Annotated in this window: 53 protein-coding genes; 25 read left to right on the top strand and 28 right to left on the bottom strand. The window is 71.9% G+C overall.

Features of this window, described 5'->3' with window-relative positions; translation table 11 throughout:
• On the bottom strand, positions 1–100 hold a 100-nt coding region (locus IH25_RS40230), incomplete at its 3' end, for a biotin carboxylase N-terminal domain-containing protein (protein WP_157847070.1).
• A 379-nt stretch (positions 101–479) separates the two neighbouring features.
• Here IH25_RS40230 and IH25_RS0133355 point away from each other — a divergent pair.
• Positions 480–1,067, top strand: a complete 588-nt coding sequence (locus IH25_RS0133355) for a hypothetical protein (protein WP_394298458.1) — start codon at positions 480–482, stop codon at positions 1,065–1,067.
• On the opposite strand, the gene IH25_RS0133350 is transcribed toward IH25_RS0133355, so the two are convergent.
• From IH25_RS0133350 to IH25_RS0133335, 4 genes are all read right to left on the bottom strand, one after another.
• Positions 1,039–1,656 carry a Maf family protein gene (locus IH25_RS0133350; protein WP_030619473.1) on the bottom strand — a complete coding sequence of 206 codons (618 nt, stop codon included), beginning with the start codon at positions 1,654–1,656 and terminating at the stop codon, positions 1,039–1,041. The two genes, IH25_RS0133355 and IH25_RS0133350, sit on opposite strands and share 29 nt — an antisense overlap.
• A gap of 32 nt (positions 1,657–1,688) precedes the next feature.
• Positions 1,689–1,817, bottom strand: a complete 129-nt coding sequence (gene mmpB / locus IH25_RS42900; protein ID WP_268696069.1) for a morphogenic membrane protein MmpB — start codon at positions 1,815–1,817, stop codon at positions 1,689–1,691.
• A gap of 83 nt (positions 1,818–1,900) precedes the next feature.
• The gene (locus IH25_RS0133340) at positions 1,901–2,116 is read right to left on the bottom strand and encodes an acyl-CoA carboxylase epsilon subunit (RefSeq protein WP_030619470.1); all 216 of its coding nucleotides are present in this window, start codon (positions 2,114–2,116) and stop codon (positions 1,901–1,903) included.
• A 24-nt stretch (positions 2,117–2,140) separates the two neighbouring features.
• A complete protein-coding gene (locus IH25_RS0133335; RefSeq protein WP_030619466.1) occupies positions 2,141–3,742 on the bottom strand; it encodes an acyl-CoA carboxylase subunit beta in 1,602 nt (533 codons plus the stop codon).
• 110 nt (positions 3,743–3,852) lie between these two features.
• Here IH25_RS0133335 and IH25_RS0133330 point away from each other — a divergent pair, with 110 nt between their 5' ends.
• From IH25_RS0133330 to hutH, 5 genes are all read left to right on the top strand, one after another.
• Positions 3,853–4,713: a biotin--[acetyl-CoA-carboxylase] ligase gene (locus tag IH25_RS0133330; protein WP_030619464.1), complete on the top strand. Its 861-nt coding sequence runs from the start codon at positions 3,853–3,855 to the stop codon at positions 4,711–4,713.
• 513 nt (positions 4,714–5,226) lie between these two features.
• Positions 5,227–6,342 (top strand): adenylate/guanylate cyclase domain-containing protein, encoded by a 1,116-nt coding sequence (locus IH25_RS0133325; protein WP_030619463.1) that lies wholly within the window; start codon positions 5,227–5,229, stop codon positions 6,340–6,342.
• Positions 6,343–6,489: 147 nt separating this feature from the next.
• Positions 6,490–7,284, top strand: coding sequence for an enoyl-CoA hydratase/isomerase family protein (locus tag IH25_RS0133320; RefSeq protein WP_030619460.1), 795 nt, complete (start codon positions 6,490–6,492; stop codon positions 7,282–7,284).
• 108 nt (positions 7,285–7,392) lie between these two features.
• Positions 7,393–8,535, top strand: coding sequence for a GGDEF domain-containing protein (locus IH25_RS0133315; RefSeq protein ID WP_030619457.1), 1,143 nt, complete (start codon positions 7,393–7,395; stop codon positions 8,533–8,535).
• A 168-nt stretch (positions 8,536–8,703) separates the two neighbouring features.
• Positions 8,704–10,272: a histidine ammonia-lyase gene (hutH, locus tag IH25_RS0133310; protein WP_030619443.1), complete on the top strand. Its 1,569-nt coding sequence runs from the start codon at positions 8,704–8,706 to the stop codon at positions 10,270–10,272.
• A gap of 48 nt (positions 10,273–10,320) precedes the next feature.
• Here the strand turns inward: hutH and IH25_RS0133305 are convergent, their stop codons facing one another.
• Positions 10,321–11,115, bottom strand: coding sequence for a hypothetical protein (locus IH25_RS0133305; RefSeq protein WP_245172964.1), 795 nt, complete (start codon positions 11,113–11,115; stop codon positions 10,321–10,323).
• Between the two features lie 42 nt (positions 11,116–11,157).
• Positions 11,158–11,496, bottom strand: coding sequence for an LAETG motif-containing sortase-dependent surface protein (locus tag IH25_RS0133300; RefSeq protein ID WP_030619438.1), 339 nt, complete (start codon positions 11,494–11,496; stop codon positions 11,158–11,160).
• A gap of 109 nt (positions 11,497–11,605) precedes the next feature.
• On the opposite strand from IH25_RS0133300, the gene IH25_RS0133295 reads away from it, so the two are divergent.
• From IH25_RS0133295 to IH25_RS0133280, 3 genes are all read left to right on the top strand, one after another.
• Positions 11,606–11,950, top strand: coding sequence for a hypothetical protein (locus tag IH25_RS0133295; RefSeq protein WP_245172963.1), 345 nt, complete (start codon positions 11,606–11,608; stop codon positions 11,948–11,950).
• Between the two features lie 232 nt (positions 11,951–12,182).
• On the top strand, positions 12,183–13,433 hold the full coding sequence (locus IH25_RS0133290) for a L,D-transpeptidase (protein WP_030619434.1): 1,251 nt from the start codon (positions 12,183–12,185) through the stop codon (positions 13,431–13,433).
• A 357-nt stretch (positions 13,434–13,790) separates the two neighbouring features.
• Complete coding sequence (locus tag IH25_RS0133280; RefSeq protein ID WP_078844552.1) at positions 13,791–17,012, top strand: S8 family peptidase; 3,222 nt, start codon at positions 13,791–13,793, stop codon at positions 17,010–17,012.
• Positions 17,013–17,090: 78 nt separating this feature from the next.
• On the opposite strand, the gene IH25_RS0133275 is transcribed toward IH25_RS0133280, so the two are convergent.
• A complete protein-coding gene (locus IH25_RS0133275; RefSeq protein ID WP_030619431.1) occupies positions 17,091–18,002 on the bottom strand; it encodes a helix-turn-helix domain-containing protein in 912 nt (303 codons plus the stop codon).
• A 171-nt stretch (positions 18,003–18,173) separates the two neighbouring features.
• On the opposite strand from IH25_RS0133275, the gene IH25_RS0133270 reads away from it, so the two are divergent.
• Positions 18,174–19,217 carry an NAD(P)-dependent alcohol dehydrogenase gene (locus IH25_RS0133270; protein ID WP_030619429.1) on the top strand — a complete coding sequence of 348 codons (1,044 nt, stop codon included), beginning with the start codon at positions 18,174–18,176 and terminating at the stop codon, positions 19,215–19,217.
• A gap of 156 nt (positions 19,218–19,373) precedes the next feature.
• Here the strand turns inward: IH25_RS0133270 and IH25_RS0133265 are convergent, their stop codons facing one another.
• The 5 genes from IH25_RS0133265 to IH25_RS0133245 all read right to left on the bottom strand — a co-directional run bounded on the left by IH25_RS0133265 (position 19,374) and on the right by IH25_RS0133245 (position 25,215).
• Positions 19,374–20,099: a Type 1 glutamine amidotransferase-like domain-containing protein gene (locus tag IH25_RS0133265; protein WP_030619427.1), complete on the bottom strand. Its 726-nt coding sequence runs from the start codon at positions 20,097–20,099 to the stop codon at positions 19,374–19,376.
• A 113-nt stretch (positions 20,100–20,212) separates the two neighbouring features.
• Positions 20,213–20,878 carry a peptide-methionine (S)-S-oxide reductase MsrA gene (gene msrA, locus IH25_RS0133260; RefSeq protein WP_030619424.1) on the bottom strand — a complete coding sequence of 222 codons (666 nt, stop codon included), beginning with the start codon at positions 20,876–20,878 and terminating at the stop codon, positions 20,213–20,215.
• Positions 20,879–20,966: 88 nt separating this feature from the next.
• On the bottom strand, positions 20,967–22,094 hold the full coding sequence (locus tag IH25_RS0133255; protein ID WP_030619419.1) for a hypothetical protein: 1,128 nt from the start codon (positions 22,092–22,094) through the stop codon (positions 20,967–20,969).
• A gap of 61 nt (positions 22,095–22,155) precedes the next feature.
• Positions 22,156–23,787, bottom strand: coding sequence for a M48 family metallopeptidase (locus IH25_RS0133250; protein WP_030619417.1), 1,632 nt, complete (start codon positions 23,785–23,787; stop codon positions 22,156–22,158).
• A gap of 309 nt (positions 23,788–24,096) precedes the next feature.
• Positions 24,097–25,215, bottom strand: a complete 1,119-nt coding sequence (locus tag IH25_RS0133245; protein ID WP_030619416.1) for a hypothetical protein — start codon at positions 25,213–25,215, stop codon at positions 24,097–24,099.
• A gap of 222 nt (positions 25,216–25,437) precedes the next feature.
• Between IH25_RS0133245 and IH25_RS0133240 the strand changes: the two genes are divergently transcribed.
• Positions 25,438–26,592, top strand: coding sequence for a cystathionine gamma-synthase (locus tag IH25_RS0133240; protein WP_030619414.1), 1,155 nt, complete (start codon positions 25,438–25,440; stop codon positions 26,590–26,592).
• A 54-nt stretch (positions 26,593–26,646) separates the two neighbouring features.
• Here the strand turns inward: IH25_RS0133240 and IH25_RS38085 are convergent, their stop codons facing one another.
• The 3 genes from IH25_RS38085 to IH25_RS0133225 form a co-directional block, all read right to left on the bottom strand.
• Entirely contained in the window at positions 26,647–26,850 is a 204-nt protein-coding gene (locus IH25_RS38085) for a hypothetical protein (protein WP_051754338.1), read from the bottom strand.
• Positions 26,851–27,163: 313 nt separating this feature from the next.
• Positions 27,164–27,679 (bottom strand): sigma factor-like helix-turn-helix DNA-binding protein, encoded by a 516-nt coding sequence (locus IH25_RS0133230; RefSeq protein WP_030619412.1) that lies wholly within the window; start codon positions 27,677–27,679, stop codon positions 27,164–27,166.
• Positions 27,680–27,775: 96 nt separating this feature from the next.
• The gene (locus IH25_RS0133225; RefSeq protein ID WP_030619409.1) at positions 27,776–28,282 is read right to left on the bottom strand and encodes a MarR family winged helix-turn-helix transcriptional regulator; all 507 of its coding nucleotides are present in this window, start codon (positions 28,280–28,282) and stop codon (positions 27,776–27,778) included.
• A 161-nt stretch (positions 28,283–28,443) separates the two neighbouring features.
• Between IH25_RS0133225 and ilvA the strand changes: the two genes are divergently transcribed.
• The 3 genes from ilvA (at position 28,444) to IH25_RS0133210 (ending at position 31,750) form a co-directional block, all read left to right on the top strand.
• On the top strand, positions 28,444–29,673 hold the full coding sequence (ilvA, locus tag IH25_RS0133220) for a threonine ammonia-lyase (RefSeq protein ID WP_030619406.1): 1,230 nt from the start codon (positions 28,444–28,446) through the stop codon (positions 29,671–29,673).
• Between the two features lie 212 nt (positions 29,674–29,885).
• The gene (locus IH25_RS0133215) at positions 29,886–30,896 is read left to right on the top strand and encodes a daunorubicin resistance protein DrrA family ABC transporter ATP-binding protein (protein ID WP_030619403.1); all 1,011 of its coding nucleotides are present in this window, start codon (positions 29,886–29,888) and stop codon (positions 30,894–30,896) included.
• A complete protein-coding gene (locus tag IH25_RS0133210; RefSeq protein ID WP_030619401.1) occupies positions 30,893–31,750 on the top strand; it encodes an ABC transporter permease in 858 nt (285 codons plus the stop codon). The genes IH25_RS0133215 and IH25_RS0133210 overlap by 4 nt, the downstream gene beginning before the upstream one ends.
• A gap of 139 nt (positions 31,751–31,889) precedes the next feature.
• Here IH25_RS0133210 and greA read toward each other — a convergent pair whose 3' ends face one another.
• Both greA and IH25_RS0133200 read right to left on the bottom strand, forming a co-directional pair.
• The gene (greA, locus tag IH25_RS0133205; protein WP_030619398.1) at positions 31,890–32,387 is read right to left on the bottom strand and encodes a transcription elongation factor GreA; all 498 of its coding nucleotides are present in this window, start codon (positions 32,385–32,387) and stop codon (positions 31,890–31,892) included.
• A gap of 194 nt (positions 32,388–32,581) precedes the next feature.
• Entirely contained in the window at positions 32,582–32,980 is a 399-nt protein-coding gene (locus IH25_RS0133200; RefSeq protein ID WP_030619395.1) for a DUF4307 domain-containing protein, read from the bottom strand.
• A gap of 124 nt (positions 32,981–33,104) precedes the next feature.
• Here IH25_RS0133200 and mca point away from each other — a divergent pair, with 124 nt between their 5' ends.
• The 3 genes from mca to IH25_RS0133185 all read left to right on the top strand — a co-directional run bounded on the left by mca (position 33,105) and on the right by IH25_RS0133185 (position 36,468).
• Positions 33,105–33,965 carry a mycothiol conjugate amidase Mca gene (gene mca / locus IH25_RS0133195; RefSeq protein WP_030619393.1) on the top strand — a complete coding sequence of 287 codons (861 nt, stop codon included), beginning with the start codon at positions 33,105–33,107 and terminating at the stop codon, positions 33,963–33,965.
• A complete protein-coding gene (locus IH25_RS0133190) occupies positions 33,958–34,200 on the top strand; it encodes a hypothetical protein (RefSeq protein ID WP_209445405.1) in 243 nt (80 codons plus the stop codon). Before mca ends, IH25_RS0133190 begins: the two co-directional genes overlap by 8 nt.
• 243 nt (positions 34,201–34,443) lie before the next feature.
• Positions 34,444–36,468 carry a thioredoxin domain-containing protein gene (locus IH25_RS0133185; RefSeq protein ID WP_030619387.1) on the top strand — a complete coding sequence of 675 codons (2,025 nt, stop codon included), beginning with the start codon at positions 34,444–34,446 and terminating at the stop codon, positions 36,466–36,468.
• A gap of 85 nt (positions 36,469–36,553) precedes the next feature.
• Here IH25_RS0133185 and IH25_RS0133180 read toward each other — a convergent pair whose 3' ends face one another.
• Together IH25_RS0133180 and trhA are read right to left on the bottom strand one after the other, a co-directional pair.
• The gene (locus IH25_RS0133180) at positions 36,554–37,288 is read right to left on the bottom strand and encodes a Mut7-C RNAse domain-containing protein (protein WP_030619384.1); all 735 of its coding nucleotides are present in this window, start codon (positions 37,286–37,288) and stop codon (positions 36,554–36,556) included.
• A gap of 58 nt (positions 37,289–37,346) precedes the next feature.
• Positions 37,347–38,060 carry a PAQR family membrane homeostasis protein TrhA gene (trhA, locus tag IH25_RS0133175; protein ID WP_030619381.1) on the bottom strand — a complete coding sequence of 238 codons (714 nt, stop codon included), beginning with the start codon at positions 38,058–38,060 and terminating at the stop codon, positions 37,347–37,349.
• A gap of 289 nt (positions 38,061–38,349) precedes the next feature.
• Between trhA and IH25_RS0133170 the strand changes: the two genes are divergently transcribed.
• Positions 38,350–40,173, top strand: a complete 1,824-nt coding sequence (locus tag IH25_RS0133170) for a phosphoenolpyruvate carboxykinase (GTP) (protein ID WP_030619378.1) — start codon at positions 38,350–38,352, stop codon at positions 40,171–40,173.
• Positions 40,174–40,397: 224 nt separating this feature from the next.
• On the opposite strand, the gene IH25_RS0133165 is transcribed toward IH25_RS0133170, so the two are convergent.
• Positions 40,398–40,817 (bottom strand): SCO4983 family protein, encoded by a 420-nt coding sequence (locus IH25_RS0133165; RefSeq protein WP_030619376.1) that lies wholly within the window; start codon positions 40,815–40,817, stop codon positions 40,398–40,400.
• An 88-nt stretch (positions 40,818–40,905) separates the two neighbouring features.
• Complete coding sequence (locus IH25_RS0133160; RefSeq protein ID WP_030619373.1) at positions 40,906–42,117, bottom strand: pyridoxal phosphate-dependent aminotransferase; 1,212 nt, start codon at positions 42,115–42,117, stop codon at positions 40,906–40,908.
• A 124-nt stretch (positions 42,118–42,241) separates the two neighbouring features.
• Here IH25_RS0133160 and IH25_RS38760 point away from each other — a divergent pair, with 124 nt between their 5' ends.
• On the top strand, positions 42,242–43,000 hold the full coding sequence (locus IH25_RS38760) for a hypothetical protein (RefSeq protein WP_051754337.1): 759 nt from the start codon (positions 42,242–42,244) through the stop codon (positions 42,998–43,000).
• A gap of 259 nt (positions 43,001–43,259) precedes the next feature.
• On the top strand, positions 43,260–44,117 hold the full coding sequence (locus tag IH25_RS0133145; RefSeq protein ID WP_030619367.1) for a S1 family peptidase: 858 nt from the start codon (positions 43,260–43,262) through the stop codon (positions 44,115–44,117).
• A gap of 7 nt (positions 44,118–44,124) precedes the next feature.
• Here the strand turns inward: IH25_RS0133145 and IH25_RS0133140 are convergent, their stop codons facing one another.
• Entirely contained in the window at positions 44,125–45,735 is a 1,611-nt protein-coding gene (locus tag IH25_RS0133140) for an N-acyl-D-amino-acid deacylase family protein (RefSeq protein WP_030619364.1), read from the bottom strand.
• Positions 45,736–45,744: 9 nt separating this feature from the next.
• The gene (locus IH25_RS0133135) at positions 45,745–47,028 is read right to left on the bottom strand and encodes an amino acid deaminase (RefSeq protein ID WP_030619361.1); all 1,284 of its coding nucleotides are present in this window, start codon (positions 47,026–47,028) and stop codon (positions 45,745–45,747) included.
• Positions 47,029–47,151: 123 nt separating this feature from the next.
• Between IH25_RS0133135 and IH25_RS0133130 the strand changes: the two genes are divergently transcribed.
• The 5 genes from IH25_RS0133130 to IH25_RS0133110 all read left to right on the top strand — a co-directional run bounded on the left by IH25_RS0133130 (position 47,152) and on the right by IH25_RS0133110 (position 51,632).
• Positions 47,152–48,219 (top strand): sugar kinase, encoded by a 1,068-nt coding sequence (locus tag IH25_RS0133130; protein ID WP_051754340.1) that lies wholly within the window; start codon positions 47,152–47,154, stop codon positions 48,217–48,219.
• Positions 48,216–48,980 (top strand): IclR family transcriptional regulator, encoded by a 765-nt coding sequence (locus IH25_RS0133125; RefSeq protein WP_030619354.1) that lies wholly within the window; start codon positions 48,216–48,218, stop codon positions 48,978–48,980. The genes IH25_RS0133130 and IH25_RS0133125 overlap by 4 nt, the downstream gene beginning before the upstream one ends.
• Positions 48,977–49,387, top strand: coding sequence for a RidA family protein (locus tag IH25_RS0133120; RefSeq protein ID WP_030619353.1), 411 nt, complete (start codon positions 48,977–48,979; stop codon positions 49,385–49,387). Before IH25_RS0133125 ends, IH25_RS0133120 begins: the two co-directional genes overlap by 4 nt.
• Before the next feature lie 116 nt (positions 49,388–49,503).
• Positions 49,504–50,994: a GntP family permease gene (locus IH25_RS0133115; protein ID WP_030619350.1), complete on the top strand. Its 1,491-nt coding sequence runs from the start codon at positions 49,504–49,506 to the stop codon at positions 50,992–50,994.
• A gap of 65 nt (positions 50,995–51,059) precedes the next feature.
• Positions 51,060–51,632, top strand: coding sequence for a hypothetical protein (locus IH25_RS0133110; RefSeq protein ID WP_078844549.1), 573 nt, complete (start codon positions 51,060–51,062; stop codon positions 51,630–51,632).
• A 3-nt stretch (positions 51,633–51,635) separates the two neighbouring features.
• On the opposite strand, the gene IH25_RS0133105 is transcribed toward IH25_RS0133110, so the two are convergent.
• The 4 genes from IH25_RS0133105 to IH25_RS42670 all read right to left on the bottom strand — a co-directional run.
• Positions 51,636–52,952 (bottom strand): M14 family metallopeptidase, encoded by a 1,317-nt coding sequence (locus IH25_RS0133105; RefSeq protein ID WP_030619344.1) that lies wholly within the window; start codon positions 52,950–52,952, stop codon positions 51,636–51,638.
• A 243-nt stretch (positions 52,953–53,195) separates the two neighbouring features.
• A complete protein-coding gene (locus IH25_RS0133100) occupies positions 53,196–54,452 on the bottom strand; it encodes a DUF1266 domain-containing protein (protein ID WP_030619341.1) in 1,257 nt (418 codons plus the stop codon).
• Between the two features lie 140 nt (positions 54,453–54,592).
• Positions 54,593–54,955 (bottom strand): hypothetical protein, encoded by a 363-nt coding sequence (locus IH25_RS0133095; RefSeq protein ID WP_030619338.1) that lies wholly within the window; start codon positions 54,953–54,955, stop codon positions 54,593–54,595.
• A 4-nt stretch (positions 54,956–54,959) separates the two neighbouring features.
• Positions 54,960–55,527 (bottom strand): RHS repeat-associated core domain-containing protein (locus tag IH25_RS42670; RefSeq protein ID WP_245172962.1); only part of this gene is annotated, 568 nt, incomplete at its 5' end.

Raw genomic sequence — 55,527 nt, 5'->3', positions numbered from 1 at the left:
GGTCGGCGTAGACGGCCACGCTCGCGATCCCGGCGTCCCGGCAGGCCCGGGCCACGCGGACAGCGATTTCGCCACGGTTGGCGATGAGCACCTTGCGCACGATTGAGGCTCCCTCCTTGAAACAAGCCGAGTTTAGGGACTGCCGACACGGCACTTCGACCCGTCCCCAATGGTGAGCTTGCCCACACGGAGCGTGATCCGAGGCTCGCCCGACCAGAGAAAGCCCATGTCGCACCGGGGTACGCAGGACTCCTGGGGAAAACCCTAGCCCCGCCATGTGGTCAAGGTCTCTGTGCGGGCGTGCTGCGGCCCACTCCGATTCTTTGTCGAGTCCCTACGAATGGCCCAATGATTCTTTGCTTCGGCCGGAACCCTTGTCCCGTGGTTTACCCGTTAGTAGCGTGCCCGATGTCTCGGACGTACCTGGGGTAACAGGCTGTCGGCGTGAGAGTGGGTGGGGCCCGGTGGTGCGCAGACCGGTGGCATGGGTCGTGGCGGTCGTCCTCCTCGTGGAGGCGGTGGCCGTCGTGGCGGTGAACTGGCTCCTCGGGGTCGTCGTCGACCGGCAGAAGATGTCCCTGGCCGGCCTGGACCCCGACGTCATGGCGACGTCCTCGAAGATCGGCGGAATCGTCTTCGGGCTCTACTTCGCGCTGTGCGCGCTGGTGGCCGTGCTCGTCGCGGTACGCGACCGTGCCCCGGCCGGCTTCGGCCGTGTGGTGCTGGTCAGCGCGGCCGTGGTGCACGGCCTGCTCGGCGCGTTCGCCTGGGGCCTGTTCGGCGCGGCGGCGTTCGTGTTCATGGTCGCCGTCCTCGGGCTGATCGTGCTGCTCCTGATGACGTACGACCGTGCGGCCGGCCCGCAGGGCGCGGTCCCCGGCGGCACGCCCGGGCAGGGGGCCGGGCCGGCGGCGGGGCCGGAGCCGGGTGCGGAACCCGTCGACGGGGACGCGCCGGCGGGCCGTACGCACGAGCCCCGGGACGGCGACGAGGAACCCCGGGACGCCGTTCCGCCCCAGGGCTCCGCCCACGCCCCGGTCAGCGCTCCGGCGCCCACAACTCCGTGATGCCGACGCCCAGTTCCGCCAGGAGCCGGCGGACCAGGGGCAGGCTGAGGCCGATCACGTTGCCGTGGTCGCCGTCGATGCCGTCGATGAACGGTGCCGAACGGCCGTCCAGGGTGAACGCGCCGGCCACGTGGAGGGGCTCTCCGGAGGCCACGTAGGCGGCGATCTCGGCGTCGCTGGGTTCACCGAACCGGACGACGGTGGAGGCGGTCGCCGACACGTACCGCTTGGCCTCCGTGTCCCACACGCAGTGCCCCGTCTGGAGCACCCCCGCCCGTCCGCGCATGTCCTTCCAGCGGGCGGTGGCCTCCTCGGCGTCGGCCGGCTTGCCGAGCGCCTTGCCGTCCAGCTCCAGCACCGAGTCGCAGCCGATCACCAGGGCGCCCTGCACCTCGGGCCGCGCCGCGACCACCGACGCCTTCGCCTCGGCCAGGGCGAGCGCCAGCTCCGCCGGGGTGGGCGCGGTGACGGCGTCCTCGTCGACGCCGCTCACGATGACCTCGGGGTCGAATCCGGCCTGCCGGAGCAGGCCCAGCCGGGCGGGGGACTGGGAGGCGAGCACGAGTCGCCTGCGGCGATTGGCAGTCATGCGGTCAGGTTAGCCACGGCACGCCGGGCGGCTCACCTCAGGCCGATCACGATCATCGCCAGCACCATGGCCAGCGCCATCAGGAGACCGAGCCGCCGGAGCATGTTCTGCGCCTCGCGCAGGTCCTCGGGCGGCTCGTTCTCCGGATCTGACCACAGCATGTCCCCAGCGTGCGGCCGGACCGGGGGCGGGTGCCTGAGTAGGCGTACTCAATTCGGCACCCGGGGTTCCGGCCGGCGGACGGTCAGCCCCGGCCCGGCCAGTAGGTGCGCGCCCACGACGCCGGGCCCGGCGCCGGGACGTGCCGGGCGGCGATGCGGGCCGGGTCGGACCACGCGTTCTTCGGGCCCTGCGCGCCGGACGGCGCGGAGGCCGCCGCCGCGGCGCGGGCGCGGACCACCGCCAGGGCGGCGGCCAGCTCCTCCGGGGTGGGGTTGCCTCGTACGACCTTGATGTTCATGTCCGCTCCCGGGGTCGGCGGGGCCTACAGGGGGATGTTGCCGTGCTTCTTCGGAGGCAGGGATTCCCGCTTGGTGCGCAGTTGACGCAGGCCGCGGACGATGTGCGCGCGGGTGTCGGACGGCATGATCACCGCGTCGACGTAGCCGCGCTCGGCCGCGACGTAGGGGTTGAGGAGGGTGTCCTCGTACTCCTGGATCAGCCGGGCGCGGGTGGCCTCGGCGTCGTCCGCCTCGGCGATGGTGCGGCGGTGCAGGATGTTGACCGCGCCCTGGGCGCCCATGACGGCGATCTGGGCGGTGGGCCAGGCCAGGTTGAGGTCGGCACCCAGGTGCTTGGAGCCCATGACGTCGTAGGCGCCGCCGAAGGCCTTGCGGGTGATGACGGTGATCAGCGGGACGGTGGCCTCGGCGTAGGCGTAGATCAGCTTGGCGCCGCGCCGGATGATGCCCTCGTGTTCCTGGCCGACGCCGGGCAGGAAGCCGGGGACGTCCACGAAGGTCAGCACCGGGATGTTGAAGGCGTCGCAGGTGCGTACGAAGCGGGCGGCCTTCTCGGAGGCGGCGATGTCCAGGCAGCCGGCGAACTGCATCGGCTGGTTGGCGACGACGCCGACCGGGTGGCCCTCGACCCGGCCGAAGCCGGTGAGGATGTTCGGTGCGAACAGGGCCTGGGTCTCGAAGAACTCGGCGTCGTCCAGGACGTGCTCGATCACCGTGTGCATGTCGTAGGGCTGGTTGGCGCTGTCGGGGACGAGCGTGTCCAGCTCGCGGTCCTCGTCGGTGACGGAGAGGTCCGCCTCCTCCGGGAAGACCGGGGGCTCGGAGAGGTTGTTGGACGGCAGGTACGACAGCAGCTGCTTGACGTACTCGACGGCGTCCTTCTCGTCGCCGGCCATGTGGTGGGCCACGCCGGAGGCGGTGTTGTGGGTGCGGGCGCCGCCCAGCTCCTCGAAGCCGACGTCCTCGCCGGTGACGGTCTTGATGACGTCCGGGCCGGTGATGAACATGTGGCTGGTCTGGTCGACCATGACGGTGAAGTCGGTGATGGCGGGGGAGTAGACCGCGCCGCCCGCGCACGGGCCGACGACCAGGCTGATCTGGGGGATGACGCCGGAGGCGTGGGTGTTGCGGCGGAAGATCTCGCCGTAGGCGCCGAGGGAGGCGACGCCTTCCTGGATGCGGGCGCCGCCGGAGTCGTTGATGCCGATGACCGGGCAGCCGGTCTTCAGGGCGAAGTCCATCACCTTGACGATCTTCTGGCCGTACACCTCGCCGAGGGCGCCGCCGAAGACGGTGAAGTCCTGGGAGAAGACGGCGACCGGACGGCCGTCGACGGTGCCGTAGCCGGTGACCACGCCGTCGCCGTACGGGCGGTTGCCGTCCAGGCCGAAGTTCGTGGAGCGGTGCCGGGCGAACTCGTCCAGCTCGACGAACGATCCTTCGTCCAGCAGCAGCTCGATCCGCTCACGGGCCGTCAGCTTGCCCTTGGCGTGCTGCTTTTCCACGGCGCGTTCCGAACCGGCGTGCGTGGCCTCGTGGATGCGCCGCTGGAGATCCGCGAGCTTCCCCGCGGTCGTGTGAATGTCGATCCCTTGGATCTCGTGACGCTCTTCCGGCTCGGACATCGGGATGCGGCTCCCTGCCTGCTCAAAAGGGGGGACGGTTACTCATTCGTAGAGTAGTGGTGGGGCTACCGGTCGGCAGTGCGTCGTTTACCACACCTAGGGTGGCTTGCATGACGCCGCAGAATCCATCAGACGACAGCCGCTGGTCCGACCTCGAACGCCCGCCCCTGAACGCCGCGGCGCTGCGGCGCGGGCTGGTCCGGGACGGGGGCCTGTACCGGGACATCGAGGTGGTGCCGCGGACCGGCTCCACCAACTCCGACCTCGTGGCGCGGGCCGCCGCCGGGAGCGTCGAGGAGGGGGCGGTACTGGTCGCGGAGGAGCAGACGGCGGCCCGGGGGCGGCTGGACCGGCGGTGGAGCGCGCCGCCGCGGTCCGGGCTGTTCTTCTCCGTGCTGCTCAGGCCGCGTGAGGTGCCGGTGGCGCGGTGGGGGTGGCTGCCGCTGCTCACCGGGGTCGCGGTGGCGACCGGGCTGGCGCGGGCGGCGGGCGTCGACACGGCGCTCAAATGGCCTAACGACCTGCTGGTGACCGTCGGTGGCGAGGAGCGCAAGGCCGGGGGGATCCTCGCGGAGCGGGCCGGGGACGACGGGGTCGTCATCGGCGTCGGCATCAACGTCAGCCTGCGGGCGGACGAGCTGCCGGTTCCGCAGGCGGGGTCGCTGGCGCTGGCCGGGGCGGCGGGGACGGACCGGGATCCGCTGCTGCGGGCGGTGCTGCGGGCGCTGGAGGACTGGTACGGGCGGTGGCGGGCGGCGGAGGGGGATCCCTCGGCGTGCGGGTTGCAGGAGACGTACACGGCGGGGTGCGCGACGCTCGGGCGGACGGTGCGGGCGGAGTTGCCCGGGGAGCGGTCCGTGGTGGGGGAGGCCGTGGCGCTGGACGGGGACGGGCGGTTGGTCATCGCGACCGGGGACGGGGTTCAGGAGCCGGTGGGGGCGGGGGACATCGTTCATCTGCGGCCTGCGTGACCCACCCTGGCCGGGGCTTGGGCGGGGGCTTTGGATGCGGTGCGGGGCGTCGGGTGCGGGGTGGGGGCGGGTGCCTGCGGCGCCTGTGCGGGTGTGTTCTGTGGTGCCTTCGCGTGCTGCCTCGGGTGCGGGTCGGGGGTGCGATGCCTGCGGCGCCTGTGCGGGTGGGTGGGGGTGCGCGTCGCGCCCGGGGTGCGTGGGGGAGTCGGGGCCGCGCCGGGGGGTGTCCGTCCTCGGAACGGCGCGGAATCGGTCGGTCGTAGAGGGACTCGTGTCGACGCGCCAACCGCTGCGGGCGGACACCCCCCGGCACGTCCCCTTCCCGCCGTGCGCGGCCGGCCCGCCGTCTCGCCTCCCGGCCGACGGCGACCGGGGAACTGCGCGGTCGGCCCCGCGGCCTCGGTGCCGGGAACGGTCCCGTCGGCTCAACCCGGCGGAGTGAGCTGGCGCACACCTGCCGTAGAGTTGAGGCCGGTCGAAACCTGACCGCGGCAGATCGGAAGGGCAGCAGGCGTGACCGTCGACGACACGGGCTCCGGCGCTGGCGGGGACGGCCGGGTGGATCCCCACGCCCCCGACGGCGGCGAGGACCCGCTGGCCCTGCGGCTCGAACAGCTCATCCTGGGTGCCGAGCGCCGTTACACCCCGTTCCAGGCGGCCCGTAGCGCCGGTGTCTCCATGGAGCTGGCATCCCGGTTCTGGCGGGCCATGGGATTCGCGGACATAGGGCAGGCCAAGGCCCTCACCGAGGCCGACGTGCTGGCCCTGCGGCGGCTCGCCGGTCTGGTGGAGGCGGGGCTGCTCAGCGAGGCCATGGCGGTGCAGGTGGCCCGGTCCACCGGGCAGACCACGGCCCGGCTGGCCGAGTGGCAGATCGACTCGTTCCTGGAGGGGCTGACCGAGCCCCCGGAGCCGGGCATGACCCGCACCGAGGTGACGTACCCGCTGGTCGAGCTGCTGTTGCCGGAGCTGGAGGAGTTCCTGGTCTACGTCTGGCGCCGCCAGCTCGCCGCCGCGACCGGCCGGGTCGTGCAGGCCGCCGACGACGAGGAGATGGTCGACCGCCGGCTCGCCGTCGGCTTCGCCGACCTCGTCGGTTTCACCCGGCTCACCCGCCGGATGGAGGAAGAGGAGCTGGGCGAGCTGGTCGAGGCCTTCGAGACCACCGCCGCCGACCTGGTGGCCGCCCGCGGCGGCCGGCTGATCAAGACCCTCGGTGACGAGGTGCTGTACGCGGCGGACGACGCCGGTGTGGCCGCGGACATCGCTCTGCGCCTGGTGGAGACGCTCGCGAACGACGAGACGATGCCCGAGCTGCGGGTCGGCATGGCCTTCGGCACGGTGACCACCCGTATGGGTGATGTGTTCGGTACGACGGTCAACCTCGCCTCCCGGCTGACCTCCATCGCGCCCCGGGACGCCGTCCTGGTGGACAGCGCCTTCGCCGAGGAACTGATCCGCACCGGCGAGGCCCCCGTCTCCGAGGCGGAGGCCGCCGCCGCCGAGAAGGAGGGCGAGGAGACGCCGACGTACCGCTTCGCCCTCCAGCCGATGTGGCAGCGGCCGGTGCGCGGGCTCGGCGTCGTCGAGCCGTGGCTGCTCACCCGGCGTGACGGCCGGTCCTCCTAGGCGCGGGCATCGAGCACGTCCACGCGGCGGCCGATCAGGGGCAGGCGTCACCCGGACGGGTGTGGGCCCCCGGGTCTTTTCCCGGATCGGGTACGGCTGCGATGATCGGACCCGCAGTGTGTTAACCCGCGTTAACCGGAGGGTGTCATGAGCGAGGAGCGGTACGGGGAGTTCGTGCTGGTGCGGCGGCACGGGCACGTCGCGGAGCTGGTGCTGGACCGGCCCAAGGCGATGAACGCCGTCTCCACGGAGATGGCCCGCTCCCTCGCGGGCGCGTGCGCCGCGCTCGCCGGCGACCCCGCCGCCCGGGTGGTCGTGCTGACCTCGTCGCACGAACGGGCCTTCTGTGTCGGGGCGGACCTGAAGGAGCGGAACTCCTTCACCGACGCCGACCTGGTCCGGCAGCGGCCGGTGGCGCGGGCCGCGTACACCGGGGTGCTGGAGCTGCCGATGCCGACGATCGCCGCGGTGCACGGCTTCGCGCTGGGCGGCGGTTTCGAGCTGGCCCTCTCCTGCGACCTGATCGTGGCCGACCCCACGGCCGTGGTGGGGCTGCCGGAGGTGTCCGTGGGCGTGATCCCGGGCGGCGGCGGTACGCAGCTGCTGCCCCGGCGGGTCGGGGCCGCGCGGGCCGCCGAGCTGATCTTCTCGGCCCGGCGGGTGGAGGCGGCGGAGGCCGCCCGGCTGGGGCTGGTGGACCAGCTGGTGGCGGAGGGCCGGGACCGCGAGGAGGCGCTGGCGCTCGGCGAGCGGATCGCCGGGAACTCGCCGGTGGGGCTGCGGGCCGCCAAGCGGGCGCTGCGGCTGGGCCACGGGCTGGATCTGCGGGCCGGGCTGGAGGTCGAGGACGCGGCATGGCGCTCGGTGGCCTTCTCGGGCGACCGCGCGGAGGGTGTGGCCGCCTTCAACGAGAAGCGCAAGCCGGAGTGGCCGGGGGAGTGAGGGGTGCCGGGCGGCCTTGGGCAGGGTGCGTGCCGGTCGTTTCGTCGACGGCCACCTGATCGCCGCATCGACATCCCTTGTGTCCGCATTACTCCCTAATCTGGAGTAATGGGTGAGGACAAGCGGTTCGCCGCGGTCGTGGCGCTGGCTCAGGGCATGGCGGCGGCGCACACCCCCCGGGAGTGCTGGCAGGCCGCCGCCCTCGGCGCCTGTCACGCGCTGGACGGCACCTTCGCCGCGCTGTCGGTCTGGGAGCGCGAGCTGGGCCGGCTCCGGGTCCTCGTGAACGTGGGGGAGCGGGCCGCGGACGAGGAGGAGTTCCCCGAGGCCGAGACCTATCCGGTGCACCAGTTCCCGGAGATCACCGAGTTCCTGCACGAGCGGTGGGCCGGTGGCGGGGGGCCCAACGCCTGGGTGGAGACCGCCGAGGGCGCCGCGACCGGCAGCGCCGGGTACTTCCACGAGCGGGTCGCGGCCCTGCGCCGCCGGGGGCGCGGGTGCTGTGTCGTCGCCCCCGTCGTGCTGCACGGCCGGGCCTGGGGCGAGCTGTACGTGGCCCGCGCGGCCGGCGCGCCGGTGTTCGCGCGGGCCGACTCCGACTTCGCCACCGTGCTCGCGGCCGTCGTCGCCGCCGGCCTCGCGCAGACCGAGCGGCTGGAGGAGGCCCGCCGGCTCGCCTTCACCGACGCCCTCACCGGCCTGGCCAACCGCCGGGCCGTGGACGTGTGCCTGGAGGAGGCCGTCGAGCGGCACCGCGCGGAGGGCGCGGTGGTCAGTCTGGTCGTCTGCGACCTCAACGGGCTCAAGCGGGTCAACGACACCCTCGGGCACGCCGTCGGCGACCGGCTGCTGGAGCGTTTCGGCTCGGTGCTGTCGCTGTGCGGGGCGATGGTGCCGGGTGCGCTGGTCGCGCGGCTCGGCGGGGACGAGTTCTGTCTGGTCGCGGTCGGGCCGCCCGCCGACGACGTGGTGAAGGCGGCCGACGAGCTGTGCCGCAGGGCCGGGGAGCTTCAGCCGGGGGAGGGGGTCGCGTGCGGGGTCGCCTCGACCGCGGAGGCGATCGGCGAGGTGCGCGACGCCCGGCGGCTGTTCCGGCTCGCGGACGCCGCCCAGTACCGGGCCAAGGCGCTGCGCCTGGACCGGCCGGTGGTGGCCGGCCGGGAGGGGCCCGGCGATCCGGTCGTCCGGCTGGCCGACGCACCGCCGCCCTCGCGCGCCGAGCGCCGCCGGTTCCGCGGGCGCCGGCCGTGAACGAGCGCCCGCGTCGAGCGGCGCCGGCCGTGAGACACGGGGTGGCGCCGATTCTGAGTCCTGGGTGGTGTCGGTCGTGAGGTGAAACCCACACCCTGAGGTAAGGGGTGACTCCAGTGCCCACTAGTGACACCGCCGCATTCAATGCGTACGCTCCTGAATATGGATATGCACACTGTGGTGGTGGGGACGTCCGGGGTCACGGCGTCCGACGTTCTCGCCGTGGCGCGCGGCGGTGCCCGCATCGAGCTGTCGGCGGAGGCGGTGGCGGCCCTCGCGGCGGCCCGGGAGATCGTGGACGCGCTGGCGGCCAAGCCCGACCCGGTCTACGGCGTCTCCACCGGCTTCGGCGCCCTGGCGACCCGGCACATCAGCCCGGAGCTGCGCGCCCAGTTGCAGCGCAACATCGTCCGCTCGCACGCCGCCGGCATGGGCCCCCGGGTGGAGCGTGAGGTCGTACGGGCCCTGATGTTCCTGCGGCTGAAGACCGTCTGCTCGGGTCACACCGGGGTGCGGCCCGAGGTCGCGCAGACCATGGCCGACGTGCTGAACGCCGGGATCACCCCGGTCGTGCACGAGTACGGCTCCCTGGGCTGCTCCGGCGACCTGGCCCCGCTCTCCCACTGCGCGCTCACCCTCATGGGCGAAGGCGAGGCGGAGGGCCCCGACGGGCGCGTCCGGCCCGCCGGCGAGCTGCTCGCCGAGCACGGGATCCGGCCCGTCGAGCTGCGCGAGAAGGAGGGCCTCGCCCTGCTCAACGGCACCGACGGCATGCTCGGCATGCTGGTCATGGCCCTCGCCGACCTGGACACCCTCTACAAGTCCGCCGACGTCACCGCCGCCCTCACCCTGGAGGCACTGCTCGGCAGCGACAAGGTCCTCGCGCCCGAGCTGCACGCCATCCGCCCGCACCCCGGGCAGGGCGCCAGCGCCGCCAACATGCTCGCCGTGCTGAAGGGCTCGGGGCTCACCGGGCACCACCAGGACGACGCCCCGCGCGTCCAGGACGCCTACTCCGTGCGCTGCGCCCCGCAGGTCGCCGGCGCCGGACGCGACACGATGGCGCACGCCCGCCTGGTCGCCGACCGGGAGCTGGCCTCCGCCGTGGACAACCCCGTCGTGCTGCCTGGGGGCACCTCCCAGGCTTTCGGCTCTGGGGGAGGGCGGGTGGAGTCCAACGGCAACTTCCACGGCGCGCCCGTGGCCTACGTGCTGGACTTCCTCGCCATCGCCGCCGCCGACCTCGGCTCCATCGCCGAGCGCCGCACCGACCGGCTGCTGGACAAGAACCGCAGCCACGGCCTGCCGCCGTTCCTCGCCGACGACGCCGGTGTGGACTCCGGGCTGATGATCGCCCAGTACACGCAGGCCGCGCTGGTCAGCGAGCTGAAGCGGCTCGCCGTACCGGCCTCCGCGGACTCCATCCCGTCCTCCGCGATGCAGGAGGACCACGTCTCCATGGGCTGGTCGGCCGCGCGCAAGCTGCGCACCGCCGTGGACAACCTCACCCGGGTCATCGCCATCGAGCTGTACGCGGCCACCCGCGCCATCGAGCTGCGCGAGGGACTCACCCCGGCGCCCGCCACGCAGGCCGTGATCGACGCCGTGCGCGCCGCGGGCGTGGCAGGCCCGGGACCGGACCGGTTCCTGGCGCCCGACCTGGCCGCCGCCGACGCCTTCGTGCGCGGCGGCGAGCTGGTGGCGGCCGTGGAGAAGGTCACCGGCCCGCTCCAGTGAACGACGGCGGGGCCCCGGCCGGGGCCCCGCCACAGTGGTGACGTGCCGTCACTTCAGCTTGGCGGCCTGCGCCTTCACGACCGGAGCGGAGACCGTGTAGGGCTTCTTGCCCATCATCGCGCCGATGTTGACCGTGGTGTACACCGCGAGGGTCCTGCCGTGCCGCACCACCTCGGAGTGCAGCGGCAGGGCGCCGTCCTCGGAGTCCTCGTCGGTCGCGGTGAACGCCACCGACGCGTCCCCCGTGCCGGACGGCTTCTCCGCGGCGACCTTGGTGAACTTGCCCTTCTCGCCGTCCTGCTCGCCGGAGAACCCGCCGGTGCACGCCTTGACCGCGTCCTGGAGCGAGGCCAGTCCCCGCTCGGCGCCGTCCCCCTCGTACGAGGCCAGGGTGACCACGGTGACGTCCAGGTCCATGGCCTTGGTGAACTCGTCCTTGAGGGCGCCCTCGGTCAGGTCCTCCGGGGAGCTGGGCTCGGCCGTGGGGGTCTTCTTCTCCTGCGTGGCCATGCGGCTGGTGTGCGCCACCGGGGCGCCGGGCGCGATGCCGGTGAACGCCTCGAGCACCGGCTCGCACTCGGCGTTCCCGGCCTTGACCTTGGAGCGGTCCGGGACGCCGCCCTCGACCGGCCCGACCTCGTGCCCGGGCACGTCGCCCTTGGCGATGATCAGCTTCCGCAGTTCCGCAGCGCCGAGCGTCTTCGCGGCCGGCTTCGCGGCGTCCTTGCCCGAGGCGGTCCCCGGGGCGTCCGGCTTCGTGTCGCCGCAACCGGTGACGAGGGCGAGCGAGAGCACGCTCACAGCCGCGGTGGCGCACAGCCGCACGCCCGATGATCTCTTCATGGGCGAACTATGTGGGGGCTGTCAAGTTTCAGTCAAGACAGATCAAAAACCCATGCGTTCGCGACGTACCGAGTACACGACGAAGCCGGCGCCCACCGCGAGGAACAGGCTTCCGCCGACCACGTACGGGGTGGTGTCGAAGGCGCCGGTGTCGGCCAGTTCGGCTCCCTCGGCCGCCCGGTCCGCGCCCGTGGCGGGTGCCGACACCGTTCTGACCTGAGTGACCTGCGTGGCCTGTGTGACCCGGGTGGGCGTCGAGATGGTCGCCGTCTCCTTCGCGGGAGTGTTCTGCGAGGCGTTCGCGGACGGGACGAACCACAGTGCGCACAGGAGGGTGCCCGCGGCGGTGGCGGTCAGCAACGGGCGGCGAGCGGATGACACGGAATATCGATCCCCTTGTGACGCTGGCGAATTGGCCGTGTGGAGCGATGTTAGTGAAAGGCGCGGGTCACAGGAAAGTCACGGGAGGTTTCGGCCGTACGCTCGCGCCATGAGCGCAGAAGAGACATCACGTTTTGTGCGGCTTCGGGTGGAGCTGGTGCTGGAGGTGCAGGACGAGGGCGAGGTGACCAAGGCCGCGCTGCGCCGCCTCGCCGGGGACACCGGGCTGGCGGAGGCGGAGCGGACGCACGCCGAGTCCGCTGTGACGGAAGACACCGCGGAGGCCCTGGCCTATCTCGTGGACCCGTTCGACCTGGTCGGCGAGGTGCCCGGGGTGGAGCTCCAGCAGGCGTCCTGGTCCAGCGAGCGCGTCGACTACGACCCCGATTCGCCCGAGTGGGACCTGGACGAGGATGATGGGGACGACGACGAGGAAGAGGACGGCATCGGCTGAGCGTCCCGGGGCACCCAGACCCCGGACGGCACCCGCCGTCCGGGGTTTTCGTCGTCCCAGGGAACGTACGGACCGGTGTCCGGCCCCACCCGTGGCGACGGAGCGCGCCGCGGACGTGGGATGCCCCACAGATCCACGGGGCGGGAACGGCACGAACCGGCCGTAGCGTTGATGGTTCTTGACGGGGGACTCTCGGGGTTTTCGCGACTCGGCAACGATGGAGAAGCTTGTGATGACGGACAGTAAGCGGCGCGGGCGCCTGGCGGCCGCTTCCGCTCTGCTCGGCGGTGTGCTGGTGCTCACGGCGTGTTCCGGCGGCGACGCCGACGCCTCCGGCAGCGGTGACGGCGACACCTCGCAGGCCAAGGTCGACGAGGCGGCGGCCAAGAAGTCCTCCGAGGCGCAGATCACGATCACGCCGAAGGACGGCTCCGCCAACGCGTCGATCAACAACTCCGCCGCCGTCACGGTGAGCAAGGGCACGCTCACCGGTGTCACCATGACCACCCAGGACGGCAAGCCCGTCGCCGGGCAGCTGTCCGCCGACAGCAAGAGCTGGAAGCCCAGCACCCCGCTGGAGCGCTCCACCACCTACAAGCTCGCCGCGGAGGCCAAGGACTCCGAGGGCCGCATAGCCCACGAGAACGCCTCCTTCACCACGGTCTCCCCGGCCAACAGCTTCATCGGCACCTTCACCCCGGACAACGGCTCCACGGTCGGTGTCGGCATGCCCGTGTCGATCAACTTCGACAAGGCGATCAGCAACAAGGCGGCCGTGCAGAAGGGCATCACGGTCAGCTCCAGCAGCGGCCAGGAGGTCGCCTGCCACTGGTTCAGCGCCAACCGCATGGACTGCCGTCCCCAGGACTACTGGAAGGAAGGCTCCACCGTCACCCTGAAGCTGGCGCTCGACGGCGTCCAGGGCGCGAGCGGTGTCTACGGCGTCCAGCAGAAGACGGTCACCTTCCACATCGGCCGCAACCAGGTCTCCTACGTCGACGCGCGGACCAAGCAGATGAAGGTCACGCAGGACGGCAAGGTCGTCAAGACCATCCCGATCTCCGCCGGCTCCCCCGACAACAAGACGTACGAGGGGCGGATGGTGGTCTCCGAGAAGTTCAAGCAGACCCGCATGAACGGCGCCACGGTCGGCTTCACCGACGACGACGGCAAGGGCGAGTACGACATCAAGGACGTGCCGCACGCCATGCGCCTGACCACCTCGGGCACCTTCATCCACGGCAACTACTGGGGCGCGCCGTCGGTGTTCGGCAGCGCGAACACCAGCCACGGCTGTGTCGGCCTGCGGGACGCGAAGGGCGCGAACGACCCGAGCACCCCGGCGGCCTGGTTCTACAACAACACGCTGATCGGTGACGTTGTGGTCGTCCAGCACACCGGCGACAAGACGGTCTCGCCGGACAACGGCCTCAACGGCTGGAACATGGACTGGGCGCAGTGGAAGGCCGGTTCGGCCGTCTGACGCTCCGTCACCACCACGCGCGATGCCGCTCCTCCGGGGGCGGCATCGCGCGTTGTCGGCCCATAACACCCGCTGGATCCACGGGACTTCGCGATTCTGTAACGGTGTCCCGGACGACGCGTAACAGTTTCCTGTCGTGCTTTCTCATCGTTCTCTCATCCCTTGAGCGTCTGATCGCCCCCCGGAATACTTCGTGGCCCGGGAGGCCGACGCGCACCTGTGCGAGTCCGCCCCCGGCCGGGTGAACGGGGAATTCGCCCGGTACCTCATCTCCAGGGGGAGAACTTGCGCGCACAAGTGAAAAGAGCTGCTGCGGCCACCGTGGCAACGGCCGCAGCGGTCGCCCTCGCAGCGGGTATGACCAGCCCCGCGTCGGCGAAGCCCGCCCGCACCCCTGCGGGCGCCTCCGCACTCACCGCCAAGCACCACGTCACCCTGATCACCGGTGACCGCGTCGCCCTCGACGCCAAGGGCCGGGTCGTCGGCCTGGAGCGGGCCAAGGGCCGCGAGCACGTACCCTTCCACATCCGCGAGGCCGCCGGACACACCCTGGTGGTCCCCGCGGACGCGGCCCGCCTGGTGGCCTCCGGCACGCTGGACCAGCGCCTGTTCGACGTCACCGAGCTGGCCAAGGCCGCCACCCGCAAGGCCCGGAAGAACGGGCTGAAGGTCATCGTCGGCTACCGAGGCAGCGCGGGCGCCGCCAAGGCCCAGGTCCGCGACGCGGGCACCCTGCGCCGCAGCCTGACCGCGCTCAACGCGGACGCCGTGCAGACCCCGGCCGAGGACACCGCCGGGCTGTGGCACGCCGTCACCGACGGCGGCAGGACCGCCTCCGGCATCGCGCACGTCTGGCTCGACGGCGTCCGCGAGGCCAGCCTCGACAAGTCCGTGCCGCAGATCGGCGCCCCCACCGCGTGGAAGGCCGGTTACACCGGCAAGGGCGTCAAGGTCGCGGTCCTGGACACCGGCGTGGACACCCGGCACGTGGACCTGAAGGACCAGGTGATCGCCTCCCGGAACTTCAGCACCGCCGCCGACGCCACCGACCACTTCGGCCACGGCACGCACGTCGCCTCCATCGTGGCGGGCACCGGCGCCAAGTCGGGCGGCAAGTACAAGGGTGTGGCCCCGGACGCCAAGCTCCTCAACGGCAAGGTCCTGGACGACAGCGGCTTCGGCGACGACTCCGGCATCCTCGCCGGCATGGAGTGGGCGGCCGGCCAGGGCGCCGACGTCATCAACCTCAGCCTCGGCGGCTACGACGCCCCCGGCATCGACCCGCTCGAGGCCGAGGTCGACAAGCTCTCCGCCGAGAAGGGCGTCCTGTTCGCGATCGCCGCGGGCAACGACGGCCCCCAGTCGGTCGGTTCGCCGGGCAGCGCGGACGCCGCGCTCACCGTCGGCGCCGTCGACGACAAGGACAGGCTGGCGGACTTCTCCTCCACCGGCCCGCGCGTCGGCGACGGAGCCGTCAAGCCGGACGTCACCGCGCCGGGCGTCGACATCACCGCCGCCGCGGCCGGTGACAGCGTCATCGGCAAGGAGGTCGGCGAGAAGCCCGCGGGCTATCTCACGATCTCCGGCACGTCGATGGCCACCCCGCACGTCGCGGGCGCCGCGGCCATCCTGAAGCAGCGGCACCCCGACTGGGGCTACGCCGAGCTGAAGGGCGCCCTGACCGGCTCCACCAAGGGCGGCAAGTACACCGCCTTCGAGCAGGGCACCGGCCGTATCCAGGTCGACAAGGCCATCGGCCAGTCGGTCGTCGCCGACCCGGTCTCGCTGAACTTCGGGGTGCAGCAGTGGCCGCACGCCGACGACAAGCCGGTCACCAGGAAACTGACGTACCGCAACCTCGGCGACAAGGACGTCACGCTCACCCTGGCGAGCACCGCCCTCGACCCCAAGGGCGCGGCGGCCCCGGCCGGCTTCGTCAAGCTGGGCGCGAACCAGGTCACCGTCCCGGCGCACGGCACGGCCGCGGTCGACCTCACCGTGGACACCAGGCTCGGCGGCACCGTCGACGGCGCCTACTCCGCGTACGTCACGGCGACGGGCGACGGCCAGAGCGTCCGCACGGCCGCCGCGGTACAGCGCGAGGTGGAGTCCTACGACGTCACGCTGAAGTTCATCGGCCGTGACGGCAAGCCGGCCCCGTACTACGAAGCCGGCCTCACCGGCGTGACCGGCCTGGCGGCCGGCACCTCGATGAGCCCGTACGACAAGTCCGGCACGGTGAAGGCGCGTGCGCCCAAGGGCACGTACATCCTCGACACCGCCGTCTACCGCGACCCGAAGAACTCCGCCAAGGGCACCGACTGGCTGGTGCAGCCGAAGCTGACCGTCGACAAGAAGCAGACGATCACCATCGACGCGCGCAAGGCCAAGCCGGTGGACATCACTGTTCCCGGCTCGGGCCTGAAGCCCGTGTACGCTGCGCCGCGCTTCGGCATCACGGTCGGCGACACCGAGTACCTGTACTCGATGGCCCTGGACTCGTACAAGAACTTCCGCACCGCCCACCTGGGCCCGCGGCCGCCCGCCGACACGCTGACCCAGGGGTGGAGCGCCCACTGGACCAAGGGCGCGACCGAGGAGTACGACGTCACCTCCGGCGGCCCGGTCAAGCAGCTCGCCACCGGCTACACCCGGCACTACAAGGCCGGTGAGCTCGCCACGGTGAAGGTCCGGATGGGCGCGGCGGCCCGCGGCAAGACGGGCACCGTCGACGCCATCGGCTGGCTGCCCGGCAGCTCTGGCGCCTCCGTCGTCAGCATCCCGCAGAAGCTGCCCGGCACCCGCACCCTGCACCTGTCCGCCACCGGCGGTGTGCGCTGGGACCTGGAGTTCGGCCAGATCGGCGGGGCCGACTACGACGCCGGCTACTCGCTCGGCGAGTCCACCTTCAAGGGCGGCAAGACCTACACCAAGACGGTCAACACCGCCGTCTTCGGCCCGCACCTGAGCAAGGACATGGGTCTCTTCCGGCAGGACAACGAGATCTTCGGCGCGCTGCCGCTGTTCGCCGACTCCGCGGGGCACGCCGGGTACTCGAGCGTCGACTCGGCGAGCACCACCCTGTACCGCAACGGCACCAAGGTCGGCACCAACGACGACCCGCTGTTCGGCGGCGAGACCTTCACGGTCCCGGCCGGTGACGCGGCGTACCGCCTGACCACCTCGGTCAGGCGGAAGGCGACGGTGTCCGAGGTCTCCACCCGGATCGACGCGGCCTGGACCTTCCGCTCCAAGAAGCCGTCCGGCGACATGGCCCAGCTGCCCGCCTCCATCCTGCGCTTCGGTGCCACCACCGGCCTGGACAGCCGGGTCGCGGCGGGCAGGAAGGCCACCTTCCCGGTCACCGTGGAGGGCGCCGCCGCCGGCCGCAACCTGAAGTCCCTCGCCGTCTACGTCTCCTACGACGGCAGGAACTTCAAGAAGACCGACGTCAGGAACGGCAGGATCACCGTCAAGAACCCGGCCAGGAACAAGGCCGTGTCGTTCCGCGCCAAGATCACCGACAAGAAGGGCAACACGTCGGAGATCACGATCTACAACGCGTACTTCGGCAAGTGACCCCCCGCTAGCCGACCGTCCGCACCGAGCGGCCCGCAGCAGGCATACGCCCGCTGCGGGCCGCTCGACCGTTCCCGGCTAGGCCGGCCGAGCCGCCCGGGTCGCGTCCGTGCCCCAGCTGGCCAGCAGGCGCAGGGACTCGGCGGTGGGGGAGCCCGGCTCGGCGTGATAGGTGACCAGGGACTGCTCCGAGCCGTCCGTCAGGCGGAAGCTCTCGAAGTTCAGCGCGAGGTCGCCCACCAAGGGGTGGTGCAGGTGCTTGACGCCATGGCTCTTCTCCCTGACGTCGTGCGTGGCCCACAGCCGGCGGAACTCCTCGCTCTTCACCGACAGCTCGCCCACCAGCGCCGACAGCTTCGGATCGTCCGGATGGCAGCCCGCGTCCATGCGCAGGGCGCACACGATGTCGATCGCCTTCTGCTCCCAGTCGACGAACAGCTCCCGGTACTCGGGGCGCAGGAACACCAGCCGGGCCCAGTTCCGCTCGGCCGGCGGCACCTCGCCCCAGTCGCCGAAGAGGGCCGCCGCCATCCGGTTCCAGGCGAGGATCTCCGAGCGCCGGCCCACGACGTACGCCGGCACGGACTCCATGGTCTGCAGCAGCTGCCGCAGCGCCGGGCGCACCTGCTGCTGGCGTGCCCCCTGCTTCTTCTTCAGCGCCTTCGGCTTGGCCAGATGCGTCAGATGGGCGTGCTCGGCGTCCGTCAGCCTGAGGGCCCGCGCGATCGCGTCCAGCACCTCCGCCGACACGTTCCGTCCGTTGCCCTGTTCGAGCCGGGTGTAGTACGCCACCGACACCCCGGCCAGCTGCGCCAGCTCCTCCCGGCGCAGCCCCGGCACCCGGCGGTGCCGTCCGAAGCCGGACAGTCCCACGTCCTCCGGCTTCAGCCGGGCCCGCCGGCTGCGCAGGAACTCGCTTAGCTCCGCCCGCCGGTCCAGGGCCCGGCCGGTGGTGGCTGTGGTCTCCGGCTGCCCGTCCCTGCTGTCCATGCGTCCAGTATTCCTGGTCGTATGCCCGCGAGCCTGACCTCGCTGGTGGTAGGCACAGTGGTCGTACGCAAAGGCGTGGTCTGGGTACGCCGCCGGGTATGCGGCAGGCTGGACGCCGTGCCCGGCACCAGGAGCCGAGCACGCGAACGACCACTAGGGAGAACCCCCCGCATGACCACTGTTGCCGCATATGCCGCGCCCGCCGCGAAGGCCCCGCTGGAGCGCACGACCATCGAGCGACGCGCGGTCGGCGAGGCCGATGTCCTGATCGACATCAAGTTCGCCGGTATCTGCCACTCCGACATCCACCAGGCCCGGGAGGGCTGGGGTGAGGCGATCTTCCCGATGGTCCCCGGCCACGAGATAGCCGGCGTCGTGGCGGAGGTCGGCCCCGGTGTGACGAAGTTCAAGGTCGGCGACCGGGTGGGCGTCGGCTGCCTGGTCGACTCCTGCCGTGAGTGCGAGAACTGCCGGGCCGGGCAGGAGCAGTACTGCGTGAACGGCGGCTTCGGCGCCACGTACAACGCCATCGGCCGCGACGGCACGCCCAACTACGGCGGCTACTCGCAGAAGATCGTCGTCGACGAGAACTACGTCGTCCGCATCCCCGACGGGCTGTCCCTGGACGTGGCCGCGCCGCTGCTGTGCGCCGGCATCACCACGTACTCCCCGCTGAAGCGCTGGAACGCCGGTCCCGGCAAGAAGGTCGCGATCCTCGGCATGGGCGGCCTCGGCCACATGGGCGTGAAGATCGCGCACGCGCTCGGCGCCGAGGTGACCGTGCTGTCGCAGTCCCTGCGCAAGAAGGAGGACGGCCTCAAGCTGGGCGCCGACCACTACTACGCCACCAGCGACCCGAAGACCTTCGAGGAGCTGCGGGGCACGTTCGACCTGATCGTGTCCACGGTGTCGGCCCCGCTGGACTTCAACGCCTACCTGGCGCTGCTGAAGCCGGAGGGCGCGCTGGTGAACGTGGGCGCCCCCGAGGAGCCGATCTCGCTCAACCTCTTCTCGGTGATCGGCGGCGGCAAGACCCTCGCGGGCTCCATGATCGGCGGCATCCGCGAGACGCAGGAGATGCTGGACTTCTGCGCGGAGCACGGCCTCGGCGCGGAGATCGAGCTGATCGCCGCGTCCGAGATCAACGAGGCGTACGAGCGGGTGCTGGCCAGTGACGTGCGCTACCGGTTCGTGATCGACACCGCCACGATCTGACCTGCGGTCCGCCGGGCCGTAGTCCGTGCGGGGCTATGGTCCGGCGGTGGACCGTCTGTCTGCGCGGCGGATCGTCTGCCTGGTGCGGGGGTCTGCCGGCCGCGGGTCCGTTGTGGCTGGTCGCGCGGTTCCCCGCGCCCCTTTCGGGGCGCTTGCCTACCGCAGGCCGAAGCTCTCGCCGGTGCCGTACGCCCGTACCGTCACGCCCCCGTCCGGGGCGGGACGCGCCACGTGGACTCGGCCGGCGCCGGACACCCGGGCCTCGTCGTCAGCCACCGTGAGCAGCGTGTTCTCGTCGACGGCGACGCCGTACGGGGCCTGTCGCCGCCCGACCGCCGTGATCAGCCGGGCCAGCGTCCCCCACTGGGCGGCGTGTACGTCCACCGCGAACGGCACCAGTCCGAGCCCCGCCCGGACCTCGACCTCCGCCAGATCCTCGCCGGTCTCCTCCGGGCACACCGGGACGCCGTCCACCAGCCACCCGCCGACCACCGCCCGCCGCGCGGCCACGGCGGCACCGGCCGAGAAGCCCGCGTACGGCAGCCCGCGCTCGGCGAGCAGGTCCGGCAGCCGCTCCAGGCACTCCGCGAGCGCCTCCTGGTACGCGGGCGTGAGCCCCCCGCACACCAGCAGTCCGTCGATCCCGTCCAGCGCGGTCTCCGGCACGAACCGGCCGCCGAGCGGCACCAGCAGCGGGACCGGCACGCACGCCGGCCCGGCCTTGAGCAACGCCTGCGCGTACCGCTCGAACTGCGCCCGCCCGTCCCCCTCGTCGACGATCAGACACCCGATCCGCCGCGCGCCGCGCACCTGGCGCAGGAACGGTTCGTACACCTCGGCGCGGTCCCAGCCGCCACCGATCAGAAACACCGGACTGCCCATGCCCTCCCCTTCACAAGACGCAAGGGGCGAATGTACGGGCCGGTGGCCGGAGCCGTCGTCCGAATTACCGCCCCCGGCCGCCGTCCGGTGCGCGCCGCATCCGCCGGGAGTCGTCAGCTCCCGGCGCGGGCGATGCCGACCGGGCAGGACACGCCGGTGCCGCCCAGGCCGCAGTAGCCCGCCGGGTTCTTGTCGAGGTACTGCTGGTGGTAGGCCTCGGCCGGGTAGAAGGCGCGGCCCTCGGCCGGGAGGATCTCCGTGGTGATCATGCCGTAGCCGGAGGAGGTCAGGACCTTCTGGTAGGCGTCGCGGGAGGCCTCCGCCGCCGCGGCCTGCTCCGGGGTGTGCGTGTAGACCGCCGAACGGTACTGCGTGCCCACGTCGTTGCCCTGCCGGAAGCCCTGCGTCGGGTCGTGCGACTCCCAGAAGGTCTTCAGCAGGTCGTCGTACGAGATCTGCCGCGGGTCGTAGACCACCCGGACCACCTCCGTGTGACCGGTCAGGCCCGAGCAGACCTCCTCGTACGTCGGGTTCTCCGTGTAACCGCCCTGGTAACCGACCAAGGTCGTGAACACGCCCGCCGGGAGCTGCCAGAACTTGCGCTCGGCGCCCCAGAAGCAGCCCAGGCCGAAGTCGGCGACCTCCAGGCCCTCGGGGTAGGGGCCGAGCAGCGGCGTGCCGAGGACGGTGTGGCGTTCCGGGACCGCGAAGGCGAGCGTGGGGCGGCCCTTGAGCGCCTGCTCGGGGGTGGGCAGCTGGGGTGTGCGGCCGAAGAGCATCGGGTCTCCCTGTCGGTCGGGGCTGGGCGCCGGCCGCCTCGGCGGTTCCGGCACCCCTACAACGCCCCGCGCGCCCCGCGCATTCCGGTCAGACTCCCGCCGCCTCCTCCTCCTCCGCCAGCGCGACCGTCGTGTTCCGGACCCGGCAGTAGTAACCGGCCATGTCGCTGTCGTGGCGCCACGGCAGCGCGTTCACATGCCCGTCGACCAGCCGGAACTGCTCCAGCGCCGCCTCGTTGCGGCCCTGGAGGTGCAGGTAGTACGCCAGCAGGTGACGCAGTTCCGGCAGCCGGGGGTGGGTCGGGTCGGCCGCCGCCGCGTCCGCGAGCGCCGCCTCGACCCGGGCCCGCATCTCGGGCGTGTTGTCGGCCTCGGTGTCGTCCGACTCGTCGTGCTCGAAGTGCGCGATCAGCGGCAGCACGGTCAGCAGGCTGCCCAGGGGTGCGCCGGCCGCCGCCCGCTCGGCGAACTCGCGGGCGAGCCGCTCGGAGCCGCGCCACTTCGCGCACCAGTACTGCAGTGCCGAGAAGTGCGCCTCGTAGTGGTGCGGGGCACGCGAGGTGATCTCCGTCCACAGCTCGTCCATCCGCGCGTTCGGGTAGCCGAGACCCAGCGCCACCCAGATCTCCGCGACGAACGGGGTCGGGTCGTCGGGGTTCAGCGCCGCCGCCCGTGCGACATCCTCCCGGGCGGCGGTGAGCGTGCGGCGGAAGCCCTCGAACTGCTCCTGGGTCGTGTACTGCGCCGCCTTCGCGCCCCGGATCTTCCAGGCCAGCAGCACCGTGCTGCGCGCGCGGACCACGGCCGCGTCCGGGTCGTCGGGCCGGGCCGCCTCCCAGGCCAGCAGCCACGCGTCCTCCTCGGCGGCGCGGTCGGCCAGCACATAGGCGAGCGCCGAGCGGCGGTCCCAGTCCCGGCCCACCGCCGCGAGCAGGTCGGCGGCGGGCTGCCAGTCACCGCCGCGCACGGCGGCCAGCGCGGCCGTCCACTGCTCCGGCAGCGGCGCGGCGAGGTCGGTGTTCTGCCGCTCGGCGGGCAGCAGACCGAGCTTCGCGGCGGCCCTGGCGGCCCGCGCGGCCTCGGCGTCGGCGTCCGTGTCGCCGTCGTCGTCGGGGCTCGGGGAGAAGAGTTCCTTCAGGAACACCCAGAGCAGCCAGAGCAGGAAGATCGCCGTGGGGACGGCCAGGATCCCGAGGATCCAGAAGAGGACGGTCATGCGGGTCGGTCCGTTCGTGTCGGAGGGGCGGCGGATCAGGCGGGGTGAGCGGCCCGGCGGGTCAGACGTTCTGGACCGCCGATGGCAGCAGCGCGCGCAGCCGGCCGGTGTCGGGGTGGTCGGCGACCGCCGCCTGAAGGGCCGCGTCCAGGTCGGCCTCGGGGCCGGCGTCCCCGGTGCCCGTGTCCCCGCCGGGCAGCCGTACCGTCGCCGGGCCGGTCCAGGAGAACTCCCAGCTCAGCAGCGAACAGGCGCTGAACTCGGCCAGCACCATCGTGCGCAGCGAGCGGAGCAGCACCGGCCGTACGAACTCGCGGAACGCCCGCCCCTTCGCGGCCGCCGCCACCTCCGACAGCGGCAGCCGCTCCGCCAGCCGCCACAGCCGGCCGTCGTCGATGACGTCCAGCAGCGCGGACAGGCTGGCCGGCCGCCCGGTGTACGCGGTCAGCGCCCGGTGCAGCGGGGTCTGCGTGGCGGACAGGCCCGCGGCCATCGAGGCGTTCAGCAGCTCCTCCCAGCCGGCGGCGCGCGGGCAGGCGAGCAGCTCGTCCAGGAGGACGGCGTCCTCCAGCGCGCCCAGGGTGCGCTCCGGGTCGGTCAGCAGCGTCAGCGCCGCGCCCCGGGCCTCGTCGGCGCGGCCGTCGGCGGGCAGCGCCTCGATCCGCCGTACCCGGTCGGCGATCGGCGGGTGGGAGTCGTACGGTCCCACCGGCATCTCCGGCAGCTCCGCGCGCGGCTTCGCCGGCTCCGGCTCCCGGGCGGCCAGCAGCCGGCCGAAGCCGCCGAAGAACTCGCCGCGCGGCGGCAGCAGCCGGGCCCGCAGGCCCAGCGTGGCGTAGGAGTCCAGGTAGAAGTCGTGGGAGGCGGACAGGGCCGGGATCTCGCGCAGCGCCGACGCGGTCGCGTCCCGGCCGGCGATCCGGGCGGCGGTCAGGTCGGCGGCGTACTCCTGGCCGCGCGCGGTGGACAGGGAGGCGCGCAGGTAGAGCTTGCCGTAGGCGGTGTAGATCCGCGCCATCGTGCGGTACGTCGCCCCGACACCGGTGGTGTCGATCTCCTTGGCCTTCCGGCCCTTGGCGACCCGCTTGGCGGACGCCCGCTCCTGCCGGGCCCGGTCGGCGGCCACCTTGCCGTCCGCCTTGGCGCGGAACTGCCCGATGACCCGGCCGATCTGCACGCGCCCGCGCACGACCAGCGCGGACAGCCGGGTGTCGCCGCCGGTGAAGTGACCGTACTCGTGGGCGAGTACGGAGCGCAGCTGCGCCTCGGTCAGACCGATCAGCAGCGGCACGCCGAGCGTGAGGCGGCGCGGGCCGGGCAGCAGGCCGAGCAGTCGCGGTTCCTCGCTGACGGAGGCGTTGACCTCGCCGGTGAGCAGGATGCGGTCGGGGGCGCGGGTGCCGGCCGCCGTGGCCAGCTCGCGGACCAGCGCCCACAGCCGGGGTTCGTCGGCGTCGGTGACCGGGAGGCCGGGCGGGTCCTCGCCCTTCGGGGTGCGCAGCATCAGCATGCCGCGGACGACGGGGATGGCCAGTAGCACCGTGACGAAGCCGACCTTCGCCGTGAGCGGGCCGTGTCCCCAGCCGAACACGAGGACATCGACGCCGGCCAGCGCGGCGAGCAGGACGAGGCTCAGCAGATAGAAGCCGAGCAGCAGAACGAGAGCGCGCAGTGCGCGCAGCGTTGCGCCCATCGGGCAGATCCCCCCACAGGACCCCGGAAAAGGGACAGGACGAAGCGACGGAAAAGGACAGGAAGGATGCACCGGGCCGATGGGCGGTCGGTGCGTACTGGTGCGTACTGGTGCGTGGTGGTGCGCGTGGTGCGAGTTGTGGTGATGGTGGTGCGCTTGATGCTGGTGGTGCGGTGTGGGGGGAAGCGGAGTATGCCCTACCGCAGGTCAGGAGGGCAATGTGAGGAGCGCGTAAAGGCGGACGGGTGGCCCTTCCCCCCCGGGCGGACCCGGTGCTCCCCCCCGCTCGGGCAGCCCCCCCGTGCCCTCTCAGCCGGGCAGGCCCGCCGGGCTGCCGCCGTTGGACTCGTAGCCGGCGACCGCCAGTGCGCGGTGGAGGGCGAACGCGGCGGCCGGGTCCTCGGACAGGGTCCACGGCAGCGCGCCCACATGCCCGTCGACGTGTATGAGCTGGTCCATGGCCTCCGCCCAGCGCTCGGCGCGGACCAGGAAGAAGACCAGCAGATGCCGGACGTGGGGAAGGGTCGGGTCGTCGGGGTCGGCCGAGCGCACCGCGTGCAGCGCGCCGTGGATCGCCTTGGCGACGACCTCGCTCTGGTAGAAGCTCGCGACCAGGTTCACCTCCGGGAGGTGCTCGAACACCGCGAACAGCGGCAGCGCGGCGAGCAGCGAGCCCTCCGGGGCGCGGGCCGCCGCGCTCTGCGCGAAGGAGTACGCCTGCTCACGGGAGCCGTGCCACTTCTCGCACCAGTAGTGCAGCGCGGCCAGATGCGCGCCCATGTGATAGGGGGCCCGGTCGAGGATCTTGCCCCACAGCTGCTCGAACTCGGCGTGCGGATAGGAAAGCCCGCGCGCGACGGACAGCTCTATGACGTACGGCACCGGGTCTCCGGGGGCCAGCAGGGCGGCCTCCGCACAGGTCTTGCGGGCCTCCTCCATGATGATCCGGAACTCGTCCGTGCCCGGCGTCGCCGTCCGCCAGGCCTGCTGCACCAGGAACTCCGCGTGCACGGCGGCACCACCCGCGTCCTTGGGCTTCTCCGCACGCCACACCCGCAGCCACTGGCCGCCCGGCGTCTCGTGCACCCCGCCGGGCCGCTGCCGCAGCTCCAGCGCGGCGGCGCCGGCGAACGCCTGCACCCGCTGCCAGCGCGGCTCGCCCTCGGCCTCGGTGCCGGCCAGCAACTGGGCGGCGGCCCGGTAGTCCTGCGTGCGCTGCACCAGTTCCAGCGTCTGCAGCAGGTCCTGGTCCGGGCCGGGCAGGCGCACGTCCAGTTCTTCCTCGCGCAGGAAGCCGTAGGCCGCCGGGTCGGCGGCGTCCGGGTGTCCCGCCGGAACCCGCTGGATCCCGCCGCGCCCGCGCCGCAGAACGGGGAGCAGGACGAGGCCCAGCACGAGCAGCGCCATCAGCAGCCAGAGAATCGCCATGTCTCAAGCGAACCAGACCCCGCCGACAATTGGCGAACCCCGCCCCGAGCCTGTGGAAAACTCTCGATCGGGGCATGACAGCAACCAGATCAGAGCACGACAGCAAACCCGATCAGGGCATGACAGCAAACCTGGTCACAGCATGACGGGAACATTGCAGAACCTGGCGAACACCTCTCGCCGGGCGTCGGGAACCGGCCGGGCGCATTACGCTCGATGCACATGAGCGACAGGCACATCAGCGACCACTTCGAGACACTCGCAATCCACGCGGGCAACACCGCGGACCCCCTCACCGGCGCGGTCGTCCCGCCGATCTACCAGGTGTCGACCTACAAGCAGGACGGCGTCGGCGGCCTGCGCGGCGGCTACGAGTACAGCCGCAGCGCCAACCCCACCCGGACCGCGCTGGAGGAGAACCTCGCCGCGCTGGACGGCGGTCGCCGCGGCCTCGCCTTCGCGTCCGGCCTGGCGGCCGAGGACACGCTGCTGCGTACGCTCCTCGGCCCCGGTGACCACGTGGTGATCCCGGACGACGCCTACGGCGGCACCTTCCGGCTCTTCGCCAAGGTGGCCACCCGCTGGGGTGTGGAGTGGTCCGTCGCCGACACCTCCGACCCGGCCGCCGTACGGGCCGCGATCACGCCGAAGACGAAGGCCGTCTGGGTGGAGACCCCCTCCAACCCGCTGCTCGGCATCACCGACATCGCCGCCGTCGCCCAGGTCGCCCACGACGCGGGCGTGAAGCTCGTCGTCGACAACACCTTCGCCACCCCCTACCTCCAGCAGCCGCTGGCGCTGGGCGCGGACGTCGTCGTGTACTCGCTCACGAAGTACATGGGCGGTCACTCGGACGTGGTCGGCGGTGCGCTGGTCGTCGCCGACCAGGCGCTGGGCGAGGAGCTGGCCTACCACCAGAACGCGATGGGCGCCGTGGCCGGCCCCTTCGACTCCTGGCTGGTGCTGCGCGGCACCAAGACCCTCGCGGTGCGCATGGACCGGCACGGCGAGAACGCCACGAAGGTCGCCGACATGCTGACCCGGCACCCGCGCGTGACGCAGGTGTACTACCCGGGCCTGCCCGACCACCCCGGCCACGAAGTCGCCGCCAAGCAGATGCGGTCGTTCGGCGGCATGGTGTCGTTCCGCGTCGCGGGCGGCGAGGAGGCCGCGCTGGAGGTGTGCGCCCGTACGAAGGTGTTCACCCTCGGCGAGTCCCTCGGCGGTGTCGAGTCCCTGATCGAGCACCCCGGCCGGATGACGCACGCCTCCGTGGCCGGCTCCCAGCTGGAGGTCCCCGCCGACCTGGTGCGCCTGTCCGTCGGCATCGAGAACGTCGACGACCTGCTGGAGGACCTCAAGCAGGCCCTCGGCTGACGGCCGGGGTCACCGCCCGGTGACCGGTGGAGTCGTCCGCGAGGGCGACTCCGCTCAGGGGCGGGCGTGCGCCGCCCACACGGTGAACGCGAGGACCGCCGCGCACGCCAGCAGCCACAGCGCCCGGCGCGCGAGCCGACGGCGCCGCAGCAGACGGTCCCCGCGGAGCACCGCGTCCGCGTACAGCTCGGGCGGCACCGGCGCCACGGCCCGCTCCATGGCCGCGCGCACGGCGGCCTCCCGCTCCCCGCGCTTCACCGGAGCCTCCGGCGCCGACCGGTCGGGGACCACGGGGACACCGCATCGTCCGCAGGTCCAGGTCCAGGTGCCGTCACGGCGCTGTCCCCGGGTGCTCCCGCGGTCAGGCACGCGCGCGCGGGGCCGCAATGAGCTCGCTCCCGTTCCGCCGCGCGGTGCACGCGCCACGCGACAGCGCATTCCCCCACCGGTCCGAGGACGGCCCCCCACGCGCGCCGGCTCCCCGCGGCCCGGCCGGGCAGGCGGCCGTGTCCGGGCGGGCGGTGGCGCTGCCCGGGCAGGCGCTCGCGGTGGCCGGTTCCGGCGGCGCGGGTCATCGCGCCGGTCCTGACGGAGCCGCCTCCGTCGCCGCCCGGCCCGCCGGAGCCGGCCGGGGCGGGTGCAGCACAGTCGCCGTCGCGCGGTCGCAGATGGTGTGGACGCGTTCCACGGGCAGGCCGAGCAGCGCCGCCGTCTGTTCCTCGGCCACGCCCTCGTAGATCCGCAGGACCAGCACCAGCCGCTCCTGGGGGCTGAGCCCGGCGAGCGGCCCGCGCGGACCGCTCCGGGCGTGGCCGAAGGCGCCGTGGCGGTGCCAGGTGGTGTGCGCGAAGCGGGTGGCGAGGTACTGGCGGGCACAGTCGTACGGGTCCTCGCCGCGCAGCCGGTCCCAGCGGGCGTAGGTGTGGGCCAGGGCGAGCGTCAGCAGGCGCCGCGCGCGCGGGTTGGCGTCCGGTGCCTCCGCGGTGAGCAGCGTGGCCGCGTGCAGCAGGCGTCCCGCCGCGCCCGCCACGAACGCCTCGAACTCCCGGACGCGGCGCTCACCGCGGACCGGCTGCCGATCACCCACCGAGCCTCCCCCTGACGGGGCCCGTACGGACCCGGTCTCATATCAGGCCAGGGGCGGCCCGGGGTCAAGACGTCGGACCCCTCCGGCGGGCGTGGCTCAGCCGACCGCAGGCTGCTCCGCCGCCGGAACGCCCTGCACCGTCATCCGCGCGGAGAGCGCGTGATTGAAGCGGGTCAGGAGCGTGCAGAACTGCTCGCGCTCCTCCGGCGCCCAGTCGTGTGTCAGCTCGGCCATGAGCTGACGCCGGGACGAGCGCACCTCCTCCAGCCGGGCGGCGCCGCGCGGCGACAGCTGGAGCACCACCGCCCGCCCGTCCTCCGGGTGGGAGGTGCGCTTGACCAGGCCGGTGTCGACCAGGGGCGCCACCTGCCGGGTGACCGTGGAGGAGTCGATGCCCATGCTCGCCGCGAGCGCCTTGACCCCCATCGGGCCTTCCTTGTCGAGGCGGTTGAGCAGCAGATACGCGGCACGGTCCATGGAGTTGCGCACCTGGCCCACGCCGCCGAGCCGCGTCTGCTCGGCACGGCGGGCGAACAGCGCCACCTCGTGCTGAAGGGTGTCGAGAAGACCGGTGTCACCGACGGTCGTCATGTCCATCGACATTTCTGGTGTTGTGGGCATGGCCGGAGGCTCACTTCATGAGGGCTGCTGGGTTGGGGGACAGGGTACGCGGCCCGGAGCCGGGCCGTACCGGCGCTGGGCGAACCGGTCTCGCGGCTTGGTCACATCCGCCGTGCGCAAACGTGAACTGCGATGCTGGTGATATGAGCTACCGCACGGCCGAATCCTTGCGTTCCGTCACCCTCGACGATGTGCGCGGTGCCCGGAAGATGCTGTCGGGCGTGGCCCGGGTGACCGCGCTGGAGGGCAGCCGGTACCTGTCCCGGCTGGTCGGCGCGCCGGTGCACCTCAAGTGCGAGAACCTCCAGCGGACCGGCTCGTTCAAGCTGCGCGGCGCCTATGTGCGGATCGCCGGGCTGCTGCCGGAGGAGCGGGCCGCCGGGGTGGTGGCCGCGAGCGCCGGCAACCACGCGCAGGGCGTGGCGCTGGCCTCCTCGCTGCTGGGCGTGCACGCCACGGTGTTCATGCCGCAGGGCGCGCCGCTGCCGAAGGTGAGCGCGACCCGGGACTACGGCGCCGAGGTGCGCCTGCACGGCCAGGTGGTCGACGAGACGCTGGCCGCCGCCGAGGAGTACGCGGCCCGGACCGGCGCGGTGTTCATCCACCCCTTCGACCACCCCGACGTGATCGCCGGTCAGGGCACCGTCGGCCTGGAGATCCTGGAGCAGTGCCCCGAGGCGCGGACGATCGTCGTCGGCATGGGCGGCGGCGGGCTGGCGGCCGGGATCGCGGTGGCGGTCAAGGCGCTGCGGCCGGACGTCCGGATCGTCGGTGTGCAGGCGGAGGGTGCCGCCTGCTACCCGCCCTCGCTGGCCGCCGGGCGCCCGGTGTCGCTGCGCAACCCGGCGACGATGGCCGACGGCATCAGGGTGGGGCGGCCCGGCGTGGTGCCGTTCGGGATCGTCGACGAGCTGGTGGACGAGGTGCGCACCGTCAGCGAGGACGAGTTGTCGGCGGCGCTGCTGCTCTGCCTGGAGCGGGCCAAGCTGGTCGTGGAGCCGGCCGGGGCGAGCCCGGTCGCCGCGCTGCTGGCCGCGCCGGAGACCTTCGACGGGCCGGTCGTGGCGGTGCTCTCCGGCGGCAACGTCGATCCGGTGCTGATGCAGCGCGTGCTGCGGCACGGCATGGCCGCGCAGGGCCGGTACCTGGCCGTACGGCTGCGGCTGACGGACCGGCCGGGCGCGCTCGCCACGCTCCTCGGGGTGCTGTCGGCGGCCGACGCCAACGTCCTCGACGTGAGCCACGTCCGCACCGACCCGCGCCTCGGGCTCACCGAGGCGGAGGTGGAGCTTCACCTGGAGACCAAGGGCCCGGCGCACTGCGCGGAGCTCGGCCGGGCCCTGCGGGACGCCGGCTACACCGTCATCGCCTGACCTCCGACGGCCAACCACCCTTTCGGGTGAGGCCTCTTGAGAGACGCGATACATCGCGTTACGGTATCTCGTGTGGCCGCCGGGCCTGCTGTCGGCACCCGTGCGAGAGGTTGCTCGCGACGGGTGGGAAAAAAGGGGGCGCGGCCGGGCGAACACGCCTAGCTTTTGCGAAGAGTCCGTCCCGAAAAATCCCCGACGAGGTGGAGACAGACATGCCAGGGGCCATCTATGCCGAAGGCCTGGTGAAGACCTTCGGCGACGTAAGGGCGCTGGACGGCGTCGACCTGGACGTGCCCGAGGGCACGGTCCTCGGCCTGCTCGGGCCGAACGGCGCCGGCAAGACGACGACGGTCCGCTGCCTGACGACGCTGCTGCGCCCCGACAGCGGCAAGGCGGTCGTCGCGGGCGTGGACGTGCTGCGCCACCCCGACGCCGTGCGCCGCTCAATCGGCCTGTCCGGTCAGTTCGCGGCGGTGGACGAGTATCTGACCGGCCGGGAGAACCTGCAGATGGTCGGCCGGCTGTACCAGATGAGGGCGAAGGCGGCCAAGGCCCGCGCGGCGGAGCTGCTGGAGCAGTTCCACCTCACGGACGCCGCCGACCGCCCCGCCAAGACCTACTCCGGAGGCATGCGCCGCCGGCTGGACCTCGCCGCCGCCCTCGTGGTCTCGCCGCCGGTGATGTTCATGGACGAACCGACGACGGGCCTCGACCCGCGCAACCGCCAGCAGCTGTGGGAGGTCATCAAGCAGCTCGTCTCGGGGGGCACGACACTGCTGCTCACCACGCAGTATCTGGAGGAGGCCGACCACCTGGCCCATGACATCGCGGTCGTCGACCACGGCCGGGTCATCGCCCAGGGCACCTCCGACCAGCTCAAGGCCCGCACCGGCGGCGAGCGCGTCGAGGTCGTGGTGCAGGACCGGCAGCGCATGGCGGCCGCGGTGGAGGTGCTGCGCGGCTTCGGCAAGGGCGAGACCACGGTCGAGGAGCACACCCGCCGGCTCACGGTGCCCGTCACCGGCGGCGCCAAGCTGCTCGCCGAGATCATCCGCGAGCTGGACACCCGCGGGATCGGGATAGACGACATCGGGCTGCGCCGTCCCACCCTTGACGACGTCTTCCTCTCGCTGACCGGACACGCGGCCGAGAGCACCGACCAGGACCAGTCCGACGCACCACACCAGCAGAAGGAACGGAACGGCAAGGAGGCCGTGAAATGAGCGCCGTCACCGAGGCCGCGCCCGCCGCCGCACCCGGCAACGCCGTCGGCCGGTCCGTGCGGGACTCGCTGATCGTTGCCCAGCGCAACTTGATTCGCATGTCCAGGATCCCCGAAATGTTAATTTTCGGGCTGATCCAGCCGATCATGTTCGTGGTGCTGTTCACCTATGTCTTCGGCGGCTCCATGAAGATCGGCGCCAGCACCAGCGCGCTCGACTACAAGAACTTCCTGATGGCCGGCATCTTCGCGCAGACCGTCACCTTCGCCACCGCGGGCGCCGGTGCCGGCATAGCTGACGATATGCACAAGGGGCTCATCGACCGCTTCCGCTCCCTGCCCATGGCGCGCGGCGCGGTGCTGACCGGCCGCACCCTCGCCGACCTGGTGCAGACGGCGCTCACCGTGCTGGTCCTCGCGATCGTCGCCCTGCTGGTCGGCTGGCGGACCGGCTCCGACGGCGACACGAACCCCGCCCGCGTCCTCGCCGCGTTCGGGCTGCTGCTCCTGCTCGGCTACGCGTTCACCTGGATCGGCGCGCTGATCGGCCTGAGCGTGCGCACCCCGGAGGCGGCCACCTCCGGCGGGCTCGTCTGGCTCTTCCCCGTCACCTTCCTCTCCAACGCGTTCGTGGACACCGCCAACATGACCCCGTGGCTGCGCCACATAGCCGAGTGGAACCCGTTCAGCGCCACCGTCCAGGCGGCCCGCGTGCTGTTCGCCAACCCCGGGCAGTCCACCTCGGGCGCCTGGCCGATGCAGCACCCGGTGTGGGCCTCGCTGATCTACTCGGTGCTGATCGTCGTCGTCTTCCGCACCCTCGCGGTGCGCAAGTACCGCTCCGCGACCGCCTGACCGCCTGACCGCCGGGCCGCCTGACCATCGGCCCGGCGGCCCGGCGGCGGCCCTGGGTCCGCTCCCCGGGCCCGCACATGACAAAGCCCCCGGTCGCCCCGAAGGGCGCCGGGGGCCCGAAGCGGACCAGGGGCCGGGATCAGCTCGTGTAGGGCTCGGCCTTCAGGATGCGCACGGAGGCCTTCTTGCCGTTGGGCAGCTCGTACTCCGCGTCCTCACCGACCTTGTGGCCGATGACGCCCGAACCCAGCGGGGACTGCGGGGAGTAGGTCTCGATGTCGGCGCTCGCGTACTCGCGGGAGGCGAGCAGGAACGTCAGCGTGTCGTCCTCGTCACCGTCGAAGGCGATCGTGACGACCATGCCCGGGGCGACGGCACCGTTCGAGGCCGGCGGCTCGCCGACCTTGGCGTTCTCGAGGAGCTGGGTCAGCTGGCGTACGCGCAGCTCCTGCTTGCCCTGCTCCTCCTTGGCCGCGTGGTACCCGCCGTTCTCACGCAGGTCGCCCTCCTCACGCGCAGCCGCGATCTTGGCGGCGATCTCCGTGCGCGCAGGACCAGTAAGGTACTCAAGCTCGTCCTTGAGCTTGTTGTACGCCTCCTGGGTCAGCCAGGTGACGTTCTCGCTGGTCTGGGTCACAGGGTGCTCCTCGTCGGTACTGGGAATACAAAGCATCGCCCTACCCAGAAGAATGTTCCCTCATGGATGGGCGAAACCACGAGCCTAACAATTCATGGGCGAAAGGGGGAGGACATAAGCCGTATAAATCTCATCAACGCAGGTCAGGAGCCGCGTATTCCGGAGGGCGCCGGGGAGTGTCCGCCGTCCGGCCCTCAGCCGGCGTGGCAGCCCAGCAGCTCGGCCGTCGTTCCCCGGGCGGTCGTACGGAGCGTGACGACCTTGTCGATGCGCGTGTCCGGCCCGGAGAACCGGAAGTCGGCCCGGCCCACCTCGGCGCCGTCGTCCGACTGGGAGCGCACGGTGCAGTAGCCGGAGGTGTCGGCGTCCTTGTGGACCTCCAGGTGGACCTTCACCGTGTCGTCGGACGCCTGGAAGGTGATGACCTGGGCGCTGATCTCGCTCCGCGCCACGTAGTGGTAGGCGAAGTAGCCGACCAGGGCGAGCAGGGCCACGCCCAGCACCGAGGCGGCGATCCTGAGCTTGCGGTCGGCGCGCTCGTCCGAGGAGCGGCCGTAGCGGCCCTCGGGCAGCCGCGTGCTCGCGGTACTCATGATCGTCCTCTCCGCGGAATTATTCGCCCCCCGATTGAGTCACTATAGAAGCCGCCGACTGCGCCCGGAGCCACGGGGGCGCCGAGTTACCGAGGATTGAGTCTTGACTGACCAGTTGCGACTGATGGCCGTTCACGCGCACCCCGACGACGAGTCGAGCAAGGGCGCGGCCACCATGGCGAAGTATGTGTCCGAGGGGGTGGACGTGCTGGTGGTGACGTGCACCGGCGGAGAGCGCGGGTCCATCCTCAATCCCAAGCTGCAGGGCGACACGTACATCGAGGAGCACATCCACGAGGTGCGCAAGAAGGAGATGGACGAGGCCCGCGAGATCCTCGGCGTCAAGCAGGAGTGGCTGGGCTTCGTGGACTCCGGGCTGCCGGAGGGCGACCCGCTGCCGCCGCTGCCCGAGGGCTGCTTCGCCCTGGAGGACGTCGACAAGGCGGCCGGTGAGCTGGTGCGGAAGATCCGCTCCTTCCGCCCGCAGGTGATCACCACCTACGACGAGAACGGCGGCTACCCGCACCCCGACCACATCATGACCCACAAGATCTCCATGGTGGCGTTCGAGGGCGCGGCGGACACCGCGAAGTACCCCGAGGACGAGTACGGCCCCGCCTACCAGCCGCTGAAGCTGTACTACAACCAGGGCTTCAACCGCCCCCGCACCGAGGCCCTGCACCAGGCCATGCTCGACCGCGGCCTGGAGTCGCCGTACGGGGACTGGCTCAAGCGCTGGGACGAGATCGAGCGCACCGAGCGCACGCTGACCACGCACGTTCCGTGCGCGGACTTCTTCGAGATCCGCGACAAGGCGCTGATCGCCCACGCCACGCAGATCGACCCGGACGGCGGCTGGTTCAAGGTGCCGCTGGACCTCCAGAAGGAGGTCTGGCCCACCGAGGAGTACGAGCTCGCGAAGTCTCTGGTCGATACCTCCCTCCCCGAGGACGACCTCTTCGCGGGCATCCGGGACAATGCCTGACATGAGCGCAAGCGTGAGCCTCGCAATGACGCACCTGGTCCCCCTCGCCAAGGAGGTGGACCAGAACAAGGTCACCCCCGGTGTCCTCGGTTTCATCGTCTTCGCGGTGATGGCCGTGGCCGTCTGGGGCCTGATGAAGTCGATGAGCAAGCACATGCAGAAGGTCGACTTCAAGGAGGCCCCGGACACCGCGGCGGAACCGGCCGGGAAGCAGGCCGGCTCCCCGGCACCGTAAGGCCCCCGGGGCTCACCACCCACCGGCACCGCCACCCGCCCCCGCACGGCCGTGGCGGTCCCGGGCCGTGTCCGGCCGCCGGTCGGCCGCCGTCCCCGCCTCCACACCCCGCCCCGCCCGGTGCCGCGTACGGCGGCGGGCGGCTCAGGGGCGGGATGCGGCGCAGATGGCGGGGCCGGCTCCGCCCGCGCGCCGCGCGCCGTGGGCTCTCCGCGCTGCCGGAGCCCGTGGGAGAGTGGAACGGTGAACCGACTGGCCCATGAGACGTCCCCGTATCTGCTCCAGCACGCCGACAACCCCGTCGACTGGTGGCCGTGGTCGGCCGAGGCCTTCGCCGAGGCGCGCCGGACGAACAGACCCGTCCTGCTGAGCGTCGGGTACAGCTCCTGTCACTGGTGCCATGTCATGGCCCACGAGTCCTTCGAGGACCAGGCCACCGCCGACTACCTGAACGAGCACTTCGTCAGCGTCAAGGTCGACCGCGAGGAGCGGCCGGACGTGGACGCCGTGTACATGGAGGCGGTGCAGGCGGCCACCGGGCACGGCGGCTGGCCCATGACCGTGTTCCTCACGCCCGACGCCGAGCCCTTCTACTTCGGCACGTACTACCCGCCCGCCCCGCGCCACGGCATGCCCTCCTTCCGGCAGGTGCTGGAGGGCGTCCAGCAGGCCTGGACCACCCGGCACGACGAGGTCAGCGAGGTCGCCGGGAAGATCGTCCGGGATCTCGCCCAGCGGGAGATCGTCCGGCAGGCCGCCGAGGCGCCCGGTGAGCAGGAGCTCGCCCAGGCCCTGCTCGGCCTCACCCGCGAGTACGACCCGCAGCGCGGCGGATTCGGCGGCGCGCCCAAGTTCCCGGCGTCCATGGTGCTGGAGTTCCTGCTGCGCCACCACGCCCGCACGGGCGCCGAGGGCGCGTTGCAGATGGCCGTGGACACCTGCGAGCGGATGGCCCGGGGCGGGATCTACGACCAGCTCGGCGGCGGGTTCGCCCGGTACTCCGTCGACCGCGACTGGATCGTGCCGCACTTCGAGAAGATGCTCTACGACAACGCCCTGCTGTGCCGGGTCTACGCCCATCTGTGGCGGGCCACCGGCTCGGACCTCGCCCGGCGGGTCGCGCTGGAGACCGCCGACTTCCTCGTCCGCGAACTGCGCACGGCCGAGGGCGGTTTCGCCTCCGCCCTCGACGCCGACAGCGACGACGGCACCGGACGGCACGTGGAGGGCGCGTACTACGTGTGGACGCCCGCGCAGCTGCGCGACGTCCTCGGTGACGACGCCGAACTCGCCGCCCGGTACTTCGGCGTGACCGAGGAGGGCACGTTCGAGCACGGCCAGTCGGTGCTCCAGCTGCCGCAGACGGAGGGCGTGTTCGACGCGGAGAAGATCGCGTCCGTCCGGCGCCGGCTGTTCGACGCCCGTGCCCGGCGGCCCGCCCCCGGCCGGGACGACAAGGTCGTCGCCGCCTGGAACGGGCTCGCCGTCGCCGCGCTCGCCGAGACCGGCGCCTACTTCGGCCGGCCCGACCTGGTCGAGGCCGCGCTCGGCGCCGCCGACCTGCTGGTCCGCGTCCACCTCGACGAACACGCCCGGCTCGCGCGCACCAGCAAGGACGGCCGGGTCGGCCCCAACGCGGGCGTGCTGGAGGACTACGGCGATGTGGCCGAGGGCTTCCTGGCGCTCGCGTCGGTCACCGGCGAGGGCGTCTGGCTGGACTTCGCCGGACTGCTGCTCGACCAGGTGCTGGCCCGGTTCACCGACCCGGAGACCGGCGCGCTGTTCGACACCGCCTCCGACGCCGAGCGGCTGATCCGCCGGCCGCAGGACCCCACCGACAACGCCGCCCCCTCCGGCTGGACCGCCGCGGCCGGGGCCCTGCTGGGCTATGCCGCCCACACCGGTTCCGAGGCCCACCGGGTGGCCGCCGAGCGGGCGCTGGGGGTCGTGAAGACGCTCGGGCCGCGGGTGCCGCGGTTCATCGGGTGGGGGCTGGCCGTCGCCGAGGCGCTGCTCGACGGGCCGCGCGAGGTGGCCGTCGTGGGACCGGGCCCGGACGACGAGCGGACGGCCGCCCTGCACCGCACGGCCCTGCTGGGCGCGGCCCCGGGCGCCGTCGTCGCCTGCGGCACCCCGGACGGCGACGAGTTCCCGTTGCTGGCCGGCCGCACCCTCATCGACGGCGCCCCGGCCGCGTACGTCTGCCGCGGCTTCGTCTGCGACCTGCCGGTGACCGACCCGGAGGCGCTGCGGGCGAGGCTGGCCTGAACCCTGCCGGATGACCGGGCGCCGGCGCCACAGCCTCGCCGGGTGAGCGGGCGTCAGCGCCACAGCCCCGCCGGGGGAGCGGGCGTCAGCGCCGTACCGCGCCGGGCCGGTGCAGGGCGCGTGCCACGATGGCCTCCAGCTGATCGTGGTGCGCGCCCTTCCAGTACGCCCGGCCGCAGTCGGCGCACTGGGCGAACACGTCGTACGTGCGCTGGGTGCCGTCGTGAAGCTGGTCGGCGATCTCCTCCTTGGCGGCGTCCCGCAGCAGGCCGTTGCACGCGGTGCAGCGGGTCCAGGGCCGCAGCTCGGGGTCGAAGCGGTCCAGGATGTCGTGGAGCTGGTCGTCGGGGCGGGTGCTGTAGACGAACGCGCCGGCCCACAGCTCCCGGCGGCGCAGCAGGCCCCGGTCGCGGCTGAGCATCACCCGCTTCTCGGCCGCCGAGCGGGCGGCGAGCGCGGGGTCGCCGATGTCCGTCGACTCGTACGCCGTGTCCACGCCGAGCAGCCGCAGCCGGCGGGCGAGCGTGCCGAGATGGACGTCGAGGAGGAAGCGCAGCGGCGCGCCGGGCACCCGCTGGGGGCGCTCCACCGGGCGGACGACGACCCGCTCGGCCGCGCCGGGGATGTGTCCGGGCCGCACCGGGCGGCCGTCGACGACCAGGGTGCCGACCTCGGTGAGCGGGATGCCGAGGGACTCGATGACGTGGCCGAGCGTCGAGACGCCGTCCGTGGCCAGCGCGGTGGCCCCGTGCCGGCGGGCGGCCGGCACGAACAGATGCAGCGCGGGGTCGACTTCGACGTGGATCTCGGTTCCGTTCACCCGGCCAGCATCGCACGGGACCCCGCGCGGGCCTCGGCGTTTTTTCTCCGGGGGCGGCTTACGCGTGCTGGTAGGCGACCAGCGAGATGCCGACGTAGTGGACGATGAACGCGGCGAGGGTGAGGGAGTGGAAGACCTCGTGGAAGCCGAACCAGCGCGGTGACGGGTTCGGGCGCTTGATGCCGTAGATCACGCCGCCGGCGCTGTACAGCAGCCCGCCGACCACCACCAGGACCAGGACGGTGACGCCGCCGGCGCGCAGGAAGTCGGGCAGGAAGAACACGGCCGCCCAGCCCATCGCGATGTAGCAGGGCGTGTACAGCCAGCGAGGGGCGCCGACCCAGAAGACGCGGAAGACGATGCCGGCCGCCGCGGCGGCCCAGATGCCCCACAGCAGCCAGCGGCCCTTGGAGTCGGGCAGGAGCAGCAGGGTCAGCGGGGTGTAGGTGCCCGCGATGATCAGGAAGATGTTGGCGTGATCCAGTCGGCGCAGCACGCCGTCCATGCGGGGGCTCCAGTTGCCCCGGTGGTACAGCGCGCTGACACCGAAGAGCAGACACGCCGTCAGGACGTAGATGCCGCAGGCTATGCGGCCTCTGGTCGAGTCGGCGAGGGCGGTGAGCACGAGGCCCGCGACGAGTACGGCCGGGAACATGCCGAGGTGCAGCCAGCCGCGGAGCCGGGGCTTGACGGGATGCGGCAGGGAAAGCGCGACGGGACCGCGGCCGGCGGCCGGCGTGTCCGTGGGCGCGTCGGGGACGGACGCAGTCATGCGGGGCATGGTACCGACGCCTTCGTAAATCAAGCGTCAATGCGTACGCATCCACGTCACTCCGCGGTGCCGGGCAAAAAGTCCTTCAGCTGAACCCAACGTGGACGCAAAACAGCCTGGACACCGTGGGATTCCTCACGCCGCTCACCTGTGATGCCCTCTGGACAGATGGGCACTAGACTCGGATGATCAAATGAGTGCGGTCGGCACCGGATGAGCGGCTACGAAGCATCCGGGTCGCGGCCCCCACGGGGCGAACACACCCAAAAACCCTCACTTAGGAGCAATCGTGGCGCGCGACAACGCGGCTCCCACCGTCGTCCCCACCCAGCACCGGGAACTGATCTCGTGGGTCAACGAGATCGCCGAACTGACGCAGCCGGACAGGGTGGTCTGGTGCGACGGCTCCGAGGCCGAGTACGAGCGGCTGTGCGAGGAACTGGTCGCCAAGGGAACGTTCAGGAAGCTGGACCCGGTCAAGCGCCCGCACTCCTACTACGCCGCCTCGGACCCGACCGACGTCGCGCGCGTCGAGGACCGCACCTTCATCTGCTCCGAGAAGGAGGAGGACGCGGGCCCGACCAACCACTGGAAGGCCCCCGCCGAGATGCGGGAGATCTTCACCGGCGACCAGGGCCTGTTCCGGGGCTCGATGCGGGGACGGACGATGTACGTCGTCCCGTTCTGCATGGGCCCGCTCGGCTCCCCGCTGTCCGCGCTGGGCGTGGAGATCACCGACTCCGCCTACGTGGCCGTCTCGATGCGCACGATGACGCGCATGGGCCAGGCCGTCCTGGACGAGCTGGGCGAGGAGGGCTTCTTCGTCAAGGCCGTGCACACGCTGGGCGCCCCGCTGGAGCCGGGCCAGGAGGACGTCCCCTGGCCCTGCAACCAGACCAAGTACATCTCGCACTTCCCCGAGACCCGCGAGATCTGGTCCTACGGCTCCGGCTACGGCGGCAACGCGCTGCTCGGCAAGAAGTGCTACGCGCTGCGTATCGCCTCGGTCATGGCCCGTGACGAGGGCTGGCTGGCCGAGCACATGCTGATCCTGAAGCTCACCCCGCCGCAGGGCGAGGCCAAGTACGTCGCCGCCGCCTTCCCCTCCGCCTGCGGCAAGACCAACCTCGCCATGCTGGAGCCCACGATCTCCGGCTGGACGGTGGAGACCGTCGGCGACGACATCGCCTGGATGCGGTTCGGCGAGGACGGCCGGCTGTACGCGATCAACCCCGAGGCGGGCTTCTTCGGTGTCGCGCCCGGCACCGGCGAGCACACCAACGCCAACGCGATGAAGACCCTGTGGGGCAACGCCGTCTTCACCAACGTCGCGCTCACCGACGACGGCGACGTGTGGTGGGAGGGCATGACCGAGGAGGCCCCGGCCCACCTCACCGACTGGAAGGGCCGCGACTGGACCCCCGGGTCCGCCGAGCCCGCCGCCCACCCCAACGCCCGCTTCACCGTGCCGGCCGCGCAGTGCCCGATCATCGCGCCCGAGTGGGAGGACCCCAAGGGCGTGCCGATCTCCGCGATCCTCTTCGGCGGCCGCCGGGCCACCGCCGTGCCGCTGGTGACGGAGTCCTTCGACTGGAACCACGGCGTCTTCCTCGGCGCCAACGTGGCCTCCGAGAAGACCGCGGCGGCCGAGGGCAAGGTCGGCGAGCTGCGCCGCGACCCGTTCGCCATGCTCCCGTTCTGCGGCTACAACATGGGCGACTACATGGCCCACTGGATCGACGTGGCCAAGGACAAGGACCAGTCCAAGCTGCCGAAGATCTACTACGTCAACTGGTTCCGCAAGGACGACGAGGGCCGGTTCGTCTGGCCGGGCTTCGGCGAGAACTCCCGCGTCCTGAAGTGGATCGTGGAGCGGCTGGAGGGCAGGGCCGAGGGCGTCGAGACCCCGATCGGCATCCTGCCGGCCAAGGGCGCGCTGGACACCGACGGGCTCGAACTGCCCGAGACCGACCTGGACTTCCTGCTCACCGTGGACAAGGACGTCTGGCGCGAGGAGGCCGCCCTGGTCCCCGGGCACCTGAACACCTTCGGCGACCACACCCCGAAGGAGCTGTGGGACCAGTACCACGCGCTGGTCGAGCGCCTGGGCTGAGGCCCGTACCCGAAAGACTCCGCGGCCGGTCCGGATGTGCCCTGACCAGCGATCGTCACGACCGGCCGCGGTGACCACCCGCCCGGGGCCCCGCACAACGGCGTGCGGGGCCCCGGGTCTTCGCGTGCGGTGCCGGCCGGGGCCGGCGGGATGGATGGCGCCCGGTCCGCGCGTCGCTGCGGGTGCGCGCGGACCGGGGCCGACAGGGGGACCCCTCGGCGGGGTCAGTGGGCCGGGCTGAGCGTCTTCGGGTCGGCCCCGGCGGCGGCGTGGGCGTCCATCCGCTCGGCCGCGAGGATCGCCGCCGCGGTGTCCGCGCGGGAGGCGGCGACCACGAGGGCGCGTCCGGCGAGGGTGTGCGCCCGCCGGTGCAGTGCGGCCGGGTCGCCAGCCGTGGCCGGTGCCGCGCGCAGCGGCGTACGACCGCCGCGCAGCCGGGCCACCTGGGCCGCGAGGCGTTCCGCGGCGGTGTCCAGGTCGGCGGACGGAGCCAGGGCGCGCAGTTCGTCGGTGACCGCGAGCAGTGCGGCGAGGTGTCCGGCGAGCTGGATGTCCAGCTCCTCCTCGCGCGACCGGTGGGGGAAGTCGCAGGGGGTGCCGGCCATCGTGCTGTGGACCGACTTGGAGCGGATCGGTTCGTACATGGGGATGGCCTCCTGTGCGGTGACAGGAAGCCATCCTACATTGGATTTCGTCTAAAGTTGAGTCGAGTCACGGAATGCGGTCCGTCGACTACGGCTGGCCGTATCCGTCCAGGAAGGTGCCGATACGGGTGACGGCGTCCCGGAGATCGCCCACCGTCGGCAGGGTCACCACCCGGAAGTGATCGGGCTCCGGCCAGTTGAAGCCGGTGCCGTGGACGACCATGATCTTTTCCTGCCGCAGCAGGTCCAGGACCAGCTGCCGGTCGTCCTTGACCTTGAAGACCTTCGGGTCCAGCCGGGGGAAGAGGTACAGCGCGCCCTTGGGCCGCACGCAGCTGACGCCCGGGATCGAGGTGAGCAGGTCGTAGGCGACGTCCATCTGCTCCTTCAGCCGCCCGCCCGGCAGCACCAGGTCGTTGATCGACTGGCGTCCGCCGAGCGCGGCGACCACCCCGTGCTGCCCCGGCATGTTGGCGCACAGCCGCATGTTCGCCAGGATCGTCAGGCCCTCGATGTAGGAGTCGGCGTGGGCGCGCGGGCCGGAGACCGCCATCCAGCCGACGCGGTAGCCGGCCACCCGGTACGCCTTCGACATGCCGTTGAAGGTGAGGGTGAGCAGATCGGGGGCGACCTTCGCGGTCGGGGTGTGCGTGGTGCCGTCGTAGAGGATCTTGTCGTAGATCTCGTCCGAGCAGACCAGCAGGTTGTGCCGGCGGGCGATGTCCGTCAGCCCCTTGAGCACCTCTTCGTCGTACACCGCGCCCGTGGGGTTGTTCGGGTTGATGATGACGATCGCCTTGGTGCGGTCGGTGACCTTGCGCTCGATGTCGGCCAGGTCGGGCATCCAGTCGGACTGCTCGTCGCAGCGGTAGTGCACCGCCGTCCCCCCGGACAGGGAGACGGCCGCCGTCCACAGCGGATAGTCCGGGGCCGGCACCAGGACCTCGTCGCCGTCGTCCAGCAGGGCCTGCATCGCCATCACGATCAGCTCGGAGACGCCGTTGCCGATGAAGACGTGCTCGACGTCCGTCTCGATGCCGATGGTCTGGTTGTGCATCACGACCGCGCGGCGGGCGGCGAGCAGGCCCTTGGCGTCGCCGTAGCCGTGCGCCGTGGAGACGTTGCGGAGGATGTCCTCCAGGATCTCCGGGGGGCACTCGAAGCCGAAGGCGGCCGGGTTGCCGGTGTTGAGCTTGAGGATGCGGTGGCCCGCCGCCTCCAGCCGCATGGCCTCCTCGAGAACCGGGCCCCGGATCTCGTAACAGACGTTGGCGAGCTTGGTCGACTGGATCACCTGCATGTCCGCGAGCTTACGGCCCCCTCGTGGCTCGTGGGCGGTGTTTTCCACCACCTGGGACGCGAGGTTGCCCGGAAAGCGCCGCCGAATGTCCTCCGCGGGCCTTGCGTCCCTAGAATCCGCTGACATGTCCACGGAACGGGAGTACGAGGCGGCGGCGCACGTGCCGCGGGCGGCGGACGACACGCCCGGTGTCCGGCCGAACGTGTACCACCCGCTGCCGGCTCCGGCCCCCGCGTACGAGCAGTACGCCGACCCGGCCGCCGCGCACGGCTGGCAGAACGACTACGACGCGACACGCGAGCTGCCTCCGGTGGCCGGGCTGCCCGACGGGCCGGCCGAGCCCGCGCCGCCGGTGCCACCGGTGCCTTCACGGGCCCGGGCGCGCCGGGCCGGGCGCGTGCGGGCGCGGCGGCGCGCGGGCGGGCGCCGGCGGGTGATGGTCGCCGGCGGCGCCCTCGCGGCGGTGGCCGGCACGGTCGCGGTGATCGCCGCGCTGTCCGGCTCCGGCTCCCCGGACGGGTCCCGCCCCGCCGGCGGCGGCCGGATCGCCGACACTCACGCGACGCACGGCGGCGGAACAAGTGGCGAAGGCGAGGGCGAGGGGGCGGCCGACGGGGCGACGCCCACCACCGCGCCGCCCGTGTCGGCCCCGGCCACCGCGACCCGCCCCGCCGCGGCCGCGCCGTCCGGTACGGCCATCCGCCCCGCCGTCCCGCGCCCGAGCACTCCCGCGAGCGGCCCGGACAGCAGCCGGCCGACCACCACCGCGCCCGTTGCCACCCGGCCCGCCGTCCCCACGGCCACGACCTCGCCCACCGCCTCGCCGTCCTACCGCCCGGGCGGCCGCCACCGTGGCCACGGCACCCCGAGGTGGCCTCGCTGACGGAAGCGAGCGAGGCTGCCGGCGTGCCCGGAGCCGTCGTCACCAAGTCGCGCCGGAAGTGAACCGGCCGCCTGCTCCACCCGACGTGATGCTCCGTCACACGGCCGGGGCAAACCTCTCGCGCGCGGCCCGAGGGAAACCCCTATGACCTGTCGTGGCTTCTTGTCCCCGCCCCTCCGCGCTGTCGACAATGCGCATGACAACCGTGTGGGCGGCCGGAAGACCTCCGGTCGCCCCCGTCGTAAGAGGGGACCCCCACGTGAACAAGCCTCTCCTTGCCGCGCTCTCGGCCGTGGCGACCATCGGCCTGGGCGCCACCCCGGCGCTGGCCGCCCCGCAGACCGCCGCCCCGCACTCTGCCAAGGCCGCCAAGTCCGCGGCGGTCACCGTCGACTTCGCCGGCACCGTCTCGCTCAGCAACTGCTCCGGCTCCGTGATCCGCTTCCCCGGCTCCGCCGACACCGACCCGGCCCTCGTGCTGACCAACGGCCACTGCCTGGAGACCGGCATGCCGAGCGCCGGCCAGGTCATCACCGGCCAGTCCTCCAGCCGTACCTTCGGCCTGCTGAACTCCGCTGGCACCAAGATCGCCACCCTCCGTGCCAACCAGGTCGTGTACTCGACCATGACCGACACGGACGTCACGATCTACCGCACCACCACCACGTACGCGGCGATCAAGAGCTCGTACGGCATCAGCCCGCTCACCGTGCAGGACACCCACCCGGTGGCCGGCACCGCCATCAAGGTGGTCTCGGGCTACTGGAAGCGGATCTACAGCTGCAACGTCGACGGGTTCGTGTACCGGCTGAAGGAGGGCGACTGGACCTTCAAGGACTCGGTCCGCTACACCTCCGCCTGCAACACCATCGGCGGCACCTCGGGCTCCCCGGTGATAGACGCCACCACCGGCAAGGTGGTCGCCGTCAACAACACCGGCAACGAGGACGGCGAGCGGTGCACGGTGAACAACCCGTGCGAGGTCGACGCCAGCGGCAACGTCACCGTCCGCCAGGGCATCAACTACGCCCAGGAGACCTACAACATCCCGGCCTGCTTCACCACCGGCAACAAGCTCAACCTGAGCGCGGCCGGTTGCACGCTGCCCAAGCCGTAAGCACGGTTCACAGCGGTGTACGGCGGACGGACCGGCCCGGCAGGGCATCCGTCCGCCGGCCGTCCTCGATGACGAACCGGCCGTCGACCAGCACGTACGGGATCCCGGTCGGCAGTCGGCGCGGCTCGGCGAAGGTGGCGCCCGCCGCGACCGTCTGGGGGTCGAACAGCACCAGGTCGGCCCGGTACCCCTCGCGCACCAGCCCGCGGTCCGGCAGCCGCAGCCGCGCCGCCGGCCGGGAGGTGAGGCGGGCCACGCACTCCTCCAGCGTCAGCACCCCCAACTCCCGGACGTAGTGGCCGAGGTAGCGCGGGAACGTGCCGTACGCCCGCGGGTGCGGCTTGCTGCCGCGCAGGATGCCGTCGGAGCCGCCGGTGTGCGCGCGGTGCCGCATGATCGCGCGGACGTTCTCCTCGTGGCCCACGTGCTGGAGGATCGTCGTACCGAGCCGGTCCCGTACCAGCAGCCGGCGGGCCGTGTCCCAGGGGGCCTCGCCGCGCAGGTCCGCCGACTCCCGGACGGTACGGCCCACGAACTCCCCGAGGGCCGGGTCGCCCACCCCGGAGATCTCGATCGTCTCCCACTCCACCGGTACGCCGTGGCAGCCGTCCGAGCCGGTGACCTCCAGGTCGTGCCGGATCCGCGCGGCCGTCGCCGGGTCGGTGAGCCGGGCCAGGACCTCCTCGGGGCCGCCCTCGCTCGCCCAGCTCGGCAGCAGCGCGGCGAGGGTGGTGCAGCCGGGGGTGTAGGGGTAGGTGTCCAGGGTGATGTCCGCGCCCGCGTCCAGGGCCCGGTCCAGCAGCGCCAGCAGCTCCGGCGCCCGCCCCCTGTTGACGCCGAAGTTCATCGTCGCGTGCGCGAGGTGCAGCGGGCAGTCCGCCTCCCGGGCGAGGGCGACCATCTCGGCGTACGCCTCCAGCGCCCCGGCGCCGTAGGAGCGGTGGTGCGGGCAGTAGTAGCCGCCGTAGGAGCCCACCACCCGGCACAGCTCGGTCAGTTCGGCGTCGCGCGCGTACATGCCCGGGGTGTACGTCAGCCCCGACGACAGGCCCACCGCGCCCTGCTCCAGCCCCTCCGCGACCAGCCGCCGCATCCGGTCCAGTTCCTCGGGGGTGGCCGCGCGATCCTCCCAGCCGACCACGAGCGCCCGGACCGTGCCCTGCGGGATCAGGTAGGCCGCGTTCACCGCGATGCCGCGGTCCAGCCGGTCCAGGTACCCGCCCACCGACCGCCAGTCGAAGTCGATGTCGTCGCCGTACCCGTTCCACCCGGTGATCGCCCGCCGCACCTCCTCCAGCGTGCGGTCGTCCACCGGGGCGTACGACAGCCCGTCCTGGCCGAGGACCTCCAGCGTGACCCCCTGCGCGGCCTTCGCGCTGTGGTCGGGGTCGCGCAGCAGGGCCAGGTCGGAGTGGGCGTGCATGTCGATGAAGCCGGGGGAGAGGACCAGGCCCTCCGCGTCGATCTCCCGCGTGGCGCGCGGGCGCTGGCAGCCCGCGGCGGCGGCCTCCTTGACGATCGAGACGATGCGGCCGGCGTCGATCACGACATCGGCGCGGTACGCGTCCGCCCCGCTGCCGTCGATGACGTCGGCGTCCCGGATGACCAGGTCCTCCACGCGGGCCTCCTAGAAGAACGTACGGATGTAGTCCACGACCGTGCCGTCCGCCTCGGCCACCGGGATCAGCTGCCACTTGTCGAAGGACGTGCACGGGTGGGACAGGCCGAAGCCGATCCAGTCGCCCACCTCGACATCCGCCTCCGGATCGGTGCGCAGCCAGGTGTGCTGGTCGGACAGCCCGGTGACGGTGATGCCGGCGGCCGGGCGCTCCTCCCCGCCCCGGCGTACCACCTGGGCGGTCGGCAGGTCCAGGTCGTAGGCCGCGTCGCGCTTGCCCGCGTTGGCGAAGGCCTGCTCGGCGGTCGGCCGGGAGACGACCTGCGCCCACAGCCGGAAGGCGGGCTCCAGCGCGCCCTCCTCGGGGACCCGGCCGAACGGGGTGAGCCGGTGGTAGTGCCCGTCGTCGTGCGAGACGTACGCGCCGGAGCGCAGCAGCTTCAGCACCGGCCGGGACAGTCCGGGGATCCCGGCGAAGACGTCGGCGACCGCGTCGAACCAGGCGCTGCCGCCCGCGCTCACCACGATCTCGTCGGCCTCGCCGAACCGTCCGGCCCCGTCCAGCGCGGCGGCCAGCGCCACCAGCCGCCGCAGATACGACCGCACCCGCTCGGGGTCGGCCTTCGGCACCTCGCCCTCGTACCCCGCCACGCCGACCAGGCGCAGGGTCGGTACGGCGGCCACGGCGGCGGCGACCTTCCCGGCCTCCGCCTCCGTACGCACCCCCGTGCGTGCCCCGTCGCCCGCGCCCAGCTCGATCACGACGTCCACCGGGCGGGCCGCGCCGGCGAGGGCCGCGTCCATCAGCTCCACCCCGCGCACGGAGTCGACGTAGGTGACGAGCCGGAAGTCCGGGTCGGCGGCCAGCTCGGCGGCGATCCAGCGCAGGGCGGGGGCGTCCACCAGCTCGTTGGCGAGAAAGATCCGCGGGACGCCGAAGGCCCGGGCGACGCGCACCTGGTGGGGCACCGCGAGCGTGATCCCCCAGGCGCCGTGCTCGATCTGGCGCTGGAAGAGCTGCGGGGCCATGGAGGTCTTGCCGTGCGGGGCGAAGGCCAGGCCGTGCCGGGCGGTGTAGGTCTCCATCAGCGCGAGGTTGTGCGCCAGGCGCTCGGCGGACAGCGCGAGGACCGGGGTGGTGAAGCCGCCACCGTCCCGGTCGCCGTCGTGGAAGAGATTGCGGCGCTGGGCGGCCAGCTCGGCGACGGTCAGGCCGTAGGCGTCCGGCGGGAGGCCCTTGAAGCGGTGGTCGACGTGTTCCTCGGCGAGGCGGGTGAGCGCTTCGGTGCCCATGGAGCCCCTCTCAGGCGTTGCATTCTCTGCAACAACCATTGCGTCTAGTGCTTACTGGTGTCTAGCATCTCGCCGAACACCGGGTCAACGGATCCGTCGCCCTGGCGATCGACAGGAGTCATCATCAACGACGCTGCTTACGCCTCGGTCGTCGCGCCCCCGCGGCCCGTCCCGGACGCGGACGTGGTGGCGCTCGGCGAGTCCATGGTCACCTTCCTGCCCAGCCGCCCCGGCCGCCTCGCCGACGTCCCCTCCTTCCACCGGGCCATCGGCGGCGCCGAGTCCAACGTGGTGTGCGCCCTGGCCGCCTTCGGGCACACGGCCCGCTGGGTCAGCCGGGTCGGCGCGGACGGCTTCGGCGACCACCTGGTGGAACGGATCGCCGGGTACGGCGTCGACGTCACCGCCGTCCGCCGCGATCCCGGCCGGCCCACCGGCGTGTACTTCCGCACCGCCGGCGACCGGGGGACGGGCGCGCACGAGGTGGCGTACTACCGGGCCGGCTCGGCCGCCTCCGCGATGTCCGTACGGAACGTGGACCTGGCGGCGGTCCGCGCGGCCCGGGTGCTGCACCTGACCGGGATCACGGCCGCGCTGTCGGCGCGGTGCCGGGAGCTGCTGTACGAGCTGACGGCTCCCGGCCCCGGGCGCCCGCCGGTGTCCTTCGACGTCAACCACCGGCCGGGGCTGTGGCGGGACGGCGAGGGCGCCGGCGTGCTGCTGGAGCTGGCCCGGCGCGCGGACATCGTGTTCGTCGGCGAGGACGAGGCGGCCCACGCCTGGGGGACCACCGGCGGACCGGCCGCCGTCCGCCGGCTGCTGCCCGAGCCGCGCGTGCTGGTCGTCAAGGAGGGGGCGCGCGGCGCCACCGCCTTCACCCGGGACCGGCCCGACGGCACCTTCCAGCCCGCCCTGCGCACCGCCGTCGTGGCCACCACCGGCGCCGGGGACGCCTTCGCCGCCGGCTTCCTCTCCGCCACCCTGCGCGGACTGCCCGTCGAGGCCCGCCTGAAGCACGGCCACCTCTTCGCCGCCGCCGCCCTCACCACCCCCGGCGACCTGGCGGCGCCCCCCGCCCGCGACCACGCCGACCGCCTCGCCGCCCTGGACGACGACGCATGGGGGAGACTTCGACTCGGCCCCGGCTGGACACGAGCCGAGCAGGCCGAGGAGGAGGCGAACATCCCATGAGTCAGACCGTCGACCGCGCCCTGAGCATCCTGCCGCTGCTCGCCGAGGGCCCCGCCGACCTGGGGCAGGTCGCCGACCGCCTGGGCGTGCACAAGTCCACCGCGCTGCGCCTGCTGCGCACCCTGCACGAACACGGCCTGGTCTACCGCCAGTCCGACCAGCGCTACCGCCTCGGCGCCCGGCTCTTCGCCCTCGCCCAGGAGGCGATGGAGAACCTCGACATCCGCGAGATCGCCCACCCCCACCTCGTACGGCTCAACGAACAGTGCGGACACACCGTCCACCTCGCCGTGTACGAGGAGAACGAGGTGCTGTACATCGACAAGGTGGAGAGCCGCTACCCGGTCCGCATGTACTCCCGGATCGGCAAGCCGGTGGCCATCACCGTCGCCGCCGTCGCCAAGCTGCTCCTCGCCGACCTGCCCGAACCCGAGCGCCGCGCCCTCGCCGAGCAGCTCGACTACCCGCTGTACACGGCCCGTTCGACCCCCAACGCCGAGGCCTTCCTGAAGGAACTGGCCACGGTGCGCGAACAGGGCTGGGCCACCGACCTCGGTGGCCACGAGGAGTCCATCAACTGCGTCGCCGCCCCCGTGCGCGGCGCCGACGGCCGGGTGGTCGCCGCCATGTCGGTCTCCGCGCCGAACGTGGTCGTCACCGCCGAGGAACTCCTCAGCCTGCTCCCGCTGGTCCGCCGCACGGCGGACGCCATCAGCGGCGAGTACTCCGGAAGAACGCCAGTGAAGGGCACCCCCGCATGACCGAGAAGACCGCGCTCACCCCGAAGACCCACACCACCCCGCCCGCGAAGTTCTCGCACGGCGTGAAGAAGGGCAACATCCTCCAGGTCGCCGGCCAGGTCGGCTTCCTGCCCGCCGAGGAGGGCAAGCCCCCGACGCCGGCCGGCCCCACCCTGCGCGAGCAGACCCTCCAGACCCTCGCCAACGTCAAGGCGATCCTGGAGGAGGGCGGCGCGACCTGGGACGACGTGATGATGATCCGCGTCTACCTCACGGACGTGGACCACTTCGCCGAGATGAACGACCTCTACAACGCCTACTTCGAGGAACAGGGCCTGACCCAGCCGCCCGCCGCCCGCACGACGGTCTACGTCGGTCTGCCGGCCGGCCTCCTCATCGAGATCGACGCGCTCGCCGTACTCGGCTGACGCCCGCCGGCTCCTCCTTTCCGCACGTACGCCCGCACGGCACGGCACTCCCCGGGGTGCCGTGCCGCGCTCCCCCCTGCCCGAAAGCACCATGCACTTACGAAGAGGACCCCCGTATGTCCTTTCCGCTGCCCTTTTCGCTCGCCGCGCCCGCCCCCGCCGCGCCACCCCACACCGGAGGACTGCTCCTCCTCATCGACGGCACACCCGGCCTGCTCACGGTCGCCGCCCTGGGCATGGCCCTGCTGCTCTTCCTGATCATCAAGGTCCGGCTCCAGCCCTTCGTGGCCCTCCTCGCCGTCTCCATAGCCGTCGGCCTGCTGGCCGGCCTCTCGGTCACCGAACTCTTCGGCACCGTCCAGCGCTCCGACGCCGTCTCCACCGTCGAGTCCGGCATGGGCGGCATCCTCGGCCACGTCGCCATCATCATCGGCCTCGGCACGATGCTCGGCGCGATCCTCGAAGTCAGCGGCGGCGCCGAGGTGCTGGCCGCGCGCCTGCTGGCCCTGTTCGGCGAGCGGCGGGCCCCCCTCGCCATGGGCCTGACCGGCCTGCTGTTCGGCATCCCGGTCTTCTTCGACGTGGGCATCTTCGTCCTCGCGCCCCTCGTCTACGCGGCAGCGAAACGATCCGGCAAGTCGGTGCTGCTCTACTGCCTCCCGCTGCTCGCCGGCCTGTCCATGACCCACGCCTTCCTGCCGCCGCACCCCGGCCCGGTCGCCGCCGCCGGACTGCTGCACGTCCAGCTCGGCTGGGTCGTCCTCATGGGCATCGTCTGCGGCCTGCCCGCCGTACTGGCCGCCTGGGCGTACGCCGCCTGGGCCGGGAAGCGGATCTTCGTCCCCGTACCGCAGGACATGGCGGAGGCGGCCGAGGAGGCGAAGCGGGCGGTGGCGGCCGAGCAGCGCGCGCAGGGCGTCACACCGAGGGAGACCCCCGTACCCCTGGCCACGGTCCTGACCATCATCGGCACCCCCCTGCTGCTGATCCTGGCGGCCACGTTCTCCTCGATCGCCCTGGACCCCTCTCCGACGCGCTCGGTCCTGGAGTTCTTCGGCAACCCCTTCGTGGCGCTCACCCTCGCGCTGCTGCTCGCCTACTATCTCCTCGGCATCCGCCGCGGCTGGTCGCGCAAGTCGCTGGAGGCGGTGTCGACCGCCTCCCTGAAGCCGGTCGGCAACATCCTGCTGGTGGTCGGCGCGGGCGGGATCTTCGGCGCCGTACTGAAGGCCGGCGGCGTCGCCCAGGCCCTGTCGGACACCTTCCACGGCGTCGGCCTGCCGGTGATCGTCCTCGCCTACCTGATCGCGCTCGTCCTGCGGGTGGCCCAGGGCTCGGCGACGGTGGCGATCGTGACGACGGCGGGCATCGTGGCCCCGCTGCTGGCGGAGGGCCGGCACTCGCAGGCGTTCGCCGCGCTCGTCATCATGGCCATCTCGGCGGGCTCCATCTTCGCCTCGCACGTCAACGACGGCGGCTTCTGGATGGTGGCCAAGTACTTCGGCATCAGCGAACGGGACACGCTGCGCAGTTGGACGGTGCTGGAGTCGGTGTTGTCGCTGGCGGGGTTCGCGGTGGCGGCGGTGGCCGGGGTGTTCGTGAGCTGACCGGTTCCATGGCGTGTTCGTGGGCTGACTGGTTACGGCACAGGGAAGTCGTCCATACTGCCGCCGTGGAGCAGCGCATAGGATCGAGCAGCAAGCCGACCGGGGCCGGAGAGCCGCCCAAGGCCGAGCCGTTGAAGGTCGAGCCGGTGTTGGGTGCCGGTTTCGACCCGGCCTTCGTACCGGGGATCACGCCTCCGACGCCGGCCGAGGCGGGTCCGGTGTCCAAGGAGCCGTCGGGGCCGCGGGAGGACGTGGCGCCGGACGACACCGAGGAGGCCCTCGAGGAATCCGCCGAAGAGCCCGCCGACGAGTCGGCCGACGAGTCCGCGGAGGAACCCGCCGGGGAACCGGCGGACGGCGGACCGGTCTTCGAGGCGGCGGACCGCCGGGCGCGGATCGTCGCGGACCGCAGGGGCGTCCGCCTCAGCCTGGACGAGGAGGCCTGCGAGTTCCGCTGGGACGAGATCGCGGCGGTGGAGACGGAGACGGCCCGCTTCGGCAAGCGGTACACCGTCACCGTGCACACCCCTGACCGACGCTGGTTCCCGATCGAGATCGAGGCGCCGGCCAGGGCGCGCTTCAAGGAGTGGGACGAGCGGCTGGACGCGGTGCTCGACGCCTACTTCGAGGAGGCGTAGCCGTCAGGAGCAGTACTGGGCGGCCTTGCCGATCGACCGGTACATACAGTCGGCGTTCTCCAGCAGCTGCAACACGGCGTCCTTGTTCCGGGAGGTCTCCCGCTCGATGACTTCGTCGGGCGGGTAGAACCCGCCCCCGGACGACGACGTCGGGTACATCTCGAAGGTGTAGCTGAAGATCTTCTGCGTACCCCACAGGTAGTCGTCGATCGTCCCGTCCGTGATGTACAGGTCGCTGGACTGCTCGGCGGTGTAGCCGTTGCTGGCGGCCATCTTCCGCCCGACGGCCTGGAACGCGGCGGCGTCGTCGGCGGTCATCCCGGTGGCGGTGTCCGCGTAGGTCCAGCCGAACGGCCACAACACCAGCTCGCTGTAGGTGTGGAAGTCGATCCCGGCCGTGATCTGCTGCTTGCCGCCGACGACCCGGCCGCGCACGAAGTCGGCGACGACCTTCACCTCGGGCGCGGACTCGGCGGCGGACCCGCGGTAGGTCTCGGACGACGTGGACCCCGACGAACCGCCGCAGCAGCCCCACTTGTAGTTCCAGTTCCGGTTGAGGTCGGTCCCGACGTAGGAGGAACCGGAGTTGGGCTGCCGATTCTTCCGCCACGACCGGTACGACCCGCTGGCGATGTCGTACTCGCCGCCGTCCGGGTTCAGATCGGGCACGATCCAGATCTCCCGGCTGTTGACCAGATTCGTGATCCGCGAGTCGGACCCGTACCCCGCGCCGAGTTCGCGCAGCAGGTAGAGGGCCATCTCCACGGTGAGGTGCTCCCGGGCGTGCTGGTGCGCGGTGAACAGCACCTCGGGCTCGTTCTCGTCGGTGCCGACGTTGTCGCTGACCTTGATGGCGATGATGTCCCGCCCTTGGTACGACTTCCCGATCACCCGCTTGTTCATGATGCCCGGGTAGGCGGCGAGCCGCTGATCGATCTCGGCGTTCGCCTCGGCGTAGTTGTGGTACTTCGAGTCGGCGCTGGGGAAGTCGTAGAGCCGGGCCTGCCCGCGCTGGGGAGCGGCCCCCACGGGCTGCACGTCGTACCCCATCCGGCGCAGCTTCTCGGCCTGCTCCGCCCGCCCGGACACGACGACGCTCTCCTCGTCGGCCTCGTCGACGGTGACACCGGCCGCCTGGATGGCCGTACGGGTCACGGGTGTGGTGCGCTGATGGATCTCGTACTGCCGGATGTCGTCGTCGGCCGCTGGGACCCTGCGCACACTGTCGGCGCCGGCCTGGTCGAGCCCGGCCGAGACCGGCGCGGCGAGCGCGAGGGCCAGCAGCGCACCGAGCGCGGCGGTCCGTCTGCGAAGTCGCATGAACGCTCCCTGTGGGGGTTGGAGTGGGTGTTCCCGTGCGACGTGCGGTCACGAACCTCCGAGGAGGCCGTTCGTGAGGCTCCCTGTGGGTTCGCTGTGCGGGTTGGCGCTCATGGTGGGGGCCGGGCATGAACAGGTCAAGTACACGAACGGGGACTCGACGGAAACCGGCCGGGGGCCTCGGTCCTTGGAGGAGAGTCGCGGACGGATATGTTCATGACTCGCCCGCCGCCCGGATGACCGTCACCGGAACGGAATCGTGAGCCACGGGCTGCCGGGGTCGGACATCAGGATGCGATGCGCCTCGACCATGTTCTGGTACCAGTCCCCGAACTCCTCGTCGTCGAAGTGCAGGCAGCGGCCCAGGATGTAGCCGGCGGAGAAGTCCTGCCAGGACTTGTAGGACAGGGCGGCGGCCCGGCCGGCCTGGAGGACGGCGGTCTCGGCCTCCTTGAGCGTGCCGAGGCGGGCGCCCAGCCCCCACCGGGCCATCTTCGAGGCGCGGCCGAGGTCCCAGGCGTCGACGGACGAAACGTACTGGTTGCCGGCGAGCACCCCGTCGGCGCGCATCCGGGCCTCGTAGCGGGTGATGCGCCCGATGAGCCGCTGTACGCCCTCGATCTGGGCCTCCACCTCGGACGCGGGCCGGGGTTCGGTCTTGGTGACCCCGTCCTCGCCGACCACGACCGAGCCCTCGGACCTGGCGCGGATGACGTTGGCGGCGGCCTGGCGCCAGTAGCCGACGTCGACGTGGCCGCCGAAGTCGCGGGCGATGGTGCGGCGCAGACCGAGGGCGAAGTCCCAGACGGAGCTGTGCTGTTCGCAGGCGAGGAGCTCGCGGAGGTAGTACTGCCACTGCTCGCGGGTGGTGATGCCCCACCACTCGTTCAGCCGTTTCCGCTCGTCCGGATAGCCGGTGCCGTGCCAGGCGATGCCGTTCCAGAAGGAGCCGTTGTTGACGCACAGGAGGGCGCCGCAGGCGAGCCCGTGGGCGACCGGGCCGTGCAGGGGGCCGCCGACGCGAAGGGTGCGCAGCCGCATCGACCGGTCCCGCGGCGGGGCTTGTTCTCCGTACTGCGCCCAGGCCGCGGACTGCGGCGGGGCGGACGGCAGGAACGCCTCGCAGGGGCTTCCCGGGTTGACGACGATCATCGGCGGGTCGGTCGGCTGCCAGACCTTGGCGAGCCACTCCAGGTTGTTCCAGTCGAACACCCGATGAGGCTCCGGCGCGGGCAGCATGCCCTCGGTGTACACGGCCCAGATCCGCCCACCGGCGACCCGGGGGTCGTACCCGAACACGGCGTACGTAGCCCTGGGCGAGGCATCCGCCCCACCCTTCTCTATCTCGAAGAACAACCGCGTCTGCGCCAGCGCCGCGAAGTACGCCACCCAGTTCCCCCGCACCTTGGCCTCGAACAGAGCCTGCTCGATCTCCGACGGAGGAGTCCAGGCGGGGGCTGAGGCAGGAGAAAAGCCCGCAGGGGGCGGCCCGAACGACATGAAACCTTCCGCTCCTCTTCCCGGCCGTTGCGGCCCTAGGGTACCGGCGAGCCTCGACCGGCGGGATGCCCTGTCTTCGGTGACGAGTAGGAGTTCCTTTAGTTCTTCATTGACGCCGGCGAACGATCAGACTCATGAAGTTAAGAGGACTCCATGATCGCTCGCCGCTCCTCCTCGTAAAGAGCGAGAGCCTGCGGATCGTGGTCATAGTATGACTCCCAGAAGCCAGGGCGACTCCAGGATTCCGGACACAAAGTGAAGCTCCGGCCTCCCGACGGAAACATCATCCAATTCTCGGGAATTCTGGGTGAAGTGACTACGAAGGCCTCGCTGTTGAAAAGAGCAGAATCTTCGCCCTGGGTGAAATCGATGCGAAAAAAACTGTCTCCCCCACCGGAGAAGAAAACCTCTAGCACAATGTATTCGGTGCCGTCTCGCAGGGCTGCCACCCCTTGTTTGGCGCCTGCCTGTTCGGCCTTTTCCATCAAAAAGCGAACGCGCATCTCATCACCTTCTATTCGTGACGACCTTGTAGTCCCAATTCAGGATTCTACCCGTCTTGGGGTTGTAGTAGAAATGTACCTGGAAGTCGCCGTAGGGTGAGTTATGGGTGGCTGTTGAGTATTTACCCCAGTCGCTCAAGTTGCTGCCATCTGCGGTCATAAGCTTAGGGAGGATCGGGTTGTTGAGCCTTTCTGCCGGCATGGCGAGCCGCGACTCGGCGATGGCCTCAGGCGTGAGCAACCCGCTCTCGGTGAACAGGGAGTTTGCGGATTCGTGCCGCAATTGGTTGGCGAGTCTCTCCCCATCTGCCGATCCAGAGGTGAAGTTCTCGTTGCTGTCCTTCCCCTCCTTACCGGCCACATTCAAGCACCGTGGAGCGAGCCCCAGCGGATCGGACCACGCCAGGGGATTATGGACGTAAGAGGCAGAGTTCGGTGCTGGAGCCAAACCCAGAGGATCAGGAGTGAGGTATCGGGCTGTTTCGGGGTCGTAGTGGCGGAAGTAGTTGTAGTGGAGGCCGGTTTCGGGGTCGTAGTACTGGCCTGGGAAGCGTAGGGGGGTGTAGGTGGTG

Source organism: Streptomyces achromogenes subsp. achromogenes, from assembly GCF_000720835.1.
Lineage (GTDB): Bacteria > Actinomycetota > Actinomycetes > Streptomycetales > Streptomycetaceae > Streptomyces > Streptomyces achromogenes.
This window is presented reverse-complemented; position numbering and strand designations above follow the sequence as displayed.

Excerpts from the sequence above, each read along its gene's own strand:
- IH25_RS0133350 (WP_030619473.1), bottom strand. The coding sequence starts at position 1,656 with ATGACTGCCAATCGCCGCAGGCGACTCGTGCTCGCCTCCCAGTCCCCC.
- mmpB (WP_268696069.1), bottom strand. The coding sequence starts at position 1,817 with ATGCTGTGGTCAGATCCGGAGAACGAGCCGCCCGAGGACCTGCGCGAG.
- IH25_RS0133340 (WP_030619470.1), bottom strand. The coding sequence starts at position 2,116 with ATGAACATCAAGGTCGTACGAGGCAACCCCACCCCGGAGGAGCTGGCC.
- IH25_RS0133335 (WP_030619466.1), bottom strand. The coding sequence starts at position 3,742 with ATGTCCGAGCCGGAAGAGCGTCACGAGATCCAAGGGATCGACATTCAC.
- IH25_RS0133330 (WP_030619464.1), top strand. The coding sequence starts at position 3,853 with ATGACGCCGCAGAATCCATCAGACGACAGCCGCTGGTCCGACCTCGAA.
- IH25_RS0133320 (WP_030619460.1), top strand. The coding sequence starts at position 6,490 with ATGAGCGAGGAGCGGTACGGGGAGTTCGTGCTGGTGCGGCGGCACGGG.
- IH25_RS0133315 (WP_030619457.1), top strand. The coding sequence starts at position 7,393 with ATGGGTGAGGACAAGCGGTTCGCCGCGGTCGTGGCGCTGGCTCAGGGC.
- hutH (WP_030619443.1), top strand. The coding sequence starts at position 8,704 with ATGCACACTGTGGTGGTGGGGACGTCCGGGGTCACGGCGTCCGACGTT.
- IH25_RS0133305 (WP_245172964.1), bottom strand. The coding sequence starts at position 11,115 with ATGAAGAGATCATCGGGCGTGCGGCTGTGCGCCACCGCGGCTGTGAGC.
- IH25_RS0133295 (WP_245172963.1), top strand. The coding sequence starts at position 11,606 with ATGAGCGCAGAAGAGACATCACGTTTTGTGCGGCTTCGGGTGGAGCTG.
- IH25_RS0133290 (WP_030619434.1), top strand. The coding sequence starts at position 12,183 with ATGACGGACAGTAAGCGGCGCGGGCGCCTGGCGGCCGCTTCCGCTCTG.
- IH25_RS0133280 (WP_078844552.1), top strand. The coding sequence starts at position 13,791 with ATGACCAGCCCCGCGTCGGCGAAGCCCGCCCGCACCCCTGCGGGCGCC.
- IH25_RS0133275 (WP_030619431.1), bottom strand. The coding sequence starts at position 18,002 with ATGGACAGCAGGGACGGGCAGCCGGAGACCACAGCCACCACCGGCCGG.
- IH25_RS0133270 (WP_030619429.1), top strand. The coding sequence starts at position 18,174 with ATGACCACTGTTGCCGCATATGCCGCGCCCGCCGCGAAGGCCCCGCTG.
- IH25_RS0133265 (WP_030619427.1), bottom strand. The coding sequence starts at position 20,099 with ATGGGCAGTCCGGTGTTTCTGATCGGTGGCGGCTGGGACCGCGCCGAG.
- msrA (WP_030619424.1), bottom strand. The coding sequence starts at position 20,878 with ATGCTCTTCGGCCGCACACCCCAGCTGCCCACCCCCGAGCAGGCGCTC.
- IH25_RS0133255 (WP_030619419.1), bottom strand. The coding sequence starts at position 22,094 with ATGACCGTCCTCTTCTGGATCCTCGGGATCCTGGCCGTCCCCACGGCG.
- IH25_RS0133250 (WP_030619417.1), bottom strand. The coding sequence starts at position 23,787 with ATGGGCGCAACGCTGCGCGCACTGCGCGCTCTCGTTCTGCTGCTCGGC.
- IH25_RS0133245 (WP_030619416.1), bottom strand. The coding sequence starts at position 25,215 with ATGGCGATTCTCTGGCTGCTGATGGCGCTGCTCGTGCTGGGCCTCGTC.
- IH25_RS0133240 (WP_030619414.1), top strand. The coding sequence starts at position 25,438 with ATGAGCGACAGGCACATCAGCGACCACTTCGAGACACTCGCAATCCAC.
- IH25_RS0133225 (WP_030619409.1), bottom strand. The coding sequence starts at position 28,282 with ATGTCGATGGACATGACGACCGTCGGTGACACCGGTCTTCTCGACACC.
- ilvA (WP_030619406.1), top strand. The coding sequence starts at position 28,444 with ATGAGCTACCGCACGGCCGAATCCTTGCGTTCCGTCACCCTCGACGAT.
- IH25_RS0133215 (WP_030619403.1), top strand. The coding sequence starts at position 29,886 with ATGCCAGGGGCCATCTATGCCGAAGGCCTGGTGAAGACCTTCGGCGAC.
- IH25_RS0133210 (WP_030619401.1), top strand. The coding sequence starts at position 30,893 with ATGAGCGCCGTCACCGAGGCCGCGCCCGCCGCCGCACCCGGCAACGCC.
- IH25_RS0133200 (WP_030619395.1), bottom strand. The coding sequence starts at position 32,980 with ATGAGTACCGCGAGCACGCGGCTGCCCGAGGGCCGCTACGGCCGCTCC.
- mca (WP_030619393.1), top strand. The coding sequence starts at position 33,105 with ATGGCCGTTCACGCGCACCCCGACGACGAGTCGAGCAAGGGCGCGGCC.
- IH25_RS0133190 (WP_209445405.1), top strand. The coding sequence starts at position 33,958 with ATGCCTGACATGAGCGCAAGCGTGAGCCTCGCAATGACGCACCTGGTC.
- trhA (WP_030619381.1), bottom strand. The coding sequence starts at position 38,060 with ATGACTGCGTCCGTCCCCGACGCGCCCACGGACACGCCGGCCGCCGGC.
- IH25_RS0133165 (WP_030619376.1), bottom strand. The coding sequence starts at position 40,817 with ATGTACGAACCGATCCGCTCCAAGTCGGTCCACAGCACGATGGCCGGC.
- IH25_RS0133160 (WP_030619373.1), bottom strand. The coding sequence starts at position 42,117 with ATGCAGGTGATCCAGTCGACCAAGCTCGCCAACGTCTGTTACGAGATC.
- IH25_RS38760 (WP_051754337.1), top strand. The coding sequence starts at position 42,242 with ATGTCCACGGAACGGGAGTACGAGGCGGCGGCGCACGTGCCGCGGGCG.
- IH25_RS0133135 (WP_030619361.1), bottom strand. The coding sequence starts at position 47,028 with ATGGGCACCGAAGCGCTCACCCGCCTCGCCGAGGAACACGTCGACCAC.
- IH25_RS0133125 (WP_030619354.1), top strand. The coding sequence starts at position 48,216 with ATGAGTCAGACCGTCGACCGCGCCCTGAGCATCCTGCCGCTGCTCGCC.
- IH25_RS0133120 (WP_030619353.1), top strand. The coding sequence starts at position 48,977 with ATGACCGAGAAGACCGCGCTCACCCCGAAGACCCACACCACCCCGCCC.
- IH25_RS0133115 (WP_030619350.1), top strand. The coding sequence starts at position 49,504 with ATGTCCTTTCCGCTGCCCTTTTCGCTCGCCGCGCCCGCCCCCGCCGCG.
- IH25_RS0133105 (WP_030619344.1), bottom strand. The coding sequence starts at position 52,952 with ATGCGACTTCGCAGACGGACCGCCGCGCTCGGTGCGCTGCTGGCCCTC.
- IH25_RS0133100 (WP_030619341.1), bottom strand. The coding sequence starts at position 54,452 with ATGTCGTTCGGGCCGCCCCCTGCGGGCTTTTCTCCTGCCTCAGCCCCC.
- IH25_RS0133095 (WP_030619338.1), bottom strand. The coding sequence starts at position 54,955 with ATGCGCGTTCGCTTTTTGATGGAAAAGGCCGAACAGGCAGGCGCCAAA.